The 56,717-nt window shown below is 45.9% G+C and carries 67 protein-coding genes (2 of these 67 running past the window's edge); 21 read left to right on the forward strand and 46 right to left on the reverse strand.

The genetic code is table 11. The annotated features are described in order from the left end of the window. On the reverse strand, positions 1–589 hold the beginning of the coding sequence (locus tag CLV98_RS13250; RefSeq protein WP_158281257.1) for a TonB-dependent receptor. Its footprint begins 1,712 nt before the window's first position; 589 of the gene's 2,301 nt are visible here — the first part of the coding sequence; its start codon is at positions 587–589; the stop codon falls past the left edge of the window. A 14-nt stretch (positions 590–603) separates the two neighbouring features. Then, the gene (locus tag CLV98_RS13255; RefSeq protein WP_109674816.1) at positions 604–1,533 is read right to left on the reverse strand and encodes a DUF4249 domain-containing protein; all 930 of its coding nucleotides are present in this window, start codon (positions 1,531–1,533) and stop codon (positions 604–606) included. Positions 1,534–2,065: 532 nt separating this feature from the next. Here CLV98_RS13255 and CLV98_RS13260 point away from each other — a divergent pair. The 9 genes from CLV98_RS13260 (at position 2,066) to CLV98_RS13300 (ending at position 8,890) form a co-directional block, all read left to right on the forward strand. Next, entirely contained in the window at positions 2,066–2,413 is a 348-nt protein-coding gene (locus tag CLV98_RS13260; RefSeq protein ID WP_109674817.1) for a hypothetical protein, read from the forward strand. 128 nt (positions 2,414–2,541) lie between these two features. Further along, positions 2,542–2,892, forward strand: a complete 351-nt coding sequence (locus CLV98_RS23770) for a hypothetical protein (RefSeq protein WP_211320037.1) — start codon at positions 2,542–2,544, stop codon at positions 2,890–2,892. A 187-nt stretch (positions 2,893–3,079) separates the two neighbouring features. Beyond that, positions 3,080–3,892: an MbnP family protein gene (locus CLV98_RS13270; RefSeq protein WP_109674818.1), complete on the forward strand. Its 813-nt coding sequence runs from the start codon at positions 3,080–3,082 to the stop codon at positions 3,890–3,892. Between the two features lie 12 nt (positions 3,893–3,904). Continuing rightward, positions 3,905–5,035 carry a cytochrome-c peroxidase gene (locus CLV98_RS13275; protein ID WP_109674819.1) on the forward strand — a complete coding sequence of 377 codons (1,131 nt, stop codon included), beginning with the start codon at positions 3,905–3,907 and terminating at the stop codon, positions 5,033–5,035. Between the two features lie 13 nt (positions 5,036–5,048). Continuing rightward, on the forward strand, positions 5,049–5,957 hold the full coding sequence (locus CLV98_RS13280; RefSeq protein ID WP_146202279.1) for a hypothetical protein: 909 nt from the start codon (positions 5,049–5,051) through the stop codon (positions 5,955–5,957). Positions 5,958–5,988: 31 nt separating this feature from the next. Further along, positions 5,989–6,510 carry a hypothetical protein gene (locus CLV98_RS13285; RefSeq protein WP_109674821.1) on the forward strand — a complete coding sequence of 174 codons (522 nt, stop codon included), beginning with the start codon at positions 5,989–5,991 and terminating at the stop codon, positions 6,508–6,510. A 161-nt stretch (positions 6,511–6,671) separates the two neighbouring features. After that, positions 6,672–6,989 (forward strand): DUF6787 family protein, encoded by a 318-nt coding sequence (locus CLV98_RS13290; protein WP_109674822.1) that lies wholly within the window; start codon positions 6,672–6,674, stop codon positions 6,987–6,989. Between the two features lie 220 nt (positions 6,990–7,209). Beyond that, the gene (gene ffh / locus CLV98_RS13295) at positions 7,210–8,532 is read left to right on the forward strand and encodes a signal recognition particle protein (RefSeq protein WP_109674823.1); all 1,323 of its coding nucleotides are present in this window, start codon (positions 7,210–7,212) and stop codon (positions 8,530–8,532) included. Positions 8,533–8,635: 103 nt separating this feature from the next. Beyond that, positions 8,636–8,890: a CBU_0592 family membrane protein gene (locus CLV98_RS13300; RefSeq protein WP_109674824.1), complete on the forward strand. Its 255-nt coding sequence runs from the start codon at positions 8,636–8,638 to the stop codon at positions 8,888–8,890. Here CLV98_RS13300 and CLV98_RS13305 read toward each other — a convergent pair. After that, positions 8,887–9,495 (reverse strand): TetR family transcriptional regulator, encoded by a 609-nt coding sequence (locus CLV98_RS13305; RefSeq protein WP_109674825.1) that lies wholly within the window; start codon positions 9,493–9,495, stop codon positions 8,887–8,889. The genes CLV98_RS13300 and CLV98_RS13305 overlap by 4 nt on opposite strands. A gap of 199 nt (positions 9,496–9,694) precedes the next feature. Between CLV98_RS13305 and CLV98_RS13310 the strand changes: the two genes are divergently transcribed. From CLV98_RS13310 to CLV98_RS13325, 4 genes are read left to right on the forward strand one after another with little or no spacing between them, the layout of a single operon-like run. Continuing rightward, positions 9,695–12,940, forward strand: coding sequence for a SusC/RagA family TonB-linked outer membrane protein (locus CLV98_RS13310; protein WP_229203365.1), 3,246 nt, complete (start codon positions 9,695–9,697; stop codon positions 12,938–12,940). A 20-nt stretch (positions 12,941–12,960) separates the two neighbouring features. Next, positions 12,961–14,754, forward strand: coding sequence for a RagB/SusD family nutrient uptake outer membrane protein (locus CLV98_RS13315; protein WP_109674826.1), 1,794 nt, complete (start codon positions 12,961–12,963; stop codon positions 14,752–14,754). Positions 14,755–14,813: 59 nt separating this feature from the next. Continuing rightward, positions 14,814–15,671: a metallophosphoesterase family protein gene (locus CLV98_RS13320; RefSeq protein WP_229203366.1), complete on the forward strand. Its 858-nt coding sequence runs from the start codon at positions 14,814–14,816 to the stop codon at positions 15,669–15,671. Between the two features lie 13 nt (positions 15,672–15,684). Then, the gene (locus tag CLV98_RS13325) at positions 15,685–16,920 is read left to right on the forward strand and encodes an alkaline phosphatase family protein (protein WP_109674828.1); all 1,236 of its coding nucleotides are present in this window, start codon (positions 15,685–15,687) and stop codon (positions 16,918–16,920) included. Positions 16,921–16,922: 2 nt separating this feature from the next. Here the strand turns inward: CLV98_RS13325 and CLV98_RS13330 are convergent, their stop codons facing one another. Then, positions 16,923–17,558, reverse strand: coding sequence for a hypothetical protein (locus tag CLV98_RS13330; RefSeq protein ID WP_109674829.1), 636 nt, complete (start codon positions 17,556–17,558; stop codon positions 16,923–16,925). 79 nt (positions 17,559–17,637) lie between these two features. Between CLV98_RS13330 and CLV98_RS13335 the strand changes: the two genes are divergently transcribed. Continuing rightward, on the forward strand, positions 17,638–19,092 hold the full coding sequence (locus tag CLV98_RS13335) for an NADH-quinone oxidoreductase subunit N (RefSeq protein WP_109674830.1): 1,455 nt from the start codon (positions 17,638–17,640) through the stop codon (positions 19,090–19,092). A 14-nt stretch (positions 19,093–19,106) separates the two neighbouring features. On the opposite strand, the gene CLV98_RS13340 is transcribed toward CLV98_RS13335, so the two are convergent. The 4 genes from CLV98_RS13340 to CLV98_RS13355 form a co-directional block, all read right to left on the reverse strand. Beyond that, positions 19,107–19,976, reverse strand: a complete 870-nt coding sequence (locus CLV98_RS13340) for a TraB/GumN family protein (RefSeq protein ID WP_109674831.1) — start codon at positions 19,974–19,976, stop codon at positions 19,107–19,109. A gap of 203 nt (positions 19,977–20,179) precedes the next feature. Then, the gene (locus CLV98_RS13345) at positions 20,180–21,772 is read right to left on the reverse strand and encodes a M28 family peptidase (protein WP_109674832.1); all 1,593 of its coding nucleotides are present in this window, start codon (positions 21,770–21,772) and stop codon (positions 20,180–20,182) included. A gap of 96 nt (positions 21,773–21,868) precedes the next feature. Continuing rightward, positions 21,869–22,738, reverse strand: coding sequence for a DUF4249 family protein (locus tag CLV98_RS13350; protein ID WP_109674833.1), 870 nt, complete (start codon positions 22,736–22,738; stop codon positions 21,869–21,871). A 4-nt stretch (positions 22,739–22,742) separates the two neighbouring features. Further along, positions 22,743–25,106 (reverse strand): TonB-dependent receptor, encoded by a 2,364-nt coding sequence (locus CLV98_RS13355; protein WP_229203367.1) that lies wholly within the window; start codon positions 25,104–25,106, stop codon positions 22,743–22,745. Between the two features lie 807 nt (positions 25,107–25,913). Here CLV98_RS13355 and typA point away from each other — a divergent pair. Next, positions 25,914–27,728 (forward strand): translational GTPase TypA, encoded by a 1,815-nt coding sequence (gene typA / locus CLV98_RS13360; protein WP_109674834.1) that lies wholly within the window; start codon positions 25,914–25,916, stop codon positions 27,726–27,728. A 69-nt stretch (positions 27,729–27,797) separates the two neighbouring features. Here the strand turns inward: typA and CLV98_RS13365 are convergent, their stop codons facing one another. Beyond that, positions 27,798–28,433, reverse strand: coding sequence for a 3-keto-disaccharide hydrolase (locus CLV98_RS13365; RefSeq protein ID WP_109674835.1), 636 nt, complete (start codon positions 28,431–28,433; stop codon positions 27,798–27,800). A 93-nt stretch (positions 28,434–28,526) separates the two neighbouring features. Between CLV98_RS13365 and CLV98_RS13370 the strand changes: the two genes are divergently transcribed. Continuing rightward, entirely contained in the window at positions 28,527–29,036 is a 510-nt protein-coding gene (locus CLV98_RS13370) for a fasciclin domain-containing protein (protein WP_109674836.1), read from the forward strand. Between the two features lie 70 nt (positions 29,037–29,106). Here CLV98_RS13370 and CLV98_RS13375 read toward each other — a convergent pair whose 3' ends face one another. Further along, positions 29,107–29,526 carry a nucleoside-diphosphate kinase gene (locus CLV98_RS13375; RefSeq protein ID WP_109674837.1) on the reverse strand — a complete coding sequence of 140 codons (420 nt, stop codon included), beginning with the start codon at positions 29,524–29,526 and terminating at the stop codon, positions 29,107–29,109. A 198-nt stretch (positions 29,527–29,724) separates the two neighbouring features. Between CLV98_RS13375 and CLV98_RS13380 the strand changes: the two genes are divergently transcribed. The 4 genes from CLV98_RS13380 (at position 29,725) to CLV98_RS13395 (ending at position 33,325) form a co-directional block, all read left to right on the forward strand. Beyond that, the gene (locus CLV98_RS13380; RefSeq protein WP_109674838.1) at positions 29,725–30,759 is read left to right on the forward strand and encodes a DHH family phosphoesterase; all 1,035 of its coding nucleotides are present in this window, start codon (positions 29,725–29,727) and stop codon (positions 30,757–30,759) included. Positions 30,760–30,809: 50 nt separating this feature from the next. Continuing rightward, positions 30,810–31,694, forward strand: coding sequence for an FKBP-type peptidyl-prolyl cis-trans isomerase (locus tag CLV98_RS13385; protein ID WP_109674839.1), 885 nt, complete (start codon positions 30,810–30,812; stop codon positions 31,692–31,694). 101 nt (positions 31,695–31,795) lie between these two features. Next, a complete protein-coding gene (gene rdgB / locus CLV98_RS13390; RefSeq protein ID WP_109674840.1) occupies positions 31,796–32,374 on the forward strand; it encodes an RdgB/HAM1 family non-canonical purine NTP pyrophosphatase in 579 nt (192 codons plus the stop codon). Positions 32,375–32,434: 60 nt separating this feature from the next. Then, positions 32,435–33,325: a polyphosphate kinase 2 family protein gene (locus CLV98_RS13395; RefSeq protein WP_109674841.1), complete on the forward strand. Its 891-nt coding sequence runs from the start codon at positions 32,435–32,437 to the stop codon at positions 33,323–33,325. An 82-nt stretch (positions 33,326–33,407) separates the two neighbouring features. On the opposite strand, the gene CLV98_RS13400 is transcribed toward CLV98_RS13395, so the two are convergent. The 6 genes from CLV98_RS13400 to eno form a co-directional block, all read right to left on the reverse strand. After that, positions 33,408–34,358 (reverse strand): DUF8428 domain-containing protein, encoded by a 951-nt coding sequence (locus tag CLV98_RS13400; RefSeq protein WP_109674842.1) that lies wholly within the window; start codon positions 34,356–34,358, stop codon positions 33,408–33,410. A 373-nt stretch (positions 34,359–34,731) separates the two neighbouring features. Next, the gene (locus tag CLV98_RS13405) at positions 34,732–35,313 is read right to left on the reverse strand and encodes a hypothetical protein (protein WP_109674843.1); all 582 of its coding nucleotides are present in this window, start codon (positions 35,311–35,313) and stop codon (positions 34,732–34,734) included. A gap of 76 nt (positions 35,314–35,389) precedes the next feature. Beyond that, positions 35,390–36,922, reverse strand: coding sequence for a 2,3-bisphosphoglycerate-independent phosphoglycerate mutase (gene gpmI / locus CLV98_RS13410; protein WP_109674936.1), 1,533 nt, complete (start codon positions 36,920–36,922; stop codon positions 35,390–35,392). Positions 36,923–36,979: 57 nt separating this feature from the next. Then, a complete protein-coding gene (locus tag CLV98_RS13415) occupies positions 36,980–37,480 on the reverse strand; it encodes a low molecular weight protein-tyrosine-phosphatase (RefSeq protein ID WP_109674844.1) in 501 nt (166 codons plus the stop codon). Between the two features lie 67 nt (positions 37,481–37,547). Next, positions 37,548–37,889 (reverse strand): FtsB family cell division protein, encoded by a 342-nt coding sequence (locus tag CLV98_RS13420; protein ID WP_109674845.1) that lies wholly within the window; start codon positions 37,887–37,889, stop codon positions 37,548–37,550. Positions 37,890–37,943: 54 nt separating this feature from the next. Continuing rightward, entirely contained in the window at positions 37,944–39,215 is a 1,272-nt protein-coding gene (gene eno, locus CLV98_RS13425; RefSeq protein ID WP_109674846.1) for a phosphopyruvate hydratase, read from the reverse strand. A gap of 125 nt (positions 39,216–39,340) precedes the next feature. Between eno and CLV98_RS13430 the strand changes: the two genes are divergently transcribed. Continuing rightward, the gene (locus CLV98_RS13430) at positions 39,341–40,060 is read left to right on the forward strand and encodes a thioredoxin domain-containing protein (protein ID WP_109674847.1); all 720 of its coding nucleotides are present in this window, start codon (positions 39,341–39,343) and stop codon (positions 40,058–40,060) included. A 104-nt stretch (positions 40,061–40,164) separates the two neighbouring features. On the opposite strand, the gene CLV98_RS13435 is transcribed toward CLV98_RS13430, so the two are convergent. From CLV98_RS13435 to rpsS, 30 genes are all read right to left on the reverse strand, one after another. Then, complete coding sequence (locus tag CLV98_RS13435) at positions 40,165–40,422, reverse strand: hypothetical protein (protein ID WP_109674848.1); 258 nt, start codon at positions 40,420–40,422, stop codon at positions 40,165–40,167. A gap of 21 nt (positions 40,423–40,443) precedes the next feature. Then, positions 40,444–41,088, reverse strand: coding sequence for a hypothetical protein (locus CLV98_RS13440; protein ID WP_109674849.1), 645 nt, complete (start codon positions 41,086–41,088; stop codon positions 40,444–40,446). A 190-nt stretch (positions 41,089–41,278) separates the two neighbouring features. Further along, positions 41,279–41,875: a Crp/Fnr family transcriptional regulator gene (locus CLV98_RS13445; protein WP_109674850.1), complete on the reverse strand. Its 597-nt coding sequence runs from the start codon at positions 41,873–41,875 to the stop codon at positions 41,279–41,281. 165 nt (positions 41,876–42,040) lie between these two features. Continuing rightward, positions 42,041–42,358 (reverse strand): hypothetical protein, encoded by a 318-nt coding sequence (locus tag CLV98_RS13450; protein ID WP_109674851.1) that lies wholly within the window; start codon positions 42,356–42,358, stop codon positions 42,041–42,043. A gap of 494 nt (positions 42,359–42,852) precedes the next feature. After that, a complete protein-coding gene (carA, locus tag CLV98_RS13455) occupies positions 42,853–43,953 on the reverse strand; it encodes a glutamine-hydrolyzing carbamoyl-phosphate synthase small subunit (RefSeq protein ID WP_109674852.1) in 1,101 nt (366 codons plus the stop codon). 167 nt (positions 43,954–44,120) lie between these two features. Then, positions 44,121–44,849 carry a 50S ribosomal protein L17 gene (gene rplQ, locus CLV98_RS13460; RefSeq protein WP_109674853.1) on the reverse strand — a complete coding sequence of 243 codons (729 nt, stop codon included), beginning with the start codon at positions 44,847–44,849 and terminating at the stop codon, positions 44,121–44,123. A 75-nt stretch (positions 44,850–44,924) separates the two neighbouring features. Then, positions 44,925–45,914: a DNA-directed RNA polymerase subunit alpha gene (locus CLV98_RS13465; RefSeq protein ID WP_109674854.1), complete on the reverse strand. Its 990-nt coding sequence runs from the start codon at positions 45,912–45,914 to the stop codon at positions 44,925–44,927. 128 nt (positions 45,915–46,042) lie between these two features. Further along, a complete protein-coding gene (rpsD, locus tag CLV98_RS13470) occupies positions 46,043–46,648 on the reverse strand; it encodes a 30S ribosomal protein S4 (RefSeq protein WP_109674855.1) in 606 nt (201 codons plus the stop codon). Between the two features lie 90 nt (positions 46,649–46,738). Then, on the reverse strand, positions 46,739–47,134 hold the full coding sequence (rpsK, locus tag CLV98_RS13475; protein ID WP_109674856.1) for a 30S ribosomal protein S11: 396 nt from the start codon (positions 47,132–47,134) through the stop codon (positions 46,739–46,741). A 42-nt stretch (positions 47,135–47,176) separates the two neighbouring features. After that, positions 47,177–47,554 (reverse strand): 30S ribosomal protein S13, encoded by a 378-nt coding sequence (gene rpsM / locus CLV98_RS13480; RefSeq protein ID WP_109674857.1) that lies wholly within the window; start codon positions 47,552–47,554, stop codon positions 47,177–47,179. A 5-nt stretch (positions 47,555–47,559) separates the two neighbouring features. After that, complete coding sequence (gene rpmJ, locus CLV98_RS13485; protein WP_084299511.1) at positions 47,560–47,676, reverse strand: 50S ribosomal protein L36; 117 nt, start codon at positions 47,674–47,676, stop codon at positions 47,560–47,562. 37 nt (positions 47,677–47,713) lie between these two features. Further along, positions 47,714–47,932, reverse strand: a complete 219-nt coding sequence (gene infA, locus CLV98_RS13490; RefSeq protein ID WP_025764334.1) for a translation initiation factor IF-1 — start codon at positions 47,930–47,932, stop codon at positions 47,714–47,716. A gap of 8 nt (positions 47,933–47,940) precedes the next feature. Further along, a complete protein-coding gene (map, locus tag CLV98_RS13495) occupies positions 47,941–48,741 on the reverse strand; it encodes a type I methionyl aminopeptidase (protein ID WP_109674858.1) in 801 nt (266 codons plus the stop codon). A 2-nt stretch (positions 48,742–48,743) separates the two neighbouring features. Continuing rightward, positions 48,744–50,057, reverse strand: coding sequence for a preprotein translocase subunit SecY (gene secY, locus CLV98_RS13500; RefSeq protein ID WP_109674859.1), 1,314 nt, complete (start codon positions 50,055–50,057; stop codon positions 48,744–48,746). 58 nt (positions 50,058–50,115) lie between these two features. Continuing rightward, positions 50,116–50,562, reverse strand: a complete 447-nt coding sequence (gene rplO / locus CLV98_RS13505; RefSeq protein WP_109674860.1) for a 50S ribosomal protein L15 — start codon at positions 50,560–50,562, stop codon at positions 50,116–50,118. Positions 50,563–50,576: 14 nt separating this feature from the next. Then, positions 50,577–50,756, reverse strand: coding sequence for a 50S ribosomal protein L30 (rpmD, locus tag CLV98_RS13510; RefSeq protein ID WP_109674861.1), 180 nt, complete (start codon positions 50,754–50,756; stop codon positions 50,577–50,579). Between the two features lie 33 nt (positions 50,757–50,789). Then, complete coding sequence (gene rpsE / locus CLV98_RS13515) at positions 50,790–51,305, reverse strand: 30S ribosomal protein S5 (RefSeq protein ID WP_109674862.1); 516 nt, start codon at positions 51,303–51,305, stop codon at positions 50,790–50,792. A 14-nt stretch (positions 51,306–51,319) separates the two neighbouring features. Further along, positions 51,320–51,673, reverse strand: coding sequence for a 50S ribosomal protein L18 (rplR, locus tag CLV98_RS13520; protein WP_109674863.1), 354 nt, complete (start codon positions 51,671–51,673; stop codon positions 51,320–51,322). Positions 51,674–51,722: 49 nt separating this feature from the next. Continuing rightward, positions 51,723–52,280: a 50S ribosomal protein L6 gene (gene rplF / locus CLV98_RS13525; RefSeq protein ID WP_109674864.1), complete on the reverse strand. Its 558-nt coding sequence runs from the start codon at positions 52,278–52,280 to the stop codon at positions 51,723–51,725. 21 nt (positions 52,281–52,301) lie between these two features. Continuing rightward, complete coding sequence (gene rpsH / locus CLV98_RS13530) at positions 52,302–52,700, reverse strand: 30S ribosomal protein S8 (RefSeq protein WP_025764326.1); 399 nt, start codon at positions 52,698–52,700, stop codon at positions 52,302–52,304. 77 nt (positions 52,701–52,777) lie between these two features. Beyond that, on the reverse strand, positions 52,778–53,047 hold the full coding sequence (gene rpsN / locus CLV98_RS13535) for a 30S ribosomal protein S14 (protein WP_025764325.1): 270 nt from the start codon (positions 53,045–53,047) through the stop codon (positions 52,778–52,780). 27 nt (positions 53,048–53,074) lie between these two features. Then, positions 53,075–53,635, reverse strand: a complete 561-nt coding sequence (gene rplE / locus CLV98_RS13540) for a 50S ribosomal protein L5 (protein ID WP_109674865.1) — start codon at positions 53,633–53,635, stop codon at positions 53,075–53,077. Positions 53,636–53,703: 68 nt separating this feature from the next. Beyond that, complete coding sequence (gene rplX, locus CLV98_RS13545; protein ID WP_109674866.1) at positions 53,704–54,045, reverse strand: 50S ribosomal protein L24; 342 nt, start codon at positions 54,043–54,045, stop codon at positions 53,704–53,706. Positions 54,046–54,096: 51 nt separating this feature from the next. Beyond that, entirely contained in the window at positions 54,097–54,465 is a 369-nt protein-coding gene (gene rplN, locus CLV98_RS13550) for a 50S ribosomal protein L14 (protein ID WP_109674867.1), read from the reverse strand. 2 nt (positions 54,466–54,467) lie between these two features. Next, positions 54,468–54,731 (reverse strand): 30S ribosomal protein S17, encoded by a 264-nt coding sequence (rpsQ, locus tag CLV98_RS13555; RefSeq protein ID WP_109674868.1) that lies wholly within the window; start codon positions 54,729–54,731, stop codon positions 54,468–54,470. Positions 54,732–54,747: 16 nt separating this feature from the next. Beyond that, positions 54,748–54,942: a 50S ribosomal protein L29 gene (rpmC, locus tag CLV98_RS13560; RefSeq protein ID WP_109674869.1), complete on the reverse strand. Its 195-nt coding sequence runs from the start codon at positions 54,940–54,942 to the stop codon at positions 54,748–54,750. A 41-nt stretch (positions 54,943–54,983) separates the two neighbouring features. Next, the gene (gene rplP, locus CLV98_RS13565; protein WP_109674870.1) at positions 54,984–55,409 is read right to left on the reverse strand and encodes a 50S ribosomal protein L16; all 426 of its coding nucleotides are present in this window, start codon (positions 55,407–55,409) and stop codon (positions 54,984–54,986) included. A 46-nt stretch (positions 55,410–55,455) separates the two neighbouring features. Further along, a complete protein-coding gene (gene rpsC, locus CLV98_RS13570) occupies positions 55,456–56,247 on the reverse strand; it encodes a 30S ribosomal protein S3 (protein ID WP_109674871.1) in 792 nt (263 codons plus the stop codon). 18 nt (positions 56,248–56,265) lie between these two features. Beyond that, positions 56,266–56,649 (reverse strand): 50S ribosomal protein L22, encoded by a 384-nt coding sequence (gene rplV / locus CLV98_RS13575; RefSeq protein ID WP_109674872.1) that lies wholly within the window; start codon positions 56,647–56,649, stop codon positions 56,266–56,268. Positions 56,650–56,705: 56 nt separating this feature from the next. After that, positions 56,706–56,717, reverse strand: partial view of a 30S ribosomal protein S19 gene (gene rpsS, locus CLV98_RS13580; RefSeq protein ID WP_025764315.1) — the 3' portion only. It continues 267 nt past the right edge of the window; 12 of the gene's 279 nt are visible here — the last part of the coding sequence; its start codon lies off the right edge, out of view; it ends in the stop codon at positions 56,706–56,708.

The raw sequence follows: 56,717 nt of genomic DNA on the forward strand, positions 1-56,717 counted from the left end.
ATAATTCAACCGATTTTAAAGAACTAGGATTGAAAACCGAAAAGAATCCACCCAGATGGGTTACGTTATAAACAGGGACTTCGTCCAGTAATATTAAATTTTGATCGGGTGTTCCTCCACGGATATACAAGCCAGCACTGCCCTCCGTACCAGTCGAAACGCCTGGTGTAAAGCTTAAGGCCTTCAGCACATCCACTTCACCCAGCAACGCAGGCATCGATTTTATTTTATCCATCGATATCGATAACCCTCCAATGGGCATAGTCTTCATCTTATCTTCCTTCACCGTAACCTCCTGTAGCAGATTAGCTTGTTTAAGTCTGACCTCTAAGGGGTATTTGAGTGAGGTAAAATCTGCGATGTAACAGGGCGAATAGCCAACAAAGCTCACTGTAAGTGGGTGGTCACCCGAAGGAATTTCCAGACTAAAAAAGCCATAAGCGTTGGTCTGCACGCCCGTTTGTGACAGACTATCTTTTACGGTGGCGCCTACCAGAAGTTCCCCGGTGGCCTCATCACGCACCGTTCCACTTATAATCAACTTCTGAGAAAAGGTGACCTCCATACCAGCGAGGAAAAGAAAAGCCATTAAAAAATATTTTGTCATGGTATTTCTATTGTCTTTTCGTTGGAAGCAGAAATGAGCCCATAGCCATTCTTAATATTGGTCAATGCTCTTTGTGGGGGAAGCACCAGAAGGTCCACGCCCTCGGGTTGGTCATACTCAATTTTGGCATATTCAAAAGCCTCTTTTGTAACGCTCCCAATGCGCATGGTAACCTGATATGCCGACTCTCTATCATTACCCGCTATGATATAAAATTTTATGGGGTCTCGTGGATCTGGCAGGCACTTACTCTTCATTAAAAATACGGTAACGAGACGATCATAGGTAATTCCTGCCGTTTCACTATAATAGGTCCCTATTTTTTCCTTTGCCCAAGTATGACAATCTTCTTCCTGGGCTGGTATATTGTCGGTGGCACCATACGGAGCAGATGAAACCGTATCTTTCTTGTAGTAAGATAAAAATGTAAGGGTATAATATTTCTCGACCTCCGAACGCTTTTCTGGGAAGTATAGGCTTACCAGGTCCTGAGGTGTCTGATGGTTGATTTCACCAGGAACATTTCGGTCCCTTTCAACGGTTACATCCGGCAGATCCAACGGCACCAATACCGGCTCCGATTCGGCAGTGGGCAGCATGGGAGCAGAAGCTATTACAATATAAGTCGCCCCTGTCTGTATCTGGCGATCGGATACGTAAACACCCTTTTCACTAGCATGTGGAGTTAGTTCAATAGATTCTTTACCATCCCGTATTATTTTTACCTTTGCATCTGAAACGGTTACATCTTCCGGAATATAGCCAACGGGATTGAAGGTTCTGGTAACCTGTATTCTTATGGGAGCTCCCGCTTTAAGTTTCCCCCATAAAACCAGCTTGTCGCCTGCATAAGGAATATCCAGATCTAGGCTGGACTCCTTGCACCCCGACACCATCAGCAGTAGTAAAATACATATATATTTCATGAAGGCATTAAATCGCCCCGCCCTCGGTCTCGTAAACTTTGGCGGGGTGTTGTTTTGCAAAGGTAAGAAACAGCCCAGCCATTACTTTCTGACATATGTCAGAAAATTACGATCGATCAAAAAAAATGCTACTCAAAGGACTTGGTTTTAAATTGAAGCAACAAGTTTGGTGAAACGCTTACCAGCTTGTGGCACTGTCCCAGTTTGTAGCCTAGTTTGGGACAAAAAAATTGTAGATGATGCTTCAAAATTCCAGACTGTTATCGGTCAGTTTGCATTTTAGCTTGTAACTTTGCAAACCTTTAATGTATTCTGGGGTAAATTCGTCATCGATTTTACCCCAGAATACATGGGACTGGTTAGGTTCTATTAATATGGCACCCCTTCGGGGTTTTTGGCGGTGCCAATCGGAGGTTGGCAGTAGGAAATCGGCTTGCGCTACCTATAACATTTAACCGCGCGATGGACCGCTTTTAACCCCTCGCTTACCCCTATCCCCAACTACTAATATCTAAAAGCTAAATCCTAAAATATGAATAATACCAGATCTTCCACGCTCATTCGTCACCTCCCCATAGCCATCCTATTTGGCGCCGTCAATACGCTGATCAGCTTTTACAGCGAAGGCATCCATTTGCCCTTTATGATTAACCTTGTCCTGAGCATAAGCCTGGGGTGGCTGGAGCCTCGCAAGGGCTGGATACTGGCGCTAGCCATGGGAGCTAGCACTTTAATTAGCTTTTTTATACTTACCAGTACGGAGATTCTCCTTCCTCAGCGAGGAGATATAGCACGCTTTGCGGTCTATTTGGGCTGCTCATTGCCCTTAGTGGGTAGCTACATGGGTGGGTTCTTTAACCGAGCCATCAAAAATGGATAAAATACTAATTTTAATGTATCTTAAATCATCCTTGCTTATATTTGCAGAAATAGCCTATCCATACTACGGATATCATCAAAGTGAAAAGAAAGTCTAACCAAATTATCTCCCTAAGCCTTCTCGGCCTGATGCTTCTTAAAGCATGGGTGATACCTTTGTTGTATCTAGACTATGAGATTCGCCGCGACTATATCGTCGCCAATCTATGTGAGAATCGGAATCGCCCCGAACTCAATTGCAACGGAAAGTGCTACTTAGCCAAAAAAATCAAAAGCATTCGTGAGCAGGAAAGAAAGGAAGCGGAGCATTCCTACGTCGTCAAATTGATCGATGTGGTAGCCCGTATTTCCGAACCTTTCCAATTTAAGTCTTTCACATCTAGGAACCTTAGGTCGAAGGCACAGCTTTATGAGTACCGCTCCCCCTTTAAAGCCAGGGAGACCTATGCCACTATCTTTCATCCCCCCATTGCCGCCTAATTTTCTTTTAGGAGTGTAACTGGTAGGCCCCCCTTCCCGAAGCCATGTCGCATGAGCTACGGTTAGGCAGTTTATACCCATTAGGCTAATCATACACTCCATGATGCAGCGGCTAGCGGCATAAGCATCTCCTTCTGTGGCCAATCCACAGATCTCATCAAGTTCATATCATTATTTATACCCAAGAATGAAGCATTCAATTCGTATATATCTTGCCTCTTTAATGGCCGTTATGGCTATTTCCCTCGTGTCTTGTAACGACGACGACAACACCATGGAGCCTGTAGGGGCTACTCATGGAGAACTAACCCTGGAATACGACAATGTAGTGGGCAACAGAGACCTCGCTCTCGACACGGATACGTATACCAATGCTGCCAACGAGCCTTTTACCGTTTCCACCTTCAACTATTACGTATCGAATATCAAATTTTATAAGGCCGATGGTAGCAGCTATGTAGTGCCTCAAGATTCCAGCTACTTTCTTATTCGTGAGTCTGACCCAAGTTCTCAGGAAATCACCTTCAAAAATGTTCCTGTAGGCGACTATACAGCCGTCGAGTTTATGGTAGGAGTAGACAGCCTGCGTAGCGTTTCCGATGTTTCTAAGCGTATTGGCGTTTTGGACCCGGCCTATAGCGAGGTGATGTATTGGGCCTGGAACTCCGGTTACATTTTTATGAAGCTAGAGGGAGAGTCTGATGTAATCGACACGCCCAATGGCAAATACAATTTCCATATCGGACTATTTGGAGGTTACGAAACCAAGACCCTTAATAACCTAAAAACGGTAAAGGTCGATTTTGGAGAACACAAAGCCTCTGTTACAGGGGAGCTGAGCCCACAAATTCATTTGCTAACCGATGTAGAAAAGATATTTAGTGGAAGCACTACCGTAAGTCTTGCCGCAACGCCCGTGGTAATGACCTCGGACTACAGCAAAAATATTGCGGCCAATTATACCAGCATGTTCAGCCTGGACCATATCCATGCGGACTAAAAGCGAGGACGAATGAAGTTATTGAACCATACGATCCTATGGGGTTTCGCCCTTTCGAGCCTGTTGTTTTCCTGTAAATCGGGGAGCACTGACACCCCTGAGCCCATCGCTTCGGGACCAACGCCCATAGATTGGACCAAGCCAGCACATTTTCCCGATCCGGTATACGATATTTCCAAAAATCCGCTTACCGAGGAAGGTGTAGAGCTAGGCCGATTCCTATTTTATGATGGCATTTTGTCCAGAAATGGCCTTATTGGATGTGGCACTTGCCACCAGCAGGCGGCGGCATTCACCCATCACGGGCATGAGTTAAGCCATGGTATCGATGATCGTATCGGGGTTCGCAATGCACTTCCCATTCAAAATATGGCCTGGAACACCTCCTTCTTTTGGGATGGAGGTGTTCACAACCTCGATCTGTTTCCACCGGCCCCCATTCAGAACCCGGTAGAAATGGACGAGACCTTCGATAATGTACTGCAGAAACTCCGGGATACGGACAAAGCAGGTACCACCAGCCGGGTCAATTACCCCCAGATGTTCGAAAAGGCCTTTGGTACGAAGGAGATAACCTCTGAACGAATGCTGAAGGCCATGTCTCAGTTTATGGTCTCGATGGTGTCGGCCACATCCCCCTACGACTATTATTTGCAAGGGGATCAAGCGGCTTTAAACAGCCTACAAAAGGAAGGGTTGAGTATTTTCAAACAAAAATGTGCTGGCTGCCATAGTGGCACCTTGCTTACCGACTATAGCTTTCGAAATAACGGGCTGCCACCCAATAAGATTAACGATATCGGCCGGGCAGACATTACCCTGCTCGACGAGGATAAGTACAAATTTAAGGTACCCAGTTTACGCAACGTAGCCCTTACCGGACCCTATATGCACGACGGCCGGTTTTCCACCCTCGAAGAGGTGCTGGATTATTACGATAACAACCAGAAAAGTAGCAAATTGGCGGTGGTAGAGCTATCTCCTACCTTAGATTCACTATTAAAACTCGACCCGGCAAGAGCGGGAATCCGAATCTCCAGTACGGAAAAGGCTGCATTGCTAGCCTTTTTAACTTCGCTAACCGACGAGCAGTTCACCAAAGATATTCGCTTCGCAGATCCTGGTATAGGAAATGCGTTTTAATATGAAAAATAATATGAGAGTAATTCTTTTTATAGGCAGCCTACTCGTGCTGCTCAGCCCGGCCGCTCATGCCTGCGATGCCTGCGGCTGTGCCAACAGCGGCTCTTACTTTGGACTCATGCCGCAGTCCAACAAAACGCTCGTTGGTGTACGCTACCAGCAATTGCATTTTAAATCGCACCCCGACAGTCGCGTATTGGTTACCGACGAGGCCTTCCATGTAGGGGAGCTTTATACCCGATTCTCGCCCATCAACAGGGTTCAGGTAATGGCCTTCCTACCCTATCGATTTTCTAGCCAAACGACGACCTCCGAAACTAAAACGCAAAACGGATTGGGTGATGCCAGCGTTCTGATCAATTATAACCTACTAAAGCCTACCATGGACCCCGAAAGGATGTCCGCATTTACACACACGCTACTGGTTGGTGGGGGGCTTAAGCTCCCTACCGGCCGTTTTAAGTATGAGGAAGGCAATACCGCCGATGTCGCCAACCCAAACTTCCAGTTGGGAACGGGGAGCACCGATTTTATGATCAACGCCTTCTATACCCTCAACTATAAGTCTTGGGGGCTGGCGGCCAATCTTACTAGGAAGTTCAACACGACCAACAAGGATCATTATCGGTTTGGCAACCAGCTTTACGGGACCATCGACCTGTTCAAATCCTTTGACCTCAGCACGATCAAAATAACGCCAAGTGTTGGGGTGTATGCCGAAAAATCGGCCTTGGGCAAGCGGGATGGCATAGCCATCAACGAAACGGGCGGGACGCTGGTGAACGGTACCATGGGCATAACCCTGTTTGCCAACCGATGGACGCTGGGGGTTACTGCCCAAAAGCCCCTCGCTCAAAATCTTTCCGATGGTTTTGTTTTGGCCAAACCCCGGGGAATGATTCAGCTAGGCTGGATGTTCTAAGATCTTCCAAATTTTCGATTCAAAAATATACATGAAGGCGCAGGAGCCTTCTCAATACTATTATCTGATGAAACATACCCTATTGATATTGCTAATGATTGGTGGAATTTTCGCTTGCCAGCCCAAAACCTCACAAACCGACCAAATAGACGTTGAAGGTCACCATGCGCATTCGAGCGAACACGTAGAGGGCGACCCTCGCGCCGCCGAAGTGATGGCCATTCACGACAGTATCATGCCCCGCATGGAGGACATCATGACCCTGAAGGCACGGGTTCAACGGGTGTCCAACGAATTGGATAGCCTATCCGCCCCCAGCCCAGCATTAAAGAAGAAAAAATCGACCTCCGACGACCTCGTTAAAAAACTAGAAGAAGCCGACCAGAAAATGATGGGCTGGATGCACCAGTACAATGCTGACACCCTGAACCAGCTCGACGAAAAGGCCGCAGCCGACTATATTGACCAACAGAAGGTAAAAATCGTCGATGTAAAACGGGTCATGGAGCAAGCCATTCTGGAAGCTCAAGATTTTCTGGGAGAAAGGAAATAGTCCAGTCATCCAGAAATTAATAGCGCATTAAAATTTCGCTCTCCCGGAGTTTTGGATTATGACCCCGACAGATTATCCGTTAACTTTGCGGTCGATGATGGCTATTCCTTAAATAAGAATGGCTTACTTGTGCGATTATTAATTAAGAAACGAAGGCGGAAATGGAGAAAAATGCGCAACCCTGGTTGGGTAAAATGCAGGAAAAATGGGGTTTGGAAACGACCCGTCAAGTATTGGTAATCTTAGCCGTTTTTAGTCTTTCGGGTTCCTCAGTAGTTTGGTTACGGAAAGGTCTATTTCATTTGCTTGGCTACGACGATGCTACCCCCCTTTGGCTAAAGACCATTACATATATCCTCTTTATATTCCCCACCTACCAATCCTTATTGTTGATCTACGGATTTCTTTTAGGCCAGTTTTCCTTCTTTTGGGAAAAAGAAAAGAAAATGTTCCGATGGATTGCCGCCAAGTTTAAGTAGGGCGTCAGCGGGCAGTACCATGCTCCCATCCAATAAAATAGGACTAGTCATGTCCAAAATACCTAATCACCTATAAAAGCCATACCTTTCCGTGTGGCTTTTATAGGTTATTAGCACCAATTTATATAGGCACAGTGCGATAGGGGGTTCCACTACTCCCTATTTTATTCGTACATTTGCGAATATTTTAATTCAGGAATAGAATCATTCATATAGTTCCATGTTTGAAAACTTACAAGATAAGCTAAATACCGCCTTTAGGACCCTTAAAGGGAAGGATCGGATTTCAGATATAAATGTGGCGGCCACCACCAAAGAGGTAAGAAAAGCGTTGGTCGATGCCGATGTTAACTTCAAGATCGCCAAAGAAATCACCGACCGGATCAAAGAAACGGCTCTGGATCGTAAAATTTTAATTTCGGTAGAGCCTGGTCAGATGTTCGTTAAGATCGTCCAGGAGGAGCTTACCGAGTTGATGGGTGGAAAGGCGGAAGGCATCAATATAAAAGGGGATCCCGCAGTGATCCTGATAGCCGGTTTGCAAGGGTCGGGTAAGACCACCTTTTCGGGTAAGCTGGCGCAGCATCTCAAGAAGCAGGGACGCCAGGTGCTCCTGACGGCCTGTGATGTGTACCGTCCTGCGGCCATAGACCAGCTGAAGGTACTTGGCGAGCAGATTGGTGTAGAAGTATATGCGGAACCCGAAAATAAAAATGCGGTCAGCATCGCTGAAAATGCCGTAGCCTACGCCCGTAAGTCGGGCAAAAAGATCGTCATCGTCGATACCGCGGGTCGCTTGGCGGTAGATGAAGTGATGATGAATGAAGTGGCCGACATCAAATCGACCATTCAACCTACCGAAATTCTTTTTGTGGTGGACTCCATGACGGGTCAAGATGCCGTCAATACCGCCAAAACATTTAATGAGCGCCTCAATTTCGACGGCGTAGTCCTTACCAAGCTCGATGGCGACGCCCGCGGTGGAGCCGCCCTGTCGATCAGGCAGGTGGTAGAGAAGCCCATTAAGTTTATCAGTACGGGCGAAAAGATGGAGGCCCTCGATGCCTTCTACCCCGATCGTATGGCCAGCCGGATTTTGGGCATGGGGGATGTTATATCCCTTGTTGAGCGTGCTCAACAAGCCTTTGATGAAGACGAAGCCAAGCGTATCAACGCAAAAATGCGTCAGAACAAATTCGATTTTGACGATTTCCTTGGTCAGCTGCAGCAGATTAAAAAGATGGGTAACGTCAAAGACCTCATCGGCATGATCCCCGGAATGGGCAATGCCATGAAGGACGTCGATGTAGACAACGACTCGTTCAAACCCATTGAGGCGATTATACAGTCGATGACCAAAAAGGAAAGGGCCAATCCGGATATTATCGATGGCAGTCGTAAAAAAAGAATTGCAAACGGAAGTGGTACCAGTATCTTGCAAGTCAATAACCTCATCAAGCAGTTTGAGGAGATGCGGAAGATGATGAAAAAAATGAATACCATGCAGGCCGCGGGAAAACTCAGCAAGGCCTTGAAACGATAACTACCCCCTTCGCCCGATTCTTCTTTGAATCGGGCGATTCTTTTAAGAATAACGCTTCCAGAGTGCCTAGCCCTCACCATTCGAATTTTACTTCACAATAAATATGGACCCTATAATAGTAGCCTTAGCAGGTTGGGCTGGAGTAGGATTTTATGTTTTGGCCTATTTTTTGTTATCGATAGGGAGGCTAGATGCCCGCCAATACAATTTTCATTTTTTGAATATCCTGGGCGCCATAGGCCTCATTATCGATGCCTCGGCACACCACGACCTCCCCAATCTGGTTGTTAATTGTATCTGGCTCCTGATAGGCAGCGCGGCCATTGCCTCCCGCTACCTGTCCGTACGTCGCCCTTAGCCTTCTTCCATCCTAAAGCGTAACTTCGATAGGGCCTGGGATTTATAGCGTGCCGCCTTCCACTCATATTCTTCCTTATTATCGACCAGGCTCAGGTAATAATAGGCCCCGTCTACCAATACAAAAATGGCATCGGCCACCTCCTCGGGTTCTTCCACATCCAATACCCCATCTTCCTTACAAAGCGATATTTGCTGGCTTAACTCCGCCCGCAGCCGGTCGAGCATGTCCTTATACAAGCCCCGAATCCTTTTATTACGAAATGTCAGGGAATAGCAGCTATAGAATAGGCCATCGTCAATGAGGGTGTTCCATTTTTTTGAAAACAAATTGTCTATCATTTTTAGTAGAACCTCCGACGATGATTGAGACCTGCTCGGACTCACCTTGTAAATGAGTAAATACTTATCGAGTATATAGTCGATCAGGCCGTAAGTAAGATCTTCCCGAGTTCTAAAATAATGAATAATCAGGCTAGGGTTGATATCCATCGCCTTGGCGATCTTGGCGATAGAGGTATTATCGATCCCCTCCTTTTTGGCCAGTTTGTAATATACCTTGATAATTTCCCGCTGACGATCCTCTTTAAGACTTTTCCGTCCCATTTTCCCTGTACAGTTATTTAGACCAGCCAATTTAGCACTTTATTTTTTAATCGATAGTGCCCTATTGGCTATTTAAATTGAATGAATGTTCAATTAATTTAAATTCACAATTCAGTAACAATGGCTTAACCTACAGCCGCTTAAATATTCACACTTTTGCCTTTATAACAGATTCCAATCATGATTAACCCAACTTGTAATGAATAAAAAACTTTTACCAGCATTAAGGCAAAGATGTCTATTTCTAACCGGGTTGTTCATCGGCCTGGTGCTGATGGCCTGCCCTACGATGTCTTATGGACAAGGGATTACCGTTGAGGGTACAGTCCTAGACGCCCACCTGAAGGAGAGCATCCCTGGGGTGAGCATACGTATAGTAGGGAGTACGAAAGGAGTACTAACCGACGAAACGGGTAAATTTACGATCGCCGATCTGCCGGCTAACGCAACCCTGATATTCTCCTATATCGGATTTCAGAAGAAAGAAATACAAATAAAGGATTCCAACCCGCTCACTATTTATTTGGAAGAGGATATTAACAATTTAGAAGAGACGGTGGTCATAGGCTTTGGTACTCAGAAGAAAATCAACTTAGCCGGGGCCGTCGATCAGATTGCCGGCAAGCAGCTGGAGGCGCGGCCAGTGGCCAATGTGATGCAAGGGCTACAAGGTATAAGCCCGGGGCTGAACATTACCTATAGCGGGGGTAGCCCCGGCTCGGTTCCCAATTTCAATATTCGGGGTACCTCCTCTATCAATGGAGGCACGCCCTTGATCGTGATCGACGGGATACCGGCCGCCGATGGCTACGACCTTTTGAGGCTTAACCCTTCCGACATCGCCTCTTTTACCGTACTGCGCGACGCAGCCTCTGCCGCTATCTACGGGGCACGGGCCGCCTTTGGCGTTATACTGATCACCACCAAACAAGGAGGTGGACGCCAAACGATCAGCTATAACTCCTACTTTTCGTGGAGCAAGCCCAGCGTATTGCCACGTCCCATTACCGACCCTTATATTTTCTCCAGGGTATTGGAGACTTCTACCGACAACACACCTTGGGACTACGTCAACTATTCGGACGAATATTATGCCTGGGCCAAACAGCGCTCCGACGACCCATCTTTGCCCGACACCCGCCTCAACCCACAAGACCCTACCAAATGGGCCTATATGGGAAATAACGACTGGTACGACTATTTTTTCAACAACTCCTCTTTCTCGCACAAGCAGGGGTTATCTTTTAGCGGAGGCGCACAAATCAACCAAATGCCGATTGCCTACTATCTTTCGGCGGATTATACCAAGGAAAACGGTCTGAATAAACTGGCAGCCGACTACTGGGATCGTTACGGACTAAAAGCCCGCACCAACTTCTCGCCCCTAAAATGGCTTAAGATCGACAACAACCTATCGATCTATCAGACCAAAAAAGAATTACCCCGAACGAGTATCACCGATTTGTACACCCTTCAACCTACCGATGTGGCACAGAACCCCGATGGGACCTGGGCCAACACCACAGCCGGCCGCCTGGCAGCCCAGCTAATAGATGGTGGGCGAAACCAGGAAAACATGTTTGGTTTTCAGAATATCACCAGCGTCATAGGTACCTTTTTGAAGGGAGACTTACAAGTTAATGCCGATTTTAGCTTCAAAAAGGAAGACTGGAAGTATGACTTAGATGCCAAAAAATACAATATTGGGTTTGGCCCTGGCGACGTAAGGCAAGAAGGGGGCAACGGGTACGTTCAGGCCGCTAACGGCAACATCCAAAATAACGCCATCAATATGTATGCCAATTACCGGAAAGACTTGGGTATTCATGGCCTCAATTTCCTTGTGGGCTACAATCAAGAAAGTTACGTGTATGACAAGCTCACCTCCCAACGTGACCAGCTCATATCTTCGTCCCTTCCTTTTATAGGCCTTACCACGGGTGCAGCCATACTGACCAGCAGATATGAGGCCTACGCCACCCGCAGCTATTTTAGCCGGCTCAACTATACCCTCAACGACCGCTACATCCTAGAGTTTAATGGCCGTATGGATGGGTCGTCCCGCTTCCCTACCCAACGCCGTTGGGGCTTCTTTCCATCGGTATCCGGAGCCTGGATCGCCAGTTCCGAGTCCTTTATGCAATGGAGTAAGCCAGCGGTATCTACACTAAAACTGCGTACTTCTTATGGCGCCTTGGGCAACCAATCGGTAGGCTATTTTAGTTACTTGCAGACGCTTCCGGCCCAATTGTCAAGCTATTTGATCGATGGCGCCCAGCGTATGATCATCTCTAGTGCCCCGTCGCTTTACATCGACCCTACCAACTATACCTGGGAACGAGTGGCTACCCAAAATTTTGGTGGAGACTTAGGTCTGTGGAAAAACAAACTCCTTCTGAGTTACGATTATTTCATAAGAAACACCACTGGGATGCTTACGGCTGGCGAAGAACTTCCTGGGGTATTGGGCACCTCGGCACCTAGCCAGAATGCCGCCGATATGCGCAACCAAGGTTGGGAACTATCCCTGGCCTACCAGGGCGACGTGAACTTGGCCTCCAAGCCCCTTTCTTACTCCGCCAAATTGGTACTTTCTGATTCAAAATCCCAGATTACCAAATTCAAAAATGACCAACAGCTCTTTAGCAAGTATCGAGAAGGCCAAAGCCTGGGCGAAATTTGGGGACTAGAAAGCGATGGGTTCTTTAAAAACGAAACGGAAATAGATGCCCTCGACCAGTCGGCTATCGTACCCTGGGGAGCCTTAGAGGTGATACCGGGATGGCCCAAGTATAAGGACCTGAATGGAGACGGGAAAATTGAGACTGGCCTTACCGCCCAGGACCCTAAGGACCTCAAGATCATCGGGAACAGCACCCAGCGCTATAGAGTAGGGTTTAACTTAAGTGCGGACTGGAATGGTTTCGACGCCTCCCTATTTTTACAAGGCGTGTTAAAGGGCGATTTCTACCCGAGGCATTACCTTTTCTGGGGGCCCTACCAGCAGCCCTACGGGAACGTATATCCATGGCACCTGGACTACTACCGGGGAACGGCCGATTCGGATGCTCAGCGTGCTAAACACTCCGCTTCCTATATAGCCGCCGGCTTAGCCGACGCCAATACCAACCCTCAGTATCCGGTCATGCAGTCGTGGTTGGCCGACAATAATTACGGCAGTGGCCTCGATATCCCACAGACCAAATACTTGTTGAGTGCCGCTTATCTCCGGGTAAAAAATGTAACCCTTGGATATTCCCTACCTCAGCCAATATTACGCAAAATCAGCCTGCAAAGGGTACGGCTTTTTGCCACGGCGGAAAATATATTTGAATTTTCTAAAATCAAAAAGTTCGTGGACCCCGAATCCATCAATCAAGGCCCCAGTGCTCGGGCTTATCCTTTCCAAAGAAAGCTAGCCTTCGGCCTGAATGTTGAATTTTAAACTCCTTACTCGACTACCCAATGAAAAAACATAGCTATATCGTCCTGATCGTCCTACTTACTGGCCTGATGGCCTGCGACGAGGACTTCCTGAACCGCTACCCACAAACAGAGATAGCCCCAGAGGCGTTTTTCAATAACGAAGAAGATCTGGCCCTATATATCAATGGGCTCCTGTCTATGCCCGACCGCTACACTTACCTGAGCGAGCAAAATACCGACAACGCCGCTACGACTGGGGCTGTAGAAATGAAAACCATCATGACAGCCAGCCCTACCGCCCAAAATATTACCTCGGGATGGAACTGGTCACGTCTGCGTAATATCAACTATTTCCTCGACAACTACCAAAAGGCCAATAGTAGCCAGGAAGTGAAGGATCATTTTGCCGGACTAGCGCGCTATTATCGGGCTAGGTTCTATATGGACATGGTGAAACGCTATTCTGATGTACCCTGGTACAGCACCGCTATAAATCCGGACGACGAAACTTTGTACAAGACCCAAGACCCTCGTGCGGTAGTGATGGACAGCGTAATGGCCGATCTGGCTTTCGCTAGTGCCCACGTTCGGGAGGCGGTTCCCTCCGGAACACCTAATAAATGGGCCGTTAAAACGGAAGAAGCACGAATAGCACTTTATGAAGGCACTTACAGAAAATACCATGACGAATTGAACCTGCAAGGGACTGCACAAGCTTTCCTCGAAAGGGCTGCTAAAGTATCCCAGGAGATCATCACATCTGGAAAATTTGATATTTTTAGTTCCGGAAACCCCCATCAAGATTACGCCAGCCTATTCAATGCCCAAGATTTGCTCACTAACAAGGAAGTAATCCTTGCCAATGCCTTTGACCAAAACAAAAACAGATCACAAGATATCAACTCCGTGGTTTTTGGCGAATATGAACAGTCGCCGGCGAGGGATCTGGTACAGACCTACCTGATGGCCGACGGGAGTAGATTTACCGATCAACCCGGCTACAAAACCTTTGGCTTTATTCAGGAGTTCGAAAAGCGCGACCCCCGGCTATCCCAAACCCTGGTGTACCCCGGCTGGATCCGCCAACCGAACACCAGCCCGTATATACTGAGGCTTAACAAGAATTTCACCGGCTATCATCAGTTAAAGGGCTATGCCAATACGACAGAGGCGGCTATTAATAACGGTATCGACTTTCCCGTGTACCGCTATGCCGAAGTACTATTGATACTGGCTGAGGCAAAGGCCGAGCTGAATACCCTTACTCAGACCGACTTAGATGGCACCGTTAACCTGCTGCGGAGCCGGGTGGGGCTTCCCCAGCTGTCCATGGCCACAGCCAACGCCCTGCCCGACCCTTTCCTCACTAAGAAATACCCCAACGTAACGGGTGCCAACCTAGGGGTATTGCTAGAAATCAGGAGAGAAAGAAGGGTAGAATTTGCCTTTGAAGGAAAACGCTTCGACGACCTGATGCGCTGGAAAGTAGGAACTCTGCTGACCAATATTCCCGAAGGACTTTACTTTCCTGGCCTAGGCAAGTACGACATGAGTGGCGATGGCATACCGGATATTATTCTGGTGGGCAAAGAGGTTACCATTCCAGAAGAAGCCGATAAAGAGAAAAACAGCTTGGGTCTCTCCCTAATCTATTACAAAACAGGTGTGATAGGCGAGGATGTTACGGTATATTTGAAAAATGGAGCACAAGGAGGTACGACGGTAACCGAAACCACCCCTCGTACCTTCCAGGAGCCAAAGTTTTATTACCGTCCAGTGCCTCAGCAACAAGTGATCCTTAATCCTAACCTGAAACAAATATTCGGTTGGTAGGTTCCAGCCATTAATTGAGCATGATGAATAGAAGAAACTGGTTAAAAAAAACCAGCATAATGGGAGGAGCAACCGCGGTTGCTTCCCCCAATATGCTTTTAGAGAACATTTCCAACAGACCTGTACTCACCATTGCGCACATCACCGACGTGCACATCCGGGCTGAAGAAGGAGCCCCTTCCCGATTCACGAATTGTCTGGAAGAAATAAAAAAACATAAGATCGACTTCTTCCTTAATGGGGGGGACTCCATTATGGCGGCCGATTACGACCATGTCACCAGAGAGAAAACCTTGGAATATTGGACCATTTGGGACCAATGCTTGCAAACCATAGCCGACTATGAGGTATACAGCTGCATTGGCAACCATGATACTTGGTGGGCTGCTCCCTCGAAGCAGGACCCCATGTACGGCAAGTACTATGTGGTACAACGCCTCAAAATCCCGAATCGCTATTATTCCTTCGTCAAGAAAGGCTGGCATTTTTTCGTACTCGATGGCAACCAACCGGGCATAGCCCTGGACCAAGAGCAGTTCGAATGGCTAGAAACAAGCTTAAAGGCCCTTCCCAAACATAGCCCTGCTATGGTGATGTCGCATTACCCCATTCTGGGCACTACGCCCATTTTGGTCGGAGGAGGGCACTCCGACTTCAAGGCCCTAAAAAATCTGTTTTATCAACATCAGGACAAGGTGAAGCTATGCCTCAGTGGTCACCAGCATTTGCTCGACCATACGGTCTATAATGGGGTGCAATACTGCTGCAATGGATCCATGAGTGGGTTTTGGTGGGGAAAAGGGGACAAAGAGTCGGCTGGAGACTATTACTATCAGGAAACTCCCCCTGGCTATAGTATCATCACCTGCTATGCCGATGGACGAGTAGAAAACAAATATTACCCACATCATTTTTAAACGATCGCAACCGATGAAAAATAAACGCCTTATCTTGGCCTTACTGGCCATCCTATCGAGCAGCCACCTGCTATGGGCCCAAGCAAAAACTCCGAAAGCCCTTTTCGTAATCGTCGATGGTATTTCGAGCGATGTGATTGAAAAAATAGAAACGCCACATCTGGACGCTGTAGCCAAAGTGGGCGGCTACACCCAAGCCTATGTAGGGGGTGAAAAAGACGGCTACAGCCAAACACCTACCATCTCTGCCGTAGGCTATAATAGCCTATTGACGGGCACCTGGGTCAACAAGCATAATGTGTGGGGTAACGGAATAAAAGACCCTAATTACCAATATTGGAGCATATTTCGCTTCTTTAAGGAACAATTCCCACAGAAAAAAACGGCCGTTTTCTCTACTTGGCTCGACAACCGTACCAAGCTGATCGGTGAAGGCTTACCCCAAACCAACCACCTTCGCATCGATTACCCTTTCGATGGCTTCGAGCTGGATACCATCCATTTTCCTCACGATAAGCTAAGGAACTACATTCACCTGATCGACGAAAAGGTGACCGACGAAGCCGCTCAATACGTACGGGCTCAAGCCCCCGACTTGGCCTGGGTATATCTGGAATACACCGACGATATGGGCCACGGGTATGGCGACAGCCCGCAGTTCCATGATGCCATCCGAACCATGGACCAACAGATAGGCCGTATCTGGGAAGCGATACAATACCGTCAAAAAAACTTCCAGGAAGATTGGATGCTCTTCGTCACCACCGACCACGGCCGCGATCCTAAAAATGGGAGTGGCCACGGAGGCCAGTCGGACCGGGAACGAAGCACCTGGATGGTTACCAATGCCAAAGACCTCAACCAGGCTTTTAAGGATCGCCCTGGCATAGTCGATATTATGCCTACCCTCGCAGGACATATGGGCGTGCACTTCCCTAAAGAGCAGGCCTTCGAGCTAGACGGCGTGCCGCTAGTAGGGTCTATATCCATCGACGATGCCCAGGCCGTAAGGTCCGAAAAACAGATAGCAGTAAGCTGGAAGGCCTACGAGCCTAAGAGCACCGTAAAGGTATGGCTTACCACCACCAATCAATTCAAAGACGGTGGGCGGGATTTATACCATCTGGTCGACCAGGTACCTGCAGGCCAGCAGAAGCTACAAATCGACATATCGCAGTATGACTCCGATTTCTTTAAGATCGTCCTAGAGGGAGCGCACAACAGCCTGAACCGGTGGATAGTAAAATAACCCTAGTTCCCCCCACGACCCGCCTTATAGGCGTCGTACTCCTGGAGGAGGATCGCCAGATCCTCCTCCTGATCAAAGTCAAATTGCGACTCCTTGATGATATAGTTCATTTTATTCCTTTCATCGGCCAGTACTTTTAAAAAGCTTTCCTTGTTAGAAAGGCTTACGGGATGCATTTTCCCATCTTTAAGAATAAACAGCTGCCCGGCTCCTGCCTCCTCTTGGTCCTTAATGGGGACTACAAAATGCTTTAATAGCCTTAGGTTACCATCATAAAGTACCTGATAGAAGGTCTTTGCCGTAGCACCCTGCGCGGAGGGGAAGCCTCTTTCAAAATAATACAGGGCCGTCCCCGTAGGCAAGGTAAAACCCGTAACAGCGTCTCCTGTCACGAAAAGGGAGTCGTTATGTTGGATCTCCAGCCTATTGCCGGCCATATCGAACCTGAAGGACAGCCCTTCTACTACCTGTCCGTACTTCCCCGTTACGGAGCCGGTATAGTAGGTATCAAAGAGGAAGTTCCCCCCCTGCTGTTCTTGTAAAATGGGCTTCGCATCCAGAACAGCTAAATCTTGACCATGGGTCAGGCTAGCTCCTAGCATAAAAATTGCCCCTATCAAATATCGGAATGTTTTCATAAATCAATTAGTTTAGTATTTAAAGCTGGTTTCCCTATCATCTTTATGTACTTTTGCCAAAAAAATTGTACCTGCTCCTTTGGATTTAAACGAACAACTCCTGCACATACGTCAAAGCTTGATGGGTATCTCTCCGGAGATCTTCCTATTGGTGGTATTCTGTGTAATATTGCTGGCTGAGTTAATATTCATCAAAGACACCAACAAAGAAAAAGTCGCTAATATCCTCCAGGGAATTAGCGTCATAGGGGCTTTGTTTACGGGCTATTTGGTTATAAACCAATGGAACACCGAAGCAGCCTTTCGCTTTTACCCCCTGCTTTTTCTCGATCATCAGGCCATTTTTTTCAAGATGCTCATCCTCGTAGCCTGGCTCTTTACCTTGCTGCATATTAGAATACTCAAATACCAATTCCCTCCCGAATTCAACGCGATATTAATCGCTATGGTAGCGGGGCTACATCTGCTGACGATGGCCACCCACCTGCTGACCATCTACCTGTGCATCGAGCTTATCTCCATTTGCTCTTACCTGTTAGTCTCGCTTCAGGGCAACCGAAAGGCGGCGGAAGGAGGCATCAAATACCTCTTATTTGGAGCCACTAGCTCGGCCATTATGCTCTATGGTATCTCGCTGATTTACGGACTCACCGGCACCATGAGCATCACCGATCCTGCCTTATATGCTGGATTGGCGGCCAATATGCCCTTGGTAAGCACCACCACCATCGTACTCCTGCTGGCAGGATTGCTCTTCAAGCTCTCCTTGATCCCCTTCCACGTCTGGACGCCCGACGTCTATGAAGCTACCCCTACACCTTTGGTATCCTTTCTGTCGGTAGCGCCCAAGGCGGCGGTATTGCTGGTGGTGATCCGCCTGACCACCGCCCTTCCTGACATCTATTTCCCGATATTAGGGGGTGTCGCATTGGTAAGCATCACCATGGGCAATGTAGCCGCTCTTTGGCAAACCAACGCCCGGCGCTTACTCGCTTACAGCTCCATAGCCCAGGCGGGTTATCTGATCGTAGGAGTTACCGCCTTTAGCAGGCTGGGGTTCGAGTCGGCGGTGTTTTATGTAGCCACCTTCCTGATCGTCAACTTAGCAGTATTTTTCCTGGTCGACCTGCTACAACCCCGCTCCGATGCTCCTTTGGTGGCCTTCGAAGGCCTTGGAAAAACGAAAGTGTTGGAGGCTTCAGCCCTCACCGTAGCACTCATAGCCTTGGCAGGCCTGCCGCCTACAGTGGGCTTTACGGCCAAACTATTGGTATTTTCGGCCCTATGGGACGCTTTCCAGCAGCAGCAATCGGGCTGGATGCTCTGGCTACTGCTAGGAGGAATACTCAATGCCGCCATCGCCCTGGCCTATTATCTTAAGCTCCCCTATTTGTTGTTTTTTAAAGATAGCAAAATAGGCCTGACGCCCAGCAGCTCACGGGCTGGCAGGTGGATAGCCGCAGGGCTTACGGCAATCGTGTTGGCCCTGTTCGTCAAACCCGAATGGCTCATGAACTGGATATCCTCCTTTTAAGGGACCCTATGCGATTATTTAAAAACAGGCAGCACTTCATAACCCGCATCCCTTAATAGGCTGATCAACCCTTCCTCACCTCCCAGATGTGCGGCGCCTACGGCAAAGAAGCTGGACTTGACCTTCATCCCCTCGGCCATTCGCCCTATCCACGCCTGGTTGCGGTCCGCTAGGAGCTCCTTGTCATAAGTCTGCATGTCAAATTCGCTATTTTCAGATAAGCGGTACAGCCGATCGATGTCCTGCGTTTGATAGGTCGCCACCAAGGAACGAAACTCTTCTTTGGCTTTTGGCAGATTCGCTACCAAGGCCGTCACCATTTCGGCCTGCTTGGCATAGGGGATCTTACCCAGTACTGCCATTTGCTCTTCTATGCTTTCAAGGCCCACCACTTCCAATTTTTGCTCCATAGCGATGGTCATCAGCTCGTTTTCAAAGGATTTGGGCTCACAATCCAATAGGCCGTTAAACATGGGACCTAATAATAAAAAAGGCAGGGTATTTTGAAATAAGGCCAGGTCGTACCCCAGCGAATCCTTAAAATAACCCTCTAAATGTTGATAAGTGGCAGGAGCCATCAAATCCTGTAGGGTGCTACCGTCCTTCATAAACATGGCCTGCATCATTTTTGAGGCCATCTCCGGATCGTCCATGTCCACCTCCAGCACCAGCTGTTGGCTTTGGCGAAGCTTGTCCTGCACGGACTGGTCCAATTCGAAATCATTTTCGCAGACCAAATGCATGGTCCCAAACAAATAGGATGTTTGCGGGAGCCCCTGGCCCGAGATAGACCATAAAAGGGTTTTGTCTTTGGGGACCTGGGCCTGGGCCAACAGGGCACAGAGAGATAGTATCAATACGGCAAATTTCCGGGTATCCATCATGGTAAGTAGCTTGAATGAGGCCCTGAAGATAAATATAAATGGGACGGTCTGGGCTAAAACCAACTATAAAACAAAAATATTCTGCATGCCCCCACCCTGTTTTCGCTTGAGCCACTCCTACTACCCCCACAAACCCAAAGATCCGGCCATGTAGCACATGCCGGATCTTCGGATAATATCTGATGCTTTGTGAAGCGCTGTAATTATTTTTTATTACTATCGACCACAATACGCCCTTCCCTGTTTACGAGCTCCCAGGCGGTATAAAATACCAGCTTTACGATTTTCGACTGTTTATCGAAAAGGATTTTTTCTACGTCGTCACCCGGGCGGTGATAGTCCTCATGAACCCCCGTAAAATAAAAGATGACCGGGACATTGTTCTTAGCAAAATTGTAATGGTCGGAGCGGTAATAAAAACGATTGGGATCGTTGGGATCATTAAAGGTATAATCCAGATCGAAGTTGACATATTTCTTATTGGCTTCCTCACTTACGGCATGCAATTCCGAAGACAGCTTATCGGAGCCGATTAGGTATACATATTCATGATTATTTTCATGAGCCGCATCCACCCGGCCTATCATGTCGATGTTCAGGTTGGCGATGGTATTCTCCAGTGGCAGTAAAGGGTTCTTAGAATAGTACTCCGACCCAAACAGGCCTTTTTCCTCACCCGTCACATTCAAAAACAAGATACTCCTGCGGGGACCGTGTCCTTCGGCCTTAGCCTTGGCAAAAGCCTGAGCGAGCTCCATTAAAGATACCGTCCCAGAGCCGTCGTCATCGGCTCCGTTGTTGATCTCACCATTAGGCGATATCCCAATATGATCGATATGGGCACTGATCACCAATACCTCGTCCTTTTTGTCGCTACCTTCCAAATAGGCCGCTACATTTTCGGTATCGATGGTTTCGTTAATACGCTCTGCCTTGAGGGCTATTTCTCCTTTTAAACTCCGCAAGGTCGATTTTCCCGCCTTGGTTATGGCCTTCTTGTTGGCGTTCAGCTTTTTGATAGAAGTATGCAGTACCTTAGCGGCAATGGCATCGGAAATGACCCATGCCGACAGCGCATCGTCGGCCTCCACTACGGGCTTCAAAGTAGGAGCTCCAAAGCGGCGTGCCATGACGGCCCTTTGCCTGATTTCCTTTTGAACATCGTCACCGGTTTTATCGGTCACGATCAACACATATTTCGCTCCATTAGACCGGGCTATTCTTACCTTATGCTGCCAGGCAATATTGCTACTCCATTTGCTTTTTTCGTCGGTGCCCGTCACCAGGTATTTCCCTAGCTTATCTTGAGGCTCTCCTTCAAAGACGACTACAGCCTTCCCTTTCACGTCCAAGTCGGCATAGTCACTATATCGTTCGTCGGCGATGCCATATCCGGCAAAAACTACCGGAACGGTGATTTCCTCTGGGATGTTAGCCAAGCCATTCACAAAGAAATCCTGCCCCATTTCATAGCGCTGGCCTGCTGCTGTGAGGGATACCTCGCCCCAGCTACGCTTGTATAATTGATATTTCTGATAAAAGGATTTTTGGCCGTTTGCATCGACGGCTATTGGCTCCAGGCCATACTCCTTATAGTACTTCACCACATATTCAGCGGCCTTTTTCTGGCCTGGTGAGCCAGTATCTCTACCTTCCAAGCTATCGGAGGCGATAATGGTCAGGTGTTTTTTAAGGTCGGAGGGGCTGATGGTTTCGGCATATTTTGTTGCCTGGTCCTGGCCCATAGCAATCGTTCCGACCGTTAGCAGGAGTCCGGCCAATAGGTGTTTGTTCATTTTTGAAAGTTTCGTTGATTCCAATAGTGACACAAAGAAACGAAACGGAAAGTGATTGGCAAAATCACAAGGAAAAGACCTAACTGAAACTATAGGCTATTTTAACACGACTTCAACGGGTTCACTGGCATTTTGGGAGGTAAAAACCCCAAAGCCTCCATCAATATTGGAATAAACACGCACCGGACTCTGGAAATTAGGGATGATACCACCATCTACATTGAAGCCCCAATTCCTGTATTCCCTGTAGGTTTTCCAATACTTAAAATTTGACTCCTCCACGTTGATAACCCTGAGCGAAGCCTGCAGAGAGCCTGGAAAGTCTAAATCAGTGCTTGTAAGAAAGCTGATGCTATTTGCCCCATTCAATTGCTTATCCGAAGGTATATAGTCATAGGGGTCTCTTTCAAAATTCACACTAATATCAGGCCCAAAATAGTTGTATATAGAATCTCCAATATCGCTCGACCATACCCCTTCTACATCATAATAGGGATAGTCGATATCATTTTGCCACACCATTTTAAATACATTCCAACCATCTTTCACCTGACTAGTTACTACAGGTTTTTGGGGCTTGGGGGGTAAAACGGATTGGGCACTTACTGCCACTCCATCGGGAGTGGATACCCGAAGTTGAAAAACAGTACCGTCTGTGGCCGCCCCAAAAGGGTTCAAGGCCTTATAGGTTCGAAGAATGGGGTCAAAGATTAAGAATACTTCCTTTTTACCGTCGGATATAACGACCGTAGCATTTTTTTCTAGTACCGACACCCGCCCAGCCACATCCCCGTTCGACCGGGCACGATACACATAGGCCGTTAGGGTGGAGTCCTGAGGGGAAATAAAGCTCGTGACACAGAGCAGATTTTCGGCATCAATATTTTCAATGGAAACGCCAGGATCGCAAGAAGCCAATCCAAGGGCTATCATCAACAGGTATAAAAAAGATGCCAGACGACTCATGGACTCAAAATTTAAAATTATAGCTTACCGAAGGCACTACGGGGAACAGCGATTTCTTGGTCACCTTACCCAACTCTCCATTTTCGCCATCGAACCTAACCGTGCTGTAGCTTAAATAATAATAGGTCGGATTCTTTCGAAAATAGGCATTATACAGGCCAAACTCCCAGTACTGCTCCCCCCATTTTTTCTTTTTATGAAGTTGAATTCCCAGATCGAGCCGATGGTAGGCTTCTGCTTGATAGCTGTTGCGGGAACCAAAATATTCTGTCAACTGTAGGTCATTCCCCATATGGAAGCGATCGGGCTGCCCGTTATATCCATAGGAATAGCTCTGAGGTACGGTAAGGCGATTGCCCGAAAGAAATACCCAGTTGGCCGACAGCTTTACTCTTTCAGAAAGGGCATAACTGGATACCACACTGAGATCATGACGGCGGTCGAAGGTAGGGAAGAAGCGTTTCCCACTATTGATTTCCTCAAACTGATGGATGGTCCAGGAAAGGGTGTACCCCACCCATCCAGTAAGTTTTCCCTGCTCTTTTTTGAGTAAAAACTCGGTACCATAGGACCAGCCTTTACCCACGGTGATGTTGTCGGTCCAGGGCAAATCCTGTGGACCGTCGTCGAAGGAGATAAAGGAAGTCCCTTCTTTATAGGCCACAATATTGCGCATCCACTTTCTATACGTGTCTACATTTAATGTCAATCCCGATTCTTCAAATCGTTTTTGAATTCCAAAAGATATTTGATCGGACTGCTGGGCCGGACTTTGGTCGGTTACGGGAACATACAAATCGGTCGACAAGCCCAAACCGGTATTGGACAACAAATGGATGAACTGGTTGTTGCGGTTATAAGAAAGCGTAGCAAACCACCGCTTTGGTCCCTGGTATTGCAGAGAAAGCCGCGGCTCGGCAAATAAAAAGGATTTTTGGGCCGTGGCCAATCCCGACAGGCGGACTCCGACATTGGTTTTTAGTTTTGGCGACCATTGAATCTGATCTTCCAAATAAATACTGGCATCATGATTGACATACGATTCGGGAGCAGCATAACCCGTATTATTGACCTCATCACGGTAGGAATAATCCCTTGGACGGAAGGCATGCCGCGTCAGCTGAATCCCTGCCTGAAACTGGTGCTTATTGGATAGGTAATAATCAAAGTCAGACTTTAGACTATAATCGTTCAAACTGGACGAGAAGCTGGCTAAGTTCTGGGTAAGATCGTCCGTCTTTAAATAGTAATTACCTTCCTTCGTAAAAAACCGGTATTGTGTATAATATGCGGTGGTGTTGGCAAATAGTTTTTGACTGAATTGATGATTCCAACGTAAAGAAGTCGTAAAATTCCCCCATCCTAAATTTTGATCAATTTTACGCTGTGAAGTCGAACGGTTCACGGTTTCCTTCAACGATAAATGATCCTTTCCAAAATAAGCACTGGCATATAGCTTGTTTCGGTCATTGAGCTTCCAATTTAGCTTGGCATTCAAATCCTGAAAATAATATCCTGGCTTATAGTTGCCTTTCGTAAACGGCTTGGTCACCAGGTCCAGATACGACCTCCTACCCGAGACCATAAACGAAGCCTTGTCTTTCACGATGGGCCCATTGACCGACAAGCGCGAAGAAGTAAGTCCGATCCCCCCTTCCACATGTATTTTATCGGTGGCCCCCTCTTTCATTTGTAGGTCCAAAACCGAGGACAGCCGCCCTCCATAGCGTGCCGGAAAACGATCCTTGTAGAAAGTGACGGATTTTATGGCATCTACATTAAAGGCAGAGAACAACCCAAAAACATGATTGGGATTGTACACAGGAGCTTCATCCAATAGGATCAGGTTTTGATCGGCCCCACCCCCACGCACAAAATAAGAGGCGAAGCCTTCGGTACCCATTTTCACCCCAGGGAGTAATTGCAGGGTCTTTATAATATCCCGCTCTCCCAGCAAGGATGGGATATCTTTAATAACGGCAACGGGTATTTCTATAGGGCTTGCCACGGAAACGGCTTTGGTCTTCACCGTAAATTCCGCTAATTGATAGGCTTGTTCGGCCAAGAAAACAGGAATCGTTTGGTCCGAATCGGCCAGTATCGATTCATCTACCGAAGCATAACCAACGGCTGAAAATTGAAGTATCGCCGTTTTATGAATGGGGATTTCTAATGAATAAAATCCATAAGTATTAGAAACCGTCCCGGTATTACTACCCACAACGGTAACCGAAACACCCGAAATGGCTTCTTTACTGTGCTTTTCCTGCACATAACCGCTAATAATTACCGTTTGCTGTGCCCATGCAGATACACTGGCCAGTAGGCATACACCCAACATCCATAGTCGCAATCCTAAGTACTTCATCGATTAACTTCCGCTGTGTTCATAAATGTTTATATTAGATCCATTTAAGCAGTAAGAGGTTTTCCGTCTATTTTCTTTGGACTGTAATCCTTACCAATCCGCCATGATCCTGCATACTCGATTTCATGTCTCCTAATCATGTTTCCCTTTTTGCTATCCGACTATAATTCCCATTCAAAAGATGGATATCCTCTTGAATTTCCACCAAGGGAAATAGGATAACAGTTACATACTGGATCGCAATCTGGTAAAAAAAAAGGGGCTACAAAACATTTCATTGTAATCAAACCATAATTTTTCAACTGAATGTGTCCCTACCTTATTTTGGGATTAAATAATCATATTCTTAGAGCCTGTTAGAATGACCCCAAAGATGGGTGAAGAATATCCTGGAAACACGTTCACTATTCCACTCACTAGGGAGAACTCAGCCAACGGTCCTTAAAGTATGACTTTCGAGACAATACCCGACTCCTAGCCCAAAAGGGGCCATCAAGTAGCGTTCGGGCACTACCATTTCACATTAATGTCCTATTCTGGCCACTTCTAATGATGAGGGGCTGAATAGGCCCCGCCTACTTATTGTCTGCCAGTAGTATAGCCTGTCTGGGTATTATTCTGACTGGGCGATCCAGATTATGATTCTGTTACTTCAGATAAAAAAAATTGTAAAATACTCTAATTCAGCGAAAAAGTGCGTACATTTGCACTCTATTTGGCACAGAAAATAAGTGATTCTGATCCAGGACATTGGACTGGAGGGCTCGCTTTCCTTTTTGTGGTCATAAACAATTGATATATAAAACAATGCAAGCCATTCGTAACATCGCAATTATTGCGCACGTTGACCACGGAAAAACCACATTGGTTGACAAAATTATCCACGCTTCAAAGTTATTCCGGGACAACCAGGAATTTGACGACCTCATACTCGACAATAACGACTTAGAGAGAGAACGTGGAATTACCATTGTATCCAAGAACGTATCGGTTAGATATAAGGACATTAAAATCAACGTAATTGACACCCCAGGTCACGCCGACTTTGGTGGAGAAGTTGAGCGGGTTTTGAAGTTGGCCGACGGTGTATTGCTTTTGGTCGATGCTTTTGAGGGTCCTATGCCCCAAACGCGTTTCGTATTGGGCAAGGCCATCGAGCGTGGCTTGAAGCCTATCGTTGTAGTTAACAAGGTGGACAAGGAGAATTGTCGCCCTGAAGAAGTTCAGGAAAACGTTTTCGATTTGATGTTCAACTTAGGCGCTACCGAAGACCAACTAGACTTTGTAACAGTATACGGTTCGTCCAAACAAGGATGGATGGGCCCTGACTATAGTAAACCAACGGAAGACATCACCTTCCTACTGGATACCATTATTGAGCAGATCCCTGCTCCGGTGATTGACGAGGGTACTACCCAAATGCAGATCACCTCTTTGGACTATAATGCATTCGTAGGCCGTATCGCTATTGGCCGGGTGCGTCGTGGCGGGCTAAAAGAAGGTGCTACTATGACCCTTTGCAAAGCCGACGGAGTTAACAAAAAAGTAAAAATCAAAGAGCTTCAGATTTTTGAAGGTCTGGGACGTGTGAAAGTATCTGAGGTAGCTGCTGGAGATATCTGCGCCGTAACGGGTATTGAAGATTTCGAAATTGGTGACACCCTTGCCGACGCCGACAATCCTGAACCATTGGCACGTATCGCTGTAGATGAGCCTACGATGAACATGTTGTTTACGATCAACAACTCTCCTTTCTTTGGAAAAGAGGGTAAGTTCGTAACTTCTCGCCACCTTCGCGATCGTCTGATGAAGGAAACAGAGAAAAACCTTGCCCTTCGGGTAGAGCCCACCGATACGGAGGACAAATTCTTGGTATATGGCCGTGGTATCCTCCACTTGTCGGTATTGATCGAGACCATGCGTCGCGAAGGATACGAGCTTCAACTAGGACAACCACAGGTATTGTATAAGGAAGATGCCAATGGCCAACGCCTAGAGCCTATCGAAACATTGGTAGTGGATGTTCCCGAAACGACTGCCGGTAAGGTTATCGAACTAGCTACACAGCGTAAAGGAGAATTGTTGGTAATGGAGCCAAAAGGCGACCTTCAACACCTAGAATTCCTTATCCCTTCCCGTGGATTGATCGGTCTTCGTTCGAACGTATTGACCGCCACTCAAGGTGAAGCCGTAATGACCCACCGTTTCAAGTCATTTGAGCCTTTCCGTGGACCTATCCCAGGTCGTCAGAATGGATCGATTATCTCTAAAGGAACGGGTATGGCCACCGGTTATACCATCGACAAACTTCAGGATCGTGGCCGTTTCTTCGTAGAGCCCGGTGAGGAGATCTACGGTGGACAGGTAATTGGAGAGCATAACCGCCCCAACGATATCGTAGTAAACTTGCAAGAAGCCAAGAAATTGACCAACATGCGTGCGTCAGGATCGGATGACGGCCTTCGTATCGTTCCTAAGATCAACTTCTCTTTGGAAGAATCGATGGAATATATCCAGAAGGATGAATACCTGGAGGTTACGCCGAACAGCATGCGTATGCGGAAGATCTATCTAGAAGAAAACGATAGAAAACGTAACGCCAACAAAATGGAAATGGCTTAAGCTATCAATCCTATATAATAACAAAAAAGGAGCCTTATGGCTCCTTTTTTGTTATCCAACGATTTTGTCCTACAGCTGAGTTAGCAACAGATTTTTCCATTTTACCTTAATACCTCCTCCGTCATGGATTTGTAAGGCTATAGACCCGTCGGCAGCACCAATCTTGGCATCCTTAAAATCGACCATGGCATGGCCATTGAGCCAGGTCTGTACATGATCGTCGACCACCTTGATGCGCAAGGTATTCCATTCTCCCATTTTAAGATGGCCCTCTTCCGCCTCGTCGATCTGCACCAGCCATCCTCTACCGTACGATTCGTATACTCCGCCGGTATCATGATTGGGGGGAGCTACCTCTACCTGCCAGCCCGACACCTTGGTGCCCTCTACCGACGAACGGAAGAACACCCCACTATTGCCGTTGGCCTCTTGAAGAAACTGCACCGATAGATCGAAATTTTTAAAAGTTTTCTCCGTCTTCAAATAGCCATATTGTTTGTCGGGTCCACTCTCGCATACCAACAGGCCATCTTCTACATACCATTTTTCGGTTCCATGAACCTTCCACCCTTTCAAATTCTTCCCATTAAACAGTTTAATGGGCTTTTTGGCAACTTCTGGCTGCCCCTCAAATGCGGTAAAGGCGGAGGCTCCTAGGAGCAGAACCAAAGCCATCAACTTCGCAACCTGGTTTCTCAGAAACATAATTTTAGGATTTAGGATTAAAAAAATTAAACTTTGGAAAATCTGCTTACTATTATTCCGTTAGCAATACAGTATTAAACCAATTCGAAAACTATGAAAAAAAGCCGTGCAAAAACCCTTAAGGTTCTGTTTTATTTAGGGGCCTTTACCTTCTTGTTGTCTATTTCTGCCTGCCAGGAAAGCGATTCGGACGTCGTAAAACCCAAAACCATAGCAGAAATCATCAACCAGAGCAACGACTTTACCTTCTTACAAGAGATAATCGCCAGTGGTAAAATGGGTGACGCTTTACGCACAGAGAACCTTACCCTATTTGCACCCAACGATGCCGCCTTTAGGGCCTCTGGCATTCCCAGCGCCAGCGTTATCACGGCGCTGTCGGCCGATTCTGTGGTTTCCTTTATCAATTATCACCTCGTCAATAAGCGTTATGAATATGCCGATATCCCATCTGGCAACCTGAAGGCTCTTAATGGTTACAACATCCGCGTCACCAAGCAGGATACGATCGTCATCCTCAATAAAGCCGACGTAAGCCTTAAGAACGTCAACGCTGCCAATGGCATCGTTCATGTGATAGACCGCGTGCTGACCGACAAATAGCCACCTCCATAAAAAAACAAAGGCTTGACCACAAGAATGGTCAAGCCTTAAAATGTTGTCTCAGCAGGCATTAGAATTTCTCTAGATCGGCAAAGAAAAAGGAACCTTCGATCGCCGCATTTTCATCGGAGTCGGAACCATGAATAGCATTCGCCTGCACCGACTTGGCAAATTTTTTGCGGATGGTACCTTCGGCCGCTTGCTCAGGATTGGTAGCCCCTATCAAAGCCCTAAAGTCGGCCACAGCATTCTCCTTTTCAAGGATCATGGGAACGATAGCTCCCGAAGACATATATTGACATAGATCCCCATAAAAAGGGCGCTCCTGATGCACCGCATAAAACTGCCCCGCCCTATCGGCAGATAGTTGGGTTTTCTTGATAGCCACAATTCTAAATCCGGCCGCTTCGATCAGTTGAATAATAGCTCCCGTATGTCCGTCGGCAACGGCATCGGGCTTAATCATTGTAAAAGTTCTATTGGTAGTCATATTGCTGATTATTAATTTGAAACAAAAGTACACTTTTATGCCATAATTGGAAGCTGACGCAGGAATTGGAAGGGCTAAAAATAAAAACTTGGCATAAAGTCAGGGATTATCTATCATTTTAAAACAATTCTCAACACTTTTCGTAATTTTGTGCGCTTAAAGCTAATTTTTTGCATTTTCCCATTTGAATAGTCTACTGTGAATCAAACAATTGAAGAGCTTCTCGCTTTTCTTACCTCCCCTCAAAAGATCATCGTCACGATGCATAGGGATCCAGATGCCGACGCACTGGGCTCTTCCCTAGGCTGGGCGCGCTACCTTTCAGGAAAAGGTCATGAAGTAACAGTGATCAGCCCTACCGACTACAGTGCCAACTTAAAATGGCTCCCTGGAATGGACCAGGTGCTTGTATTCGAAAAACCGGGACAAAATTCTTTAAGCAAAAAAAAGATTAAAGAAGCTACACTAATCTGCTGCTTGGACTTCTCGGCCCTCTCTCGGCTAAAGGACCTGGGCAAGGTGGTAGAGCAAGCCGAGGCCATTAAAATGGTGATCGACCACCACTTAGGACCGGAAGATTTTGCCAAATGGATGATATGGGATACCGTAGCAGCGGCCACGGCTCAGCTGGTTTACGAAACCATTAAGACCATAGAAGTAGGCAAGGACACCACCGAAATCTTCGATTTGGATATGGCTGCCTGTCTATATGCCGGTATCATGACCGACACAGGCTCTTTCCGTCATTCCAACGTTACCCCTCAGGTGCATTTGGCCGTTGCCGACCTCATGCGCACGGGCCTCGACACCAGCCGGGTACATCGGCTGATCTACGACAGTGCTCCCCTCTCACGTTTGCAGTTTTTGGGTTATGTGCTGTCACAGAAACTGGTCGTTTTACCCGAATACCGCACCGCCTATATGGTACTGACCGAAGATGAACTCAACAAGTTCAACTCCAGCACGGGCGAAACCGAGGGGATCGTCAACTATGGCCTTCAAGTAGAGAATGTCGTGATGTCGGCCTTGTTTATCGAACGCAAGGGCGAGGTAAAAATATCTTTCCGCTCGGTGGGCACCTTCTCCGTACGGGATGTAGCCAGCACCTATTTTAATGGAGGTGGGCATAAGAATGCCTCTGGAGGTAAAACCGACGGTCCCGTTACCAATACCGTCGACCAATTTTTGAGCATATTGCCCGAATACCAGGAACAACTTTTAAGTGTAGAATAACCAAGAATTTAATTTCACATTATAAACAATACCATTTTAAACTTAGTCTGATGAATCTTAAAACAGTCGGTTATGCGATGGGCATAACTATCCTTGCAGCCGCTTGCAACAACTACCGCACGCAGGTCACCGATAGCGGTCTGAAATACCAAATCTTCGATCATAACGACGACGCACGTAAAGCCAAATTGGGCGACATTATGTCCTTTCATTTGGTACTAAAAAATGGTGCTGATTCGACGTTAAGAGACACTTATAAAGAAGGATCTCCTATGAAGATGGTATTGCAAGAGCCTCCTTTCAAAGGCAGCTTCGAAGAGGGACTTACCCTGTTGGCCGCCGGCGACAGCGCCCGTTTCTTGGTAAATGCCGATACCCTATTCGCCAAGATGCAACAACCCTTGCCTCCAATGATCGCCAAGGGAAGCGATATCAGCTTTACCGTAAAAATATTGGACGTACAAACTTCTGAAGAGTTCCAAAAAGGACAGACAGAGGCCGCAGCTAAGCAAAAAGAAGTAGATGCCAAAGTGATTGCCGACTATATGGCCAAAAATAACCTGACTGGCAAAGGAACCAAAACCGAATCGGGACTGGTATACATCGTAGAAAAGGCGGGGTCAGGAAAGTCGCCTGCCGCTGGCGACAAGGTACAGGTAAACTATGTAGGCAAGTTCCTAGACGGAAAAGAATTTGACAGCTCTAAAGGAACCCCTTTGGACTTGCAAGTAGGCGCCGGCATGGTGATCCCAGGATGGGAAGAAGGCATTATGTTGATGAAAAAGGGAGAGAAAGGCTTGTTGATCATCCCTTCGGGGCTTGCTTATGGCCCAGAGACTTATGGTCCTATCCCTGGCAACTCTGTATTGCAATTCGAGCTCGAATTGGTAGACTTCAGCAAAGGTGCTAAGCTACCGGCTCCGGCCTCCAAATAAAGATAACCCATACAAAAAAGCGGCTGCTTCTCTGGAAGTAGCCGCTTTTTTGTATGCACATTTTTCGCTAAACTGCATCTAAAACCTATTTTCCACTTACCATGAAACTTTGTTTTGCTACCAATAACCAGCATAAAATCCAGGAAATTTCAGCCTTATTAGGTCCTCACTTTAGCCTATCCTCCCTGGAGGCTATCGGCTGCCATACCGATATACCGGAGCCCTATGCTACCATCGCCGAAAACTCCCTAGGAAAAGCCCGTTATGTATGGGAACAGTTTGGGGTCAACTGCTTTGCCGACGACACCGGGCTCGAAGTATATGCCCTAGAGCGCGCCCCAGGCGTACTTTCGGCACGTTATGCTGGGCCTCAGCGCGACGCCCACGACAACATGGACCTGCTTCTGACCAACTTACAAGGCCATGCCAACCGCTCCGCACGATTCGTTACCATTATTACGCTGGTGATCGACGGCGTGTATCAGCAGTTTGAAGGGAGTGTAGAAGGGGAAATAATAACCGAAAAAAGAGGGAGCCAAGGCTTTGGTTACGACCCTATTTTTAGGGCTGAGGGCCAAACCAAAACCTTTGCAGAAATGACCATGGCCGAAAAAAACAACCTCAGCCATAGGGCGAGAGCCTTTGCCCAGTTGAATGCATACTTGCAGCAAGCCAAGTAAGTCGCGGGGCGGGGACGGTTTGGGGCCATTAAAAAAATTAGTACCGTTAAACATACTACTATGTCCAGTTTCAAACTAGAAGAATACCGGGTAGACGGCAAGGAGCCTTTCGAAATTAAAAAGGCAAAGACCCGTTTTAAGGATATTTACGACTCCAACGAAGAGTACGAAGCGATGCAGGCCGAAGCGGCCCAAGAGCTCGACGAGCTACAATCCATGATGTACGCCCATAATCGCTATGGGCTCCTGCTCGTATTTCAGGCCATGGATGCCGCCGGTAAGGACGGCACCATCAAGCACGTTATTTCGGGCGTAAACCCCGCTGGCGTATTTATACATAGCTTCAAAAGGCCCTCCGATAACGAGCTGGAACACGATTTCCTATGGCGTTCCAATATGGTATTACCCCAACGAGGTACCATCGGCATATTTAACCGTAGCTACTATGAAGAGGTGCTAGTGGTAAAGATAGAAGAGGCCATCGTCAACAACAGCCAGCGCATTCCCAAGGAGCTTACCGAGGACAGGAAACAGCTGTTTAAGCACCGCTACAAGGATATCCGCAATCTAGAGAAATACCTTCATAGGAATGGGATCAGAGTCGTGAAGTTCTTCTTGAACGTATCAAAAAAAGAGCAAGGTGAAAGGCTCATAGAACGTATCAAAGACCCATGCAAAAACTGGAAGTTTGAAGAGCAAGATGTGATGGTGCGCCAAAAATGGGATGAATATATGGAGGCTTATGAGGACTGCATCAATGCGACGGCCTCCGAAAAGGCCCCCTGGTATGTAGTGCCTGCCGACGATAAAAAGAATATGCGACTAACGGTAGCCAAGATCATTACAGAAGAGCTCAAAAGCTTAAAAATGCAATATCCGGAGGTCAACGAGCAGCGCTCAGAGGAACTCCGACGGTTTATCAAGATCATCGAGGACCAAAACAAGGATTAAAACCCGATAATATCCCAAAAAAAGCAGGCGACCGTGAATACACGACCGCCTGCTTTGGGATTCCACTAATACTGGGATGGGATTACTTAATTACAAAGTTGCCTCCCCCTATCTTATATCCTTCGGCGTAAAGTTCTACATTGTACTTACCAGGCTTAAATTTGCCGGTATTGTCGTAGAGCATTTCTACCTTCTGATTGTTGTTCTGATAAGCAATGGACTCTCTGGCGGTAAATTTGGCCTCTTTGCCATTTACTTCAAACTCTCCCGATCCCGTTGCATCGTCGGCTACTACCGCTCCGCTAGGGTCTAACAACCGCATATATATATCCTTAGGCTCTTGTACGGTGAGTGCATTTTCTGGCAGATTAAAGATCAGCTTAATTTTATCGACCTGATTGGCCCTGTAGGCGTCCTTGTCTTTTACCTTTCCGTTCGATTTGACCGTCAATACCTTCATGTTCTGAGCCTTCAGGGCGGCGGCTAGGCTCACTTTCTCGGCCAATACCTTATTTTCGGCTGTAAACGTCACCACCGAATCGGTAAGCTCGGTTTGTCTTTGTACCAATCTTTCTCTTTCACTAGAGAGGCTGGCTACATGAGTCCCCAAGGAGTCGTTGGTAGCTACCAAATGTTCATTTTCGGCTCTTAATTGAGCGATCGTCTCATCCTTCTCAGCCAAGAACTTTTCGTATTCCTTAATTTTGGCCAAATACTTATTCGTATCTACTCGATTGCTACGGCTAAAGGCTTTTTTATCTGCCTCCAGTTGCTCTTTTACCTTGGTCAATTCCGTCAAATCTCCTCCTAATCGCTCTATCTCGGCCATCTTACTGTCGAGAACCGTAGAAATCGAATCCAATTTGGTTTTTGTAGAAGCCAATTCACGTGCCTTCTCTACCACTAAGGTTTCCTGTTGGCTTAACTGTTGTTTTTGGGTGGTAAACAGATACCCAAACATGGCTGTAGCAATCCCGAGAACCACTACCAACCCCCAAGCCAAACTTTGTTTACTCTTTTGTTCTTGCTGCATTTTGTTGAAAATTTAAGTCTACTATGATTTAGTTTAATCGCTAAGTCGGTGTGCCAGGCTATGTAATTGGAACCGACACCTACCATAGTTATAATAATACCGTTCCCAACCCTGTGCCACCAAATAGAACGGCAGCCGGATCGAATACGATTATTTCGACAAAAAGAGAAAAAAGCCTCAATAGAATAAATTTGGAGCTATTCGGATAACCTTACCTCCTGGCTTACCCCTGGGGTACCGCTAGTAGAGAGCTGAAAATGTCCTTTAAAAATTGGGTAATCATTACCCAATTTATGGTATTTAGAAGCAGGTTTTCACCCTAGAACCCTAAGACAAAACTGGTTAGGAACTTATAAAAAAGAGCCATCGAACTCTATTCTTTTATAACAACAGCTACTGTAAATGGTCGCTTATCCATCCAGGCCAGGCGCTGATAACCTTCCACCGAATAGGAGGTGATATGCCCTTCATGAATGTTTATAGAGAAATCTCTGACAGAATCATACAATTTATTCGTAGAACGTATCGCTCCGGTAATTTCAATTGGTTTATGATTCAGCGAGTCGAAGCGGACCTGAAGCCTTTGTACCAGCAGGCTTTCGGAGGGTTTTAGGGAATAGACGAGTGTTAAAGAATCGGGTCTATCGGTCTGGTAACTATTTTTATAGGCTGGTTTGTTGATATCGGCTTTTTCAAACAAGCCTAGTTCCCGAGCCCAGTTCACCTCGGTGGTAGTGAGCGCCTCCACCTGTCCATCGAGGCTATTCTTTTTTTCGATAGTGGGCTTATGGAGGTCTAAATATGCTATTTCATCTTTTAAGAAACCTGCCAAGTCGAAGTATATTTTTTCGGTATTGCTGGCATCCTGCTGTCCCTGGCAGCCATACAATACGATCAAAACCAAGCCCAGTAGGGGCCAGTGACAAGCTTTTAAACGAGTGGATACGAATCCCATGATATACAGATAGGCTATAATAATAAAGAGAGTCGGTAGGAGGTTCTACCGCCTACCGACTCTACAAGCTGATGATTTACAACAAACTAGTACCCGTCATGTCTTGGGGTTTGGCTATGCCCATCAAGTCCAGAATAGTAGGGGCCACATCGGCCAGCTTGCCGTCCTGAATCGGCTGGCGGTACGTTGCATCAACCAATATACAAGGAACAAGGTTCAGAGAATGGGCGGTATTAGGGGTACCGTCGTCGTTAGACATATAGTCGGAATTGCCATGGTCGGCGATAATAATAGCCGAATAGCCATGCTCCAGCCCCGTGGTGACTACCTCTTTGACGCAGCTATCCACCGTTTCACAGGCTTTTACCGCCGCTTCAAACACACCAGTATGTCCTACCATATCGGGGTTTGCGAAGTTCAGACATACAAAATCGACCTCTTCCTTCTTCAGCTCGGGAACGATCGCATCCCTCAGGTCGAAGGCCGACATTTCGGGTTGCAAGTCGTAAGTGGCAACCTTAGGGGAAGGACACATAAGCCTACTTTCGCCTTCGAAAAGCTTTTCACGCCCCCCCGAAAAGAAGAATGTCACGTGGGGGTATTTTTCTGTTTCGGCGATCCGAATTTGTTTTTTCCCTGCCTTTTCCAATACCTCACCAAGGGTATTATTGAGGTTATCCTTATCGAAGATCACCTCTACGCCTTGGTAGGTGTCATCATAATTGGTCATGGTGATATAGCGCAAGTTAAGCTTGTGCATATTCTGTTCGTGGAAGTCCTGCTGGGTAAGTACTTCGGTAATCTCCCGGCCACGGTCGGTACGGAAGTTGAAGCATAGCACCACATCGCCTTCTTCGATCACCGCCACAGGGGAGCCGTCGGGATTGGTAGCGATAATAGGCTTGATAAACTCGTCGGTTACGCCCGCCTCATAGGATGCCTGTATGGCGTCCAGGAGCTCGGCTTTGGGTACCTGTTGTCCTTCGGCAAGCACCATGGCGTCGTAGGCCAGTTTTACCCTTTCCCAGCGTTTGTCGCGGTCCATGGCATAGTAGCGCCCTGTTACGCTGGCGATTTGTCCTGTGGTAGCCTCCATAGACGTTTGCAAGTCTTTCAGGAAGCCGAGGCCACTCTTAGGGTCGCAGTCGCGGCCATCGGTAAAGGCATGTACGAACACATCCTTGAGCTGTGCCTCAGCGGCAAACTTACAGAGTCCCTTCACATGATCGATATGGGAATGTACGCCTCCATCGGAGACTAGGCCAATAAAATGTACCTTTTTATTTTGGTCTTTGGCATAGGCAAAGGCATCCTTTAGGACTTTCTCTTGCCCCAGGGTACCCTCTTCAACGGCCAGGTTGATCTTCACCAGGTCCTGGTACACTACCCTACCGGCACCCAAATTGGTATGTCCCACTTCTGAGTTCCCCATTTGTCCATCGGGTAAGCCAACGGCCAATCCGCTCGCGGCAAGCTTGCTATGGGGATAGGTGGTAAGGATGCTATCATAAAAAGGGGTATTGGCGGCTACTACCGCCGAACGGTTTTCCTCGCCATTTTTGGCAATTCCCCAACCGTCCATGATAATTAAAATGACTTTCTTGCTCACTTTTTCCAAGGTTTTAAATGATGATATCTTAAGTATAATTACCCTATGTACCCGCTCCTAGGCGATCAGGGAGGGGTGTTGGGCCAACAAATGCTCCATAAAGGAAAGGGCACAGCGCGACACGATCCTATAGACCTCCTCAAAGGCCTCCTGCCCACTGTAGTATGGATCGGGCACGTCGGTTAGTTCTGGATGCTTAGGATCGAAAGTCCGAAATAATAGCACCTGAGACTCTGGCAGAACGGCACCGGTACGTTCCCGACAAAATTGCCTAATATTGACCTTATTACTGGCATCCATGGCTATAATATAGTCAAAATCGGAAAAATCGCTGGTTTGGATTTGGCGTGCCTGGTGGTTGAGGGTAATTCCATGTCTTTGTGCAATAAGGCGCATGCGGGTATCGGGGAGGCTTCCCTGATGATAACCTGCCGTGCCGGCCGAATCGCAGCTTACACGTTCTTGAAGACCTTTATCGTGGATGAGGGTACTGAAAACGCCCTCAGCGATGGGAGAGCGACAAATATTACCGAGGCAAACGAATAAGACTCGTATCAAGGCGAAAATTCTTTAAAGTGATTACGGCAGCCTAGCCGGCTCCATCGGAATGCAGCAGGCCTCGCTGCTACTCGCTGGTGGTACTTTCTAGGGGCTGATTATTTTCATCCACTATCACGTACACATCCTCATTGGGCTTACGCATCATAAATTTTTCGCGGGCCCATTTTTCCAACATCTTAGGATTCCCAAACACCTCGTTTCTTTCCCGCTTCACTTGCTTGATTTTTTCCTGTAAAATCGCACGCTCCTTTTCTAGCTCCATCATTTTAACTTTGTTGGAGAGCACCACCGATATGTTATTATTGTCGAGGAAAAATATCCAAGCCAACCAAAACACGAACGTGGCAGGGTAAAAGCTTCTCAGCAAGCGAGGCCAGGTGAAGGTTTTCGGGTTCGAATGGGACATGGTATCATGAAGAAAAACCGGGGCTCAACACCCCGGTTTTAATATATTGGTCTATTAGAACTTCAATCCAGGGAAGTATGCGTTTTCGCCTAGCTCCTCTTCGATGCGCAATAGCTGATTGTACTTGGCCATACGGTCGGAACGGGAAGCCGATCCAGTTTTGATTTGACCCGTGTTCATCGCTACGGCTAAGTCAGCGATGGTAGCATCTTCCGTTTCACCGGAGCGGTGCGACATAATGCTCTTATATTTGTTACGCTTCGCAAGGTTTACAGCATCGTAAGTCTCAGTCAAAGAACCAATCTGATTCACTTTGATCAGGATCGCATTGGCGATAGAAGAGTCGATACCTTGAGTCAGACGGTTTACGTTGGTTACGAACAAATCGTCACCTACCAGCTGGCATTTGCTACCAACGGCTTCGGTAAGGGCCTTCCAGCCATCCCAGTCGTCTTCGTCCATACCGTCTTCAATAGAGATGATGGGGTACTTAGCCACCCACTGAGCCCAGTAGTCCGACATTTCGGCAGAGGTAAGCTTGCGACCATCCGATTTTTTGAAGTGGTACAATCCATCTTCATAGAACTCAGATACCGCCGCATCCATCGCGATAAATATATCTTCACCTGGCTTATAGCCTGCTTTTTCGATCGCTTGCAATACCACTTCGATAGCCTCTTCGTTGGACTTGATGTTAGGGGCAAATCCACCTTCATCTCCTACGTTGGTAGAGTATCCTTTGCTTTTCAATACGGTCTTCAAGGTATGGAATACCTCAACCCCCATGCGCAATGACTCCGAGAAGGTGTCGGCCTTGGCAGGCATAATCATAAACTCTTGGAAATCGATGGAGTTATCGGCATGGCTACCTCCGTTAAGGATGTTCATCATCGGAACGGGCAGGGTGTTGGCGTTGGTACCTCCTACGTAGCGGTACAAGGGTAGGCCTGCTTCTTGTGCAGCCGCTTTGGCAGCCGCCAAAGAAACCCCAAGGATGGCGTTAGCACCCAATTTGCTCTTGTTAGGAGTTCCGTCCAATTCCAACATGATCTTGTCGATCAGGTTTTGCTCGAATACAGAGTGGCCTATTAGTTCAGGATAGATGATTTCGTTTACATTTTCTACCGCCTTTAAAACCCCTTTACCCACATATACTTGCTTGTCGTCGTCCCGTAGTTCTACGGCTTCGTGTTTACCGGTAGAAGCTCCAGAAGGAACGGCAGCACGTCCTAGATAACCATTTTCGGTACGTATATCTACTTCTACTGTTGGGTTGCCTCTTGAATCAAGAATTTGTCTTGCATGTACTGACTGAATCGTACTCATTTGCAGCTTGGGTTTTGATTGTAAATGGATAAAATATGGGTAAAAATAACACAAAAAAATCGTTAGGATTACAGCTTGCGTTATTTTAGCGTAAATTTACAAAACTATCTAATTAATCTATAGCTATGAAAGCAGCCAGAGCACTTTTAATATTACTATGTCTCGCCACCATTTCGTGCCAATCTCAAAATCAATCCCAGGACCAACTTAACGCCAAGGAATTCGAGGAGAAATTGGCTAGCACCCCCGACGCTCAATTGTTGGACGTACGTACCCCGGCCGAATACCAGGATGGGCACTTGCACCAGGCCCTGAACGTTGATTATAAAAACGAGGCCTTTACCGACCAAATCAAGGCTCTAGACAAGGACAAGCCCGTATTTGTGTATTGCCTAGCTGGGTCGCGTAGTGCAGGCGCCGCCAAGATATTGTCAGAAAACGGGTTTAAGAAAATTTACGACCTCAAGGGAGGGTATCTGAAATGGACCTCCGCAGGAAATCCAATCGATGAACCGGCCCAGGCAGGAGCTAAGCCAAAAGGAATGTCGGCCGACGACTTTCAGCAAATGGTACAGGCGGAGCCGGTCGTGATGATCGACTTTAACGCCCCCTGGTGTGCGCCCTGCGTTAAAATGCTTCCCATCATCCACCAGTTAGAAAAAGAATATGCTGGCAAAGCGAAGGTAGTAGCCATCAATTACGACGAAAACAAATCCCTGGCTAAAGATTTAGGCATCGATGAAATACCAGCCTTTTTGATGTATAAAAATGGGAAGTTGGTAGAACGCAAAAATGGGCTGATCGAAGAAAAAGAATTCCGGACTTGGTTGGACGCCCAGTTATAATACGCAATTCCTATCAAAAAAAGCGTACGGCCAGGTTGTTCCTCGCCGTACGCTTTTTTTGTGGAATACTTCATAGATTGGATTATGCATCCCATTCCTGGTTTTCAGTTCCGAGTATAGAGCAAATCGAAGTACTTCATATTCCAAAATGGGATAAAAGACTTCCATAGATCTTTGCTTTCGATGACTCCAAGTTTAACAAGCCGCTTGGCTGAAATATAGGGGTGATACAAGAAGGCATAAATTACCAGGCCCAAAGTAAAGATGGTTGAATTTATTAAGCCCATGCGTACCATTAAAACCAATGTCATCATTGGCCAAGCAATCATCATTAAAAACACCAACAAATAGTTCCTTTTCATATTATATGTGGTTTATATTTTTTAACAGTTCTTCGCGGCACAAACCGCCGCAAAAGCCACCATCGTCTGTGGGAAAAATGCTGTTTCAACTGATACAGCAACGGACCACCACCCATGGTTAGAATAAACATCAGAAATACAATTCATTGTTTCCTGACCGCATCCACTAATCCTAGCTTTTGAATCCTTGGCAATTATACTAGAAAATTTACCTGCAACTTTATCGTTTGAAAAAATAAAGTTACTTTCATCACCACTAGCAAGAGATAGCAGACTAAGTTGGCGCCTATCAATTACCTCCACCAACGAAGCATTGAACAAATCTCCGGAATCATCCACAAATATTGTAAGTATTAATTGAAGATTCATATCTGACAAATCATTTTTGCAACGGAATGAAAATGCTTTATTTGCTGACCATTCAGTTGATGAAATATCTAACTGGTCAAAATCAAAATCATTGACTCCCAGTCTAATGCCATATCTTTCAAGGCTAATGGCCTCTAATAATTCTTCATGCAAAGAAAAGATATTGTACAATTTTTCTCTATTAGAAATTTTGTCTGCTTTAACAACCTTAAAACCATCCCCTTCTACAACTAGAGTGGTAGATAGCAATTCATTATTTGGCTCAACAGATGGACTTTCCTTTTCAAGATAACACAAATACGCTTAAAATAAGTAATCACTTTTTCATACTTTTACAAAAGTTTTGATTGTGAGAATAATTATAACTAACAAATGCCCCGCCTTCGGTCTAGTAAACTATGGTGGGGTTTTGTTTTACAAATCTATAATAAATTCACCTATCCCCTTCTGACATATGTCAGAAAGTGAATCCACATAAGTCAGAAAATCACTTCCTCTGATTACGTATTCTGCTTAAGGTACTCGGGGTAATATTGAGGTAGGAGGCTTGAATATTAACGGATATTCTGCCGGTAATTCCTGGATACTGTTTTTCAAAAAATGCCAACCGATCGGCCGCCGAACGTAATCCGCACATCCTTACACGCATGTCCATTAGTTCAAAAGTGCTTTCATGGGTAAGGTGCCCCATTTCAGGATATAATTCTGATAAGGCTTTATAGTTCTGATAGGATAGTTGGTAGAGGGTAGAGGGTTCCAATGTTTCGATATAGTAATGGCCCGGCTTCTGATACAAAAAGCTACTAATATCGGTCAAAAAACCAAAAGCAGGAATAATCCAGGTGGTAATTTCGGCAGGCTGGGCGTTCTGTTCTAACACTTTGATCAAAGTCAAATCCTGCTCTAAATAATAAGCTCGAAGTATTCCCACATCAACAAACCAAAGATTACTGGCGATATCCCCTGCGGATAACAATAGTTTCCCGGCTGGGACATTTACCTTTGTAAAAAACGGAATAGCCGCTTCAAAATTCTCTGGAGCTATACCAGCAAATTCAGCAAGACCATTTATAAATTTCTCCATTAAAAAGACTTTGGGTATACCAATATAAAAAAATCGACCTCAATAGTTAATTTAAAGCTACTTAAATTAACTGCATATTTTATTAAAATATGTTCTATTGTCTTGAACTAATGACTTCATGCTTCAAAAACCGGTAAACAAAATCAAAAATCACAAGCTCAGAAATCACCCCTGAGTCCCATAACCCTTATCCATACGATTCCCTATCAGCATAGTAAACACGAACCCAACGGTGAAGGCAAGGGCGGGCACTATATTATAATTTCCGATATCATTGAATAGCGTTTCAGAATATCCAAACATCACTAGGCCAATGAGGTAGGACAAAAAAAGATCCCGCATTGAAAACTTCCTCTTGCTAAACAGCCGAATGAATACCACTACAAATGCCATCAAGAAATAATGAACGAATTCAAAGTACTGCCTGTAAGCTGGATAATCGTTCTCTATAAAGCTGATGACAAACAAGGCAATAGCGCCCAAAATGCCCCATACTAAAAATATTCTTCTGGACTGGTTTATTGGAAAAGTAATTTTTATACATTAAAATCATCGACTGCCACCTATATCAGTAGCCTACATCAGCCATGCAATCAGGGCCTGCATTTTGTAAATATATAAACTAATTTGAATAATTAGAATTAATATTTTAAAGACTAAAAATTAACATACAACTCAACCTATACGAGTAAATACAACCAATTTAATAAGCAATTATTATTACAGGTACGTAAATCGGCTTTAGGTTTTAGGACTAAGGCCATAAAACAGGCTACAACCCCAGGGGAAATAGACACTAATCGATAACCCAGGGCGAATGGCCGATCGCCGAAACTAAGTGCTGTAGGTGCGTTTATCAATAACATCCTGCATGCCTACCAACTCCATAGCGACGTAGGTGCGGCATAGCATGATGACGAACATCGAAGAACATATCAAAAAAAATCCCTGCCGAACTCGGCAGGGATAGGAAAGTATTAAGCGTTAAGAAGCGCGGTAAACTGATCGAACAGATAGCGGGAGTCGTGTGGCCCGGGCGATGCCTCGGGGTGATACTGCACCGAAAAGGCCGGGTGGTCTGTACGGCGTATCCCTTCTATAGTCTTATCATTCAGGTTCACATGGGTGATCTCCACGTTGGGGTGGTTACTGATCTCCTCAGGATTGACTGCAAAGCCGTGGTTTTGGCTACTTATCTCACATAAGCCTGTTAGTAGGTTCTTAACGGGGTGGTTAAGGCCACGGTGTCCATGGTGCATTTTATAGGTGCTAATACCGCTGGAAAGCGCCAATAACTGGTGCCCTAGGCATATGCCAAACACGGGCTTATTGCTAGCCACCATTTTGGTAACATTTTCTACGGCATAGCCCATCGATGCCGGATCGCCCGGTCCGTTAGAGATAAAGAAACCGTCGGGGTTCCATTGCATCACCTCTTCATAAGGAGTACGAGCGGGGAACACTTTGCAATAACAGCCCCTCTGGGTGAGGTTATCTAAGATGCTCTTTTTGATCCCGTAGTCCATCACGGCCACGCGCCATTTGCTATGGCCTTCGTTGCCCATAAAATAAGGCTCAGAGGTGGTTACTTCCGACGAAAGCTCCAGACCATCCATAGAAGGTACTTTTTTGAGTTCTTCCATCAGGGCCACTTCGTCGAGTATTTCGGAAGAAATAATGGCATTCATCACCCCCTTTTCGCGTACATGGCGTACGATATGGCGGGTATCGACATTGCTTATTCCTACGATCTTAGCCCTTTCAAAATACTCTTGAAGGGAGAAGTCGGCGGTATGGCGCGAATACACCTGAGAGAAGGTGTTACATACCATTCCTTTGATTTTTACAGACCCAGACTCTTCCTCATCTTCCAGCTGCACGCCATAGTTGCCTATATGCGAATTGGTATTGACGATGATCTGGCCATAGTACGACGGATCGGTATAGATCTCCTGGTAGCCAGTCATGCCGGTATTGAAGCAAAGCTCACCACCGGTGGTGCCGTCAATGCCCAGGGCTAACCCTCTGTAAGCGGTTCCATCTTCCAACAAAAGCAATGCCTCTTTCTTGTGACCCATATTTGATTCTATATTTATACTATTGGTTAATTTGTGCCGATATCATAACCATCTATCGGCTGTTTCGGTTTGATTCCCTATGCAAAATTAAAAAATTAGCCATAAAAAGGGGTTAAACGACAACGCCTAACCCCTTTTTACTAAACAAATTTCATATTGCAATATGCTTATTCACTTGCAGTATCGGTTTCACGTCCACCATCAAGTTCATCTTGCAATTTTTTCAACTCGTCCCATTTGCCATCGGCAGCCAGTTGAGCCTGAGCAGGCCAAGTAGCAGGGCTATGTGCGTTGTATTGAGGGCCGGCTTTTTCCAACAACTCCTGAATCGCTTCTGGAGTCGATGCTGCTAGTTGAGCGAAAGTGGCGATACCACCTTCCGTCAAGATATCAGCGATCTTAGGACCTACCCCTTCTATTTTCTTCAAGTCATCGCCTTCGGCTACGACCTCGGCAGCTGGAGCAGCGGCTTTCTTACCACCACGACGGCTACGACGTGTTTTGGCAGGTTTGTCGGCATTAGCCAGAAGAAGAGCATCGTTAAAGTCAACCAATTCGATCATAGCCACCTCTGCAGCATCACCCAATCGGTTACCCAATTTGATAATACGCGTGTAGCCACCAGGACGGTTGGCAATTTTATCAGAAACGTTACCGAAAAGTTCTTTTACCGACTCCTTATCGTTCAGGTAAGAGAATACAACCCTTCTATTGTGGGTGGTATCTTCTTTGGCCTTCGTAAGAAGAGGCTCAACATAACCTCTCAATTCTTTGGCCTTAGCCAAAGTAGTTTCAATTCTTTTGTGGATAATCAAAGAAGAAGCCATGTTCGATAACATCGCCTTGCGGTGAGATGCCGTTCTTCCTAAGTGATTATCTTTCTTACCGTGTCTCATTTTGTTTATTGTTTAGTTGCTTCGAGCAGCGTACCTACGCGCTTCAGAATACATACTGATTATGGAATTACTTTTTTACTCTTCGTCTAACCGATATTTGGCGACGTCCATTCCAAATGTGAGTTGTTTGTCAGCAACGAGCTGCTCCAACTCAGTAAGCGACTTTTTACCAAAATTACGGAACTTCATCATGTCCGAAATTTCAAGCCGTACCAAATCCCCAAGGGACTTAACATCCGCCGATTTAAGACAGTTGTAAGCACGAACAGAAAGATCCAACTCCGACAAGGAAGTTTTCAACAGTTTCCGCATGCGCAACATCTCTTCATCTACTTGATTATCTTCTTCCGCTTTTTGCTTTTCGAAGGTCATTGTCTGATCCGAGAAGAGCATAAAGTGTTGGATCAATATATTGGCGGCTCCTTTAAGGGCATCCTCCGGATGGATAGAACCATCGGTTTGGATGTCGATCAGCAAGCGCTCATAATCGGTCCTTTGTTCTACACGTGTATTTTCAACACTGTATTTTACATTTTTGATCGGAGTATAGATCGAATCTACTGCTATGAAACCAAAGGGAAGTTCGTTCGCTCTAGGTTCATCGGCAGGTATATAACCTCTACCTTTGTCCAACAAAAGTTCCATTTCGAACTCTTTGTTGTCGTCGATATGGCAAATTACAAGATCAGGATTCAAAACTTCGTATGTGTTGGTAAACTTACCAATATCGCCAGCCGTAATGACAGAGACATTCTTAAGGTTCACCACGATACGGCTTTCGTTCAAATCTGAAACTTTTTTAAAACGAACCTGTTTCAGGTTCAGGATGATTTCCGTAACATCCTCTACAATACCTTCAATTGAAGAAAACTCATGAAGCACACCAGGGAACTTCACACTCGTTATGGCGTAGCCCTCTAAAGATGAAAGTAGTATTCTACGCAACGCATTTCCTATCGTTACGCCGTATCCTTTCTCTAAAGGCTTAAACTCAAACAACCCATGAAAGTCGTCTGCTTTTTCCATGACGACCTTATCAGGCATTTGGAAAGCTAATATTGACATAGTCTTTGCTCCTTTTATAGTAGTAAATGATAGTTGATCACGCTACCGTTACCTTTGCGATCGCAAAATAACCGTTACCGGCCAATAGCACGTTACCGAAGAGTAACGTGCTATTGTAATGAAGATTGTTATTTAGAGTACAATTCAACGATCAATTGTTCGTTGATGTTCTCTGGTATTTGGTCACGCTCAGGGAACGTAACAAATTTACCGCTCAATTGCGAACCATCCCATTCCAACCAGTTGAATCCTCTTGCGCTATGTCCAGAAAGGCTATCTGAAACGGCTTCCAAAGATTTCGACTTTTCACGAACGGTCACCACTTGACCAGGACGTAAGGAATAAGAAGGGATATTAACGATCTCTCCGTCTACCAAGATATGCTTGTGAGATACCAACTGGCGTGCAGCACGACGGGTTGGAGCGATACCCAAGCGGTATACGGTGTTATCCAAGCGAGCTTCGCAATATTTCAAAAGGTTTTCACCTGTAATACCGTCTTTAACTGAAGCTTTTTCGAATAGGTTACGGAATTGTCTTTCAAGAATACCGTAAATAAATTTCACTTTTTGCTTTTCCATCAACTGTAAAGCATACTCCGACTTCTTAGGTCTGCGGCCTTTCCCATGAACGCCTGGAGGATAATTTTTCTTTGCAAGCGCCTTGCTGGGACCCATGATGGGTTCTCCGTAACGTCTTGCAATCTTCGATTTGGGACCTGTGTAACGTGCCATTAAAAAACTTGTGTTAACTTAATTAAAAAAAACCATTCTGTAACCCCAGTGTCCAAATTACGAATGGATACCGCCCGAGAGCGATATAATTTATACTCTCCGACGTTTTGGAGGACGACAACCGTTGTGCGGAAGTGGAGTAATATCACGAATGATGGTAACCTCGATACCAGAATTCTGGATGGTACGGATAGCCGACTCACGGCCCGATCCTGGTCCTTTTACGAACACTTCAGCCTTGCGCATACCCAAGTCGAAAGCGACTTGTGCTGCACTAGATGCCGCTGTTTGAGCAGCATACGGCGTGTTCTTTTTAGAACCGCGGAAACCCATTTTACCAGCAGAACCCCAGGAAATCACCTGACCGTTCAAATTGGTGATAGAAATGATGATATTGTTAAAAGAGGCCTTGATGTGAACTTGTCCCACCGGCTCTACTACAACAACTCTTTTCTTCGCTTTGTCTTTTCTTTTATTTTGTGCCATTGCTTATGTAATAAGTGTGCCTTTAACGACACCGCTCATTTGTTATTTAGTAGCCTTTTTCTTGTTCGCGATTGTTTTGCGTTTACCCTTACGAGTACGAGAGTTATTCTTGGTACGCTGACCACGCAATGGCAATCCCTTACGATGACGAAGACCACGATAGCATGCAATGTCCATTAGGCGCTTAATACTAAGCTGTACCTCCGACTTAAGCGCACCTTCTACCTTAAATTCACCTGCGATTACCGAGCGGACGGCTCCAGACTCATCGTCTGACCAATCAATCACTTTCTTATTAACGTCAACGCCAGCTTTGTCCAGGATTTTCTTGGCCGAACTACGGCCAATTCCATAAATATAAGTTAGCGAGATCTCACCCCTTTTGCGGTCGGGAATATCAACTCCAGAAATACGTGCCATAATTATTAACCTTGTCTTTGTTTATACCGAGGATTCTTTTTGTTTATCACATAAATCTTTCCCTTTCGGCGAATTACCTTGCAGTCTACACTGCGTTTTTTAACTGATGCTTTAACTTTCATCTTTATTGACCTTATGTGTTGTTCACTAGACTAAGCCCTATTTGTACCGATACACAATTCTTGCTTTCGATAGGTCATAAGGCGACATTTCCAATTTAACTCTATCCCCTGGTAAGATTTTGATGTAGTGCATCCTCATTTTACCAGATATATGTGCAATGACTTCGTGCTTGTTTTCTAATTCCACCCGAAACATTGCGTTCGACAGAGCTTCAATGATTACTCCGTCTTGTTCGATTGATGCTTGTTTTGCCATTCGTTAATTTATTGGTTCACAACAACCGCTAGGCTGGTGTTGGCCGTTACTTGTTCTATGTAGTCAAATGTTGTGAGTATCTCCGCTTGGCCCTTCCGTACTACTACTGTATGTTCAAAATGAGCCGAGCATTTGCGATCTGCCGTGCGGATGGTCCAACCATCCCTTTCTTGTACTACTCCTTTGGTACCAAGATTAATCATCGGCTCTATGGCCAAGACCATCCCTTCCTTCAGTTTGATACCCTTGCCCCGTTTACCATAATTAGGTACTTCGGGACTTTCGTGTAAGCTTCTACCAATTCCGTGGCCTACCAGCTCTCTCACTACACTGTAACCTCTTTGTTCAACGAAATTTTGAATAGCAAAACCTACATCTCCCATGCGCATGCCGTCGGCTACTATAGCTATTCCCTCATAAAGGGACTTTTTGGTGGCTACCAACAGTTCTCTCACTTCTTGGCTTACTTCCCCTACTGGGTAAGTATATGCGCTGTCGCTATGAAAACCGTTCAACAAAACACCGCAATCGACTGAGAGTATATCTCCATCTCTTAACTCGTAGTTGCTAGGAAAACCATGTACGACCACTTCGTTTAGAGAGATGCAAAGAGAGGCGGGGAAACCATTGAAACCTTTAAAGGAAGGTACTCCACCGTTATCCCTAATGTAAGCTTCTGCGATTTCGTCTAGTTTTTTGGTGGTAACCCCCGGTTTTACCCATTTGGCTACTTCGGCATGTGCCTTACCCAATACTTGTGCGCTTTGCTTAATCAGGTCTATCTCCTGCTCTGTCTTGAGATAAATCATTATTATATTGCTAGACTTTCCGTTCTTCCTTTCACTCGACCCGACTTCATCAGGCCTTCATACCGCCGCATTAACAGATGGCTCTCGATTTGCTGCAGGGTATCCAACACCACCCCTACCATAATGAGCAGGGAAGTTCCACCAAAGAACTGGGAGAAGTCGCTAGACACGCCTAATAAGCTGGCAAAGGCCGGTAAAATCGCTACTAAAGCCAGCATGATAGATCCTGGGAAGGTAATCCGATCCAAGATGGAACTGATGTATTCCGAAGTCTGCTGGCCAGGCTTGATACCGGGTATAAACCCACCTCCACGTTTCATATCATCGGCAATTTGTTGTGGATTGACCGAGATAGCGGTATAGAAGAAAGTAAACACGATAATCAATACCGCAAATAGCAAGTTGTACTGCCAAGTGGTATAGTTGGCGAAGATGGTCGCTACGTTACTCGCAAAGTCGCTTTTATCGGCGAAGTACGATGCCCCCAATGAAGGGATAAACATCAAGGCTTGTGCGAATATAATAGGCATTACACCGGCAGCATTCAGCTTTAGAGGCAAATACTGGCGCTGACCACCCATCACCCGGTTGCCCACCACCTGTTTGGCATATTGTATGGGAATACGACGAACCGCCTGGGTGAGCATCACAGCCCCCATAATGACAAAGTACAAGGCTACCATTTCCAATACGGTAAGCAGGATTTGACCGCTACCTCTTGAAACAACCTCCTTGTAAATCGCACCAGGAAAACGTGAAACGATTCCGATCATAATCAACATGGAAATACCATTTCCTATTCCTTTGTCGGTAATACGCTCCCCTAGCCACATACAAAACATGGTACCGGCCGTAAGAACGAACACCGAAGAAATCGAGAACAAGCTCCTAGAAACCAATAAGGCTTCGTCGGGAACAGTAGTATTCAAATAGGCTGTACCTTGTACCAGGGTCACGATAATGGTGAGTATTCTGGTAATTTGGTTCAGTTTCTTCCTACCCGACTCCCCTTCTTTTTGCATCTTCTGGAAATATGGCAGGGCCATAGTTAACAGCTGAATGGCAATAGAAGCCGAAATGTAAGGCATGATACCCAACGCAAAAATGGAAGCCTTACTAAAGGCTCCACCAAGAAAAGTATCTAACAAGCCCAACAAACCTTGGGTGGACACGTTCAATTGATCGGGCTCAACACCAGGTAATGCAACGTAAGACCCTAATCTGAAGATTGTTATAAACAATAGAGTGTTGAGAATACGAGTTCTCAACTCCTCTATTGAAAATATATGTTGTATTGTTTCAAAAAATCTTTTCATGTTCTGGGGCTTACATTTGCCTTTCGAAAGCCAACCGAAGTTGGCTTACTCGAATATGTTATAGTTTAACCGCTTTACCACCCGCTTTCTCTATTGCTTCAACGGCAGTAGCTGAAAAGCCGTGTGCCTGAACTTCTACAGAAAGGGAAATTTCACCACGACCAAGGATCTTAACCAGATCTTTTTTGGCCGCTAATCCGTTTTCACGGATCAAATCTACGGTAATAACCGAAGCGTTAAGCTTATCGGCTAGGGCCTGGATAGCATCCAAGTTCAAGCCTTTGTACTCCACCCGGTTGATGTTGTTAAAACCAAATTTTGGTAGACGTCTCTGAAGCGGCATTTGCCCTCCTTCGAAGCCCAACTTCCGGCTATAACCCGAGCGAGATTGAGCTCCTTTATGACCGCGAGCAGCAGTTCCGCCTTTTCCGGATCCCTGACCACGACCTACACGTTTTCCGACTTTTACAGATCCCGCAGCAGGTTTTAATGAACTAAGATTCATATTATTAGTTTCTATTAAATTGCTTCCACTTTAACCAAATGGCTCACCTTGCGGATCATGCCCGCAATGGATTCGCTATTTTCCTTTTCAACCGAACGGTTTAGCTTACCAAGGCCTAGGGCCTTTACGGTAAGTTTTTGTCTTTCGGGGCGATCGATCGCACTTTTAACTAAGGTAATACGTACTTTTGACATAGTTACTTTCAGATATTGGTTGTCCGTAACGGATTAACCATTAAACACTTTATCCAGTTTAACACCACGCTGAAAAGCAACTTGATGCGGAGCTCTCATTTTTAAGAGGGCATCAATGGTAGCCTTTATTACATTGTGGGGGTTAGAAGAACCTTTTGACTTAGCCAATACGTCCTTAATCCCTGCACTCTCCAACACGGCCCGCATAGGGCCACCCGCTAGTACTCCAGTACCAGGAGCCGCTGGCTTGATCAATACAAAACCACCGCTGTACTTACCTTCCATCGCATGAGGAACGGTATTCTTAAGCATTGGAATTTGGATAAGATTCTTTTTAGCATCGTCGATACCCTTTGCAATGGCATCTGTAACCTCATTGGCCTTTCCTAAGCCATAGCCCACTACGCCGTGGCCATCACCCACTACCACAATGGCAGAAAAGCTAAAACGACGACCACCTTTTACCACTTTTGCAACCCGATTGATCGCTACTACGCGTTCTTTCAGTTCTGATTCGTTAACCTTTGAAGGTTTTGTATTTGTAGACATAGAATTGGTTATTCTTAGAATTTCAGGCCACCCTCACGAGCTCCTTCGGCCAATGCTTTTACTTTACCATGATACAAATATCCGTTACGGTCAAAAACCACCGCAGAGATACCTGCTTCTTGCGCCTTCTGGGCGATCTTCTTTCCCACCTCAAGGGCCACACCAAGATTGGTGTTGGCTCTTTTTTCTCCGAGGTCATGAGAAGATGCACTTACAAGGGTTACCCCTTTTACATCGTCTATAATTTGTGCGTAGATCGCGGTATTAGAACGAAACACCGATAATCTAGGACGTTCTACGCTCCCCTTCACCCGCTTGCGGATATGAAGTTTGAGGCGTTGTCTTCTATCTAATTTTGTCGTAGCCATTTTTTGCTTTTTCTTAACTCTGTTATTAACTAAACTCCGTGGCTACGCACTATTTCTTAGCGGCGGACTTACCAGCCTTCCTACGAACCACTTCTCCAACAAAGCGAATACCTTTTCCTTTGTAGGGTTCCACTTTACGTAGAGACTTAATCTTAGCAGCTACAGAACCGATCAATTCTTTATCGATTCCTTCAAGAATAACCTTAGGGTTTTGGCCCTTTTCCATGGTGGTAGAAACCTTAATTTCTGCCGGTATCGCCATGAAAATATTGTGAGAGTAACCCAATTGCAATTCCAGCACATTATTGGCTGAAGTAGCTTTGTAACCTACCCCTACGAGTTCCAATTCCTTTTTATATCCCTGTTCTACTCCGATCACCATGTTGTTGATCAAAGAACGATACAGACCGTGCAATGCTTTATGACGTTTTTGCTCGGTAGGGCGCTTTACTGAAAGCTCAGTACCCGCTACTTCCACAATCATGTCCGAATCCACCGCTTGCGTCAGCGTGCCCTTTGGGCCTTTTACCGATACTACATTGTCAGCTGCAACACTTGCAGATACACCAGCCGGTAAAACTATTACTTTATTTCCTATGCGTGACATTTCCTGGAATACTTTAAAATATTAATACACGAAACATAACACTTCACCACCTACATTCAAGGTCTTAGCTTCTTTGTCGGTCATCACCCCTTTAGAGGTGGAGATGATCGCCGTACCAAGGCCTCCCAATACTCGTGGGAGCGTAGATGAACCCGCATACTTCCGAAGTCCTGGCTTACTAACGCGCTGCAACTTTACGATAGCAGATTGTTTGGTAACAGGGTTATACTTCAAGGCTATTTTAATTGTACCCTGAGGACCGGTTTCATCAAATTTATAACTCTGAATGTACCCTTTATCGAAGAGTACCTTCGTCATTTCTTTCTTTATGTTGGACGCAGGTATCTCTACAACCCGATGCTTCGCCTTAATGGCGTTTCTGAGTCTGGTTAGATAATCTGCTATGGGATCCGTTAACATCTTTATTCTTAGTTTAAACCCTCCCCCTGAAAAGGGAGTGCAAAGTTAAGTAATTGAAATCAGAATTGAAAATATTCTTACCAACTAGATTTTGTCACTCCAGGGATCTTGCCATCAGAAGCCATTTCCCTAAACAAAACCCGTGATATTCCGAATTTTCTCATGTATCCCCGTGGTCTACCCGTAATTTTACAACGGTTGTGCAGCCTAACGGGAGATGAATTACGAGGCAGTTTATCCAAACCTACCCAGTCACCAGCTTCTTTCAATTGCTTACGCTTTTCAGCATACCTTGCAACGAGTGCTTGTTTCTTTCTATCCCGTGCTTTTACTGATTCTTTTGCCATTTCGGTATATATCTTATATCTTAAGAATTATCCTTGTTTATTCGCATTAATGAAAGGCATCCCTAGGGCCTTCAACAGTTCGTATCCTTCTTCATCCGAATTGGTAGAAGTTACGAAAGTGATATCCATCCCAGTGATTTTATTCACCTTTTCAATACTGATTTCAGGGAATATAATTTGTTCTTTTACGCCAAATGTATAGTTTCCACGTCCATCAAATCCTTTATCGCTAATTCCCTTAAAGTCACGTACACGAGGCATCGCAATCGAAGTAAGACGATCAAGAAATTCATACATCACATCACCACGAAGGGTTACCTTCGCTCCGATGGGCATGTTTTCTCTTAGCTTAAAGTTAGAAACCGCTTTTTTGGAGATTGTAGCCACTGCTTTCTGACCGGTGATAAGGCCCAATTCTTCTACACCTGTATCGACCAGCTTCTTGTCAGCTACGGCAGCTCCGATACCCTTATTGATCACAATTTTCTGAAGACGTGGCACTTGCATGATCGACTTAAACTGAAACTTATCTTTCAGTTGGTCCACGATCTCTTCCACATACTTTTCTTTTAATCTTGGCTTTGCCATTTTTACTGTAATAGTTAATTGTAGATTACCGACCCACAAATAATAAATGATTAAAAAAATTCGGGGAATTAGATGAAATTCCCTGATTTTTTGGCGAAACGCTGCAGCTTCCCTTTATCGTTCGCTTTGCGTCCAATTCTAGTGGCTTCTCCCGTTTTGGGATCTACCACTTTCAGATTACTGATGTGAATAGTACCCTCCATTTTCTCAATACTTCCCTGGGGATTTTGAGCATTTGGTTTCACGTGTTTGGTGATCATATTTACACCTTCCACGGTCGCACGGGACTTGTCAATCAATACCTTTTTCACTACGCCGGTTTCACCCTTCGCATTGCCTGAGATCACCTTTACGGTATCTCCAGTACGGATATGTAGTTTCGCCGGTGCTTTTTTATTTTTACTTTCCATTTGAGATCTTCTCTTATAACGGTTTAAAGAAATACTTCAATTATTGATTTCTTACAACACCTCTGGTGCTAGAGACACAATCTTCATGAATTGACGCTCGCGCAATTCACGGGCTACTGGCCCAAAGATCCGGGAGCCTCTAGGCTCGTCGTTGTTGTTCAATAAAACAGCAGCATTATCCTCAAAACGAATATACGTTCCATCTTTGCGGCGTACTTCTTTTTTAGTACGTACCACAACGGCTTTTGATACCGTTCCTTTTTTCATATTGCTCGAAGACAGAGCCGATTTTACTGTAACGACAATTTTGTCGCCTACTGAAGCATAGCGTTTGCCAGTTCCGCCAAGTACCCGTATCACGAGTACTTCTTTGGCTCCACTGTTATCTGCTACCGACAGTCTTGATTCTTGCTGTACCATGATTACTTAGCTCTTTCAAGGATTTCTACTAATCTCCAACGCTTGTTCTTACTAAGCGGACGTGTTTCCATTACCGAAATCGTATCACCGATTCCCACCTGGTTGGTTTCGTCATGAACCATCAATTTGGATGTCTTGGTCATGAACTTACCGTATTTGGCGTGCTTAACTTTACGCTCTACAGTGATCACACAAGACTTGTCCATCTTGTTGCTCACTACTTTTCCAACTCTTTCTTTACGTAACTTTCTTTCTGATGCCTCCATAATAGTCTAAACTGATTTACTGTTGGTTACTTTTAGCCGACAGTTCGGTTAAGAGTTTTGCAATTTCCTTACGTGAGGCGCGAATACGCATAGGGTTCTCGATGGGAGAAATAGCATGAGCAAATTTCAATCGCAATAAGCGCTCTCTTTCCTGTGCAACCTGCTCTACGAGCTGATCCTTTGACAGTTCTTTTATTTCTTTACTAGTCATTGCTGTTAATAATTAGCGGTTTAAAATCGTTCGGAGTTAGTCTATTCTTGGTAATCCCGACGCACCACAAACTTTGTCTTTATTGGCAACTTTTGAGCAGCCAAACGCAATGCTTCATTAGCGGTATCTAGGGTAACCCCACCGGCTTCAAAAAGGATGGTTCCAGGCTTCACAGGAGCTACCCAATATTCTGGAGCACCCTTACCCTTACCCATACGTACCTCTGCGGGCTTTTTGGTGATAGGCTTATCAGGGAAAATTCTGATCCATACCTGGCCTTCACGCTTCATAGCACGTGTAACGGAGATACGAGCTGCTTCAATCTGGCGAGCGGTGATCCATCCTGGCTCCAAGGCCTTGATGGCGAATGCACCAAACGATATTTGATGCCCCCGAGTTGCCAGACCGTTATGTGAACCCTTCAGCTTTTGTTGCTTGCGAAATTTTGTTCTTTTCGGCTGTAACATGATTCTAATCTATTTGAACCGATCTCTTAAACCGGGAAATGTCTGATTACTTCTTCTTATTTTTTGCTCTTTTGCGACGATCTGCATCGCCACCACCTTCACCTCGGTCGTTGCCGCGTCCGCCTCTTCTGTCGCCTCTTCCGCCACGGTCACCGCTTGCACGATCCGCTCTGTCAGAAGCCGCAGTAGCTGCACTTGGAGTAAGATCCCGCTTGCCATACAGCTCGCCTTTGAAGATCCATACTTTGATACCGATTTTACCGTAGATCGTCTGAGCTTCAGAGATCGCATAGTCGATATCGGCTCTCAAAGTATGCAATGGAATCCGTCCTTCCTTGTACTCCTCGGTACGGGCCATTTCGGCACCTCCCAATCGGCCACCCAGGCGGATTTTGATTCCTTGTGTTCCTACTCGCATGGCCGAAGCGATAGATTGCTTCATGGCGCGACGGTAAGAGATACGTGCTTGCAACTGCTGAGCGATGGCTTCACCTACCAGCTTCGCATCGATTTCAGGACGTTTGATCTCATAGATGTTAATCTGTACATCTTTGCCTGTAATCTTTTTGAGCTCTTCCTTAATTTTATCGACTTCGCTACCACCTTTACCGATTACGATACCCGGACGTGCCGTGTGAATCGTTAGGGTGATGCGCTTCAATGTACGTTCGATAACTACTTTGGAGATCGATCCTTTAGGGATCCTCGCTTTGATATAGTTACGTATTTTTTCGTCTTCAACCAGTTTGTCCGAGAAGTCTTTACCTCCGTACCAGCTAGACTCCCAGCCTCTAACAATTCCTAGTCTTAGACCTATAGGATTAACCTTTTGTCCCATTCGAAATAGATCGTTTACTTATGATTCGGTGATTACTGTATTTAATACGTCTGCTTCTGCTGCCTCGTTATCAATCACTATGGTGATATGATTGGACCGCTTACGGATTCTGTGAGCCCGTCCTTGGGGCGCAGGGCGCAAACGCTTCAACATACGTCCACCGTCAATAAATACGGTTTTAACAACTAGATCCGCATCTTCTAATTTTGCGTCTTCATTCATTTGCTGCCAGTTGGCAACGGCCGAAAGTAAAACTTTATGCAAAACAGGTGAAGAAGCTCTTGGCTGAAATTTTAATAACGCCAACGCTTTGCTGACCTTCTGTCCGCGAATCATGTCGGCTACTAGTCTCATCTTGCGAGGAGAAGTAGGCACATTTCTTAATATAGCTCTTGCTTCCATGTTCTTTCAGATATAGGCTCGTTGCTCAGGATGACCAACCAGCTATCGTCGACTATTTATTTTCTACC

This window comes from Dyadobacter jejuensis (assembly GCF_003149085.1).
Classification (GTDB): Bacteria; Bacteroidota; Bacteroidia; order Cytophagales; family Spirosomataceae; genus Dyadobacter; species Dyadobacter jejuensis.

Coding starts and splice junctions, on each gene's coding strand:
- CLV98_RS13255 (WP_109674816.1), bottom strand. CDS start 1,533: ATGAAATATATATGTATTTTACTACTGCTGATGGTGTCGGGGTGCAAG.
- CLV98_RS13260 (WP_109674817.1), top strand. CDS start 2,066: ATGAATAATACCAGATCTTCCACGCTCATTCGTCACCTCCCCATAGCC.
- CLV98_RS23770 (WP_211320037.1), top strand. CDS start 2,542: ATGCTTCTTAAAGCATGGGTGATACCTTTGTTGTATCTAGACTATGAG.
- CLV98_RS13270 (WP_109674818.1), top strand. CDS start 3,080: ATGAAGCATTCAATTCGTATATATCTTGCCTCTTTAATGGCCGTTATG.
- CLV98_RS13275 (WP_109674819.1), top strand. CDS start 3,905: ATGAAGTTATTGAACCATACGATCCTATGGGGTTTCGCCCTTTCGAGC.
- CLV98_RS13280 (WP_146202279.1), top strand. CDS start 5,049: ATGAGAGTAATTCTTTTTATAGGCAGCCTACTCGTGCTGCTCAGCCCG.
- CLV98_RS13285 (WP_109674821.1), top strand. CDS start 5,989: ATGAAGGCGCAGGAGCCTTCTCAATACTATTATCTGATGAAACATACC.
- CLV98_RS13290 (WP_109674822.1), top strand. CDS start 6,672: ATGGAGAAAAATGCGCAACCCTGGTTGGGTAAAATGCAGGAAAAATGG.
- ffh (WP_109674823.1), top strand. CDS start 7,210: ATGTTTGAAAACTTACAAGATAAGCTAAATACCGCCTTTAGGACCCTT.
- CLV98_RS13300 (WP_109674824.1), top strand. CDS start 8,636: ATGGACCCTATAATAGTAGCCTTAGCAGGTTGGGCTGGAGTAGGATTT.
- CLV98_RS13305 (WP_109674825.1), bottom strand. CDS start 9,495: ATGGGACGGAAAAGTCTTAAAGAGGATCGTCAGCGGGAAATTATCAAG.
- CLV98_RS13310 (WP_229203365.1), top strand. CDS start 9,695: ATGAATAAAAAACTTTTACCAGCATTAAGGCAAAGATGTCTATTTCTA.
- CLV98_RS13315 (WP_109674826.1), top strand. CDS start 12,961: ATGAAAAAACATAGCTATATCGTCCTGATCGTCCTACTTACTGGCCTG.
- CLV98_RS13320 (WP_229203366.1), top strand. CDS start 14,814: ATGGGAGGAGCAACCGCGGTTGCTTCCCCCAATATGCTTTTAGAGAAC.
- CLV98_RS13325 (WP_109674828.1), top strand. CDS start 15,685: ATGAAAAATAAACGCCTTATCTTGGCCTTACTGGCCATCCTATCGAGC.
- CLV98_RS13330 (WP_109674829.1), bottom strand. CDS start 17,558: ATGAAAACATTCCGATATTTGATAGGGGCAATTTTTATGCTAGGAGCT.
- CLV98_RS13340 (WP_109674831.1), bottom strand. CDS start 19,976: ATGATGGATACCCGGAAATTTGCCGTATTGATACTATCTCTCTGTGCC.
- CLV98_RS13345 (WP_109674832.1), bottom strand. CDS start 21,772: ATGAACAAACACCTATTGGCCGGACTCCTGCTAACGGTCGGAACGATT.
- CLV98_RS13350 (WP_109674833.1), bottom strand. CDS start 22,738: ATGAGTCGTCTGGCATCTTTTTTATACCTGTTGATGATAGCCCTTGGA.
- CLV98_RS13355 (WP_229203367.1), bottom strand. CDS start 25,106: ATGAAGTACTTAGGATTGCGACTATGGATGTTGGGTGTATGCCTACTG.
- typA (WP_109674834.1), top strand. CDS start 25,914: ATGCAAGCCATTCGTAACATCGCAATTATTGCGCACGTTGACCACGGA.
- CLV98_RS13365 (WP_109674835.1), bottom strand. CDS start 28,433: ATGTTTCTGAGAAACCAGGTTGCGAAGTTGATGGCTTTGGTTCTGCTC.
- CLV98_RS13370 (WP_109674836.1), top strand. CDS start 28,527: ATGAAAAAAAGCCGTGCAAAAACCCTTAAGGTTCTGTTTTATTTAGGG.
- CLV98_RS13375 (WP_109674837.1), bottom strand. CDS start 29,526: ATGACTACCAATAGAACTTTTACAATGATTAAGCCCGATGCCGTTGCC.
- CLV98_RS13385 (WP_109674839.1), top strand. CDS start 30,810: ATGAATCTTAAAACAGTCGGTTATGCGATGGGCATAACTATCCTTGCA.
- rdgB (WP_109674840.1), top strand. CDS start 31,796: ATGAAACTTTGTTTTGCTACCAATAACCAGCATAAAATCCAGGAAATT.
- CLV98_RS13395 (WP_109674841.1), top strand. CDS start 32,435: ATGTCCAGTTTCAAACTAGAAGAATACCGGGTAGACGGCAAGGAGCCT.
- CLV98_RS13400 (WP_109674842.1), bottom strand. CDS start 34,358: ATGCAGCAAGAACAAAAGAGTAAACAAAGTTTGGCTTGGGGGTTGGTA.
- CLV98_RS13405 (WP_109674843.1), bottom strand. CDS start 35,313: ATGGGATTCGTATCCACTCGTTTAAAAGCTTGTCACTGGCCCCTACTG.
- CLV98_RS13420 (WP_109674845.1), bottom strand. CDS start 37,889: ATGTCCCATTCGAACCCGAAAACCTTCACCTGGCCTCGCTTGCTGAGA.
- eno (WP_109674846.1), bottom strand. CDS start 39,215: ATGAGTACGATTCAGTCAGTACATGCAAGACAAATTCTTGATTCAAGA.
- CLV98_RS13430 (WP_109674847.1), top strand. CDS start 39,341: ATGAAAGCAGCCAGAGCACTTTTAATATTACTATGTCTCGCCACCATT.
- CLV98_RS13435 (WP_109674848.1), bottom strand. CDS start 40,422: ATGAAAAGGAACTATTTGTTGGTGTTTTTAATGATGATTGCTTGGCCA.
- CLV98_RS13445 (WP_109674850.1), bottom strand. CDS start 41,875: ATGGAGAAATTTATAAATGGTCTTGCTGAATTTGCTGGTATAGCTCCA.
- carA (WP_109674852.1), bottom strand. CDS start 43,953: ATGGGTCACAAGAAAGAGGCATTGCTTTTGTTGGAAGATGGAACCGCT.
- rplQ (WP_109674853.1), bottom strand. CDS start 44,849: ATGAGACACGGTAAGAAAGATAATCACTTAGGAAGAACGGCATCTCAC.
- CLV98_RS13465 (WP_109674854.1), bottom strand. CDS start 45,914: ATGTCAATATTAGCTTTCCAAATGCCTGATAAGGTCGTCATGGAAAAA.
- rpsD (WP_109674855.1), bottom strand. CDS start 46,648: ATGGCACGTTACACAGGTCCCAAATCGAAGATTGCAAGACGTTACGGA.
- rpsK (WP_109674856.1), bottom strand. CDS start 47,134: ATGGCACAAAATAAAAGAAAAGACAAAGCGAAGAAAAGAGTTGTTGTA.
- rpsM (WP_109674857.1), bottom strand. CDS start 47,554: ATGGCACGTATTTCTGGAGTTGATATTCCCGACCGCAAAAGGGGTGAG.
- rpmJ (WP_084299511.1), bottom strand. CDS start 47,676: ATGAAAGTTAAAGCATCAGTTAAAAAACGCAGTGTAGACTGCAAGGTA.
- infA (WP_025764334.1), bottom strand. CDS start 47,932: ATGGCAAAACAAGCATCAATCGAACAAGACGGAGTAATCATTGAAGCT.
- map (WP_109674858.1), bottom strand. CDS start 48,741: ATGATTTATCTCAAGACAGAGCAGGAGATAGACCTGATTAAGCAAAGC.
- secY (WP_109674859.1), bottom strand. CDS start 50,057: ATGAAAAGATTTTTTGAAACAATACAACATATATTTTCAATAGAGGAG.
- rplO (WP_109674860.1), bottom strand. CDS start 50,562: ATGAATCTTAGTTCATTAAAACCTGCTGCGGGATCTGTAAAAGTCGGA.
- rpmD (WP_109674861.1), bottom strand. CDS start 50,756: ATGTCAAAAGTACGTATTACCTTAGTTAAAAGTGCGATCGATCGCCCC.
- rpsE (WP_109674862.1), bottom strand. CDS start 51,305: ATGTCTACAAATACAAAACCTTCAAAGGTTAACGAATCAGAACTGAAA.
- rplR (WP_109674863.1), bottom strand. CDS start 51,673: ATGGCTACGACAAAATTAGATAGAAGACAACGCCTCAAACTTCATATC.
- rplF (WP_109674864.1), bottom strand. CDS start 52,280: ATGTCACGCATAGGAAATAAAGTAATAGTTTTACCGGCTGGTGTATCT.
- rpsH (WP_025764326.1), bottom strand. CDS start 52,700: ATGTTAACGGATCCCATAGCAGATTATCTAACCAGACTCAGAAACGCC.
- rpsN (WP_025764325.1), bottom strand. CDS start 53,047: ATGGCAAAAGAATCAGTAAAAGCACGGGATAGAAAGAAACAAGCACTC.
- rplE (WP_109674865.1), bottom strand. CDS start 53,635: ATGGCAAAGCCAAGATTAAAAGAAAAGTATGTGGAAGAGATCGTGGAC.
- rplX (WP_109674866.1), bottom strand. CDS start 54,045: ATGGAAAGTAAAAATAAAAAAGCACCGGCGAAACTACATATCCGTACT.
- rplN (WP_109674867.1), bottom strand. CDS start 54,465: ATGGTACAGCAAGAATCAAGACTGTCGGTAGCAGATAACAGTGGAGCC.
- rpsQ (WP_109674868.1), bottom strand. CDS start 54,731: ATGGAGGCATCAGAAAGAAAGTTACGTAAAGAAAGAGTTGGAAAAGTA.
- rpmC (WP_109674869.1), bottom strand. CDS start 54,942: ATGACTAGTAAAGAAATAAAAGAACTGTCAAAGGATCAGCTCGTAGAG.
- rplP (WP_109674870.1), bottom strand. CDS start 55,409: ATGTTACAGCCGAAAAGAACAAAATTTCGCAAGCAACAAAAGCTGAAG.
- rpsC (WP_109674871.1), bottom strand. CDS start 56,247: ATGGGACAAAAGGTTAATCCTATAGGTCTAAGACTAGGAATTGTTAGA.
- rplV (WP_109674872.1), bottom strand. CDS start 56,649: ATGGAAGCAAGAGCTATATTAAGAAATGTGCCTACTTCTCCTCGCAAG.